The 56583-nt window shown below is 75.1% G+C and carries 52 protein-coding genes and 6 pseudogenes; 25 read left to right on the forward strand and 33 right to left on the reverse strand.

Annotation, left to right across the window (positions count from 1 at the left end; genetic code table 11):
• Window positions 1-855: 855 nt before the first annotated feature.
• Both KPL57_RS71315 and KPL57_RS61070 read left to right on the forward strand, forming a co-directional pair.
• A pseudogene (locus KPL57_RS71315) lies at window positions 856-1002 on the forward strand (acyl-CoA dehydrogenase); the annotation flags it as partial.
• Window positions 1003-1052: 50 nt separating this feature from the next.
• A complete protein-coding gene (locus KPL57_RS61070; RefSeq protein WP_226358974.1) occupies window positions 1053-2090 on the forward strand; it encodes an acyl-CoA dehydrogenase family protein in 1038 nt (345 codons plus the stop codon).
• Between the two features lie 270 nt (window positions 2091-2360).
• Here KPL57_RS61070 and KPL57_RS68755 read toward each other — a convergent pair.
• The 5 genes and pseudogenes from KPL57_RS68755 to KPL57_RS71325 all read right to left on the reverse strand — a co-directional run.
• Window positions 2361-2453 (reverse strand): annotated as a pseudogene (locus tag KPL57_RS68755) (MarR family transcriptional regulator); the annotation flags it as partial.
• Window positions 2453-2587, reverse strand: coding sequence for a hypothetical protein (locus KPL57_RS68760; RefSeq protein ID WP_264199994.1), 135 nt, complete (start codon window positions 2585-2587; stop codon window positions 2453-2455). The gene KPL57_RS68760 and the pseudogene KPL57_RS68755, both read right to left, overlap by 1 nt.
• Window positions 2588-2635: 48 nt before the next feature.
• The gene (locus tag KPL57_RS68765) at window positions 2636-2932 is read right to left on the reverse strand and encodes an enoyl-CoA hydratase-related protein (RefSeq protein ID WP_308253332.1); all 297 of its coding nucleotides are present in this window, start codon (window positions 2930-2932) and stop codon (window positions 2636-2638) included.
• Window positions 2929-3072, reverse strand: a complete 144-nt coding sequence (locus KPL57_RS71320; RefSeq protein ID WP_308253356.1) for a hypothetical protein — start codon at window positions 3070-3072, stop codon at window positions 2929-2931. Before KPL57_RS71320 ends, KPL57_RS68765 begins: the two co-directional genes overlap by 4 nt.
• A gap of 44 nt (window positions 3073-3116) precedes the next feature.
• Window positions 3117-3383 (reverse strand): hypothetical protein, encoded by a 267-nt coding sequence (locus KPL57_RS71325; RefSeq protein WP_226359021.1) that lies wholly within the window; start codon window positions 3381-3383, stop codon window positions 3117-3119.
• 452 nt (window positions 3384-3835) lie between these two features.
• On the opposite strand from KPL57_RS71325, the pseudogene KPL57_RS73485 reads away from it, so the two are divergent.
• The 3 genes and pseudogenes from KPL57_RS73485 to KPL57_RS61095 all read left to right on the forward strand — a co-directional run.
• Window positions 3836-4183, forward strand: a pseudogene (locus KPL57_RS73485) (MBL fold metallo-hydrolase); the annotation flags it as partial.
• Between the two features lie 118 nt (window positions 4184-4301).
• A pseudogene (locus tag KPL57_RS73490) lies at window positions 4302-4355 on the forward strand (hypothetical protein); the annotation flags it as partial.
• Between the two features lie 470 nt (window positions 4356-4825).
• Window positions 4826-5161, forward strand: coding sequence for an Lsr2 family protein (locus KPL57_RS61095; RefSeq protein ID WP_226358975.1), 336 nt, complete (start codon window positions 4826-4828; stop codon window positions 5159-5161).
• Here KPL57_RS61095 and KPL57_RS61100 read toward each other — a convergent pair.
• Window positions 5154-5918: a transposase family protein gene (locus tag KPL57_RS61100; protein ID WP_226350834.1), complete on the reverse strand. Its 765-nt coding sequence runs from the start codon at window positions 5916-5918 to the stop codon at window positions 5154-5156. The genes KPL57_RS61095 and KPL57_RS61100 overlap by 8 nt on opposite strands.
• Window positions 5919-6322: 404 nt before the next feature.
• On the opposite strand from KPL57_RS61100, the pseudogene KPL57_RS61105 reads away from it, so the two are divergent.
• Window positions 6323-6448 (forward strand): annotated as a pseudogene (locus KPL57_RS61105) (hypothetical protein); the annotation flags it as partial.
• Window positions 6449-6641: 193 nt separating this feature from the next.
• A complete protein-coding gene (locus KPL57_RS61110; protein ID WP_226358976.1) occupies window positions 6642-7706 on the forward strand; it encodes an AMP-binding protein in 1065 nt (354 codons plus the stop codon).
• A gap of 37 nt (window positions 7707-7743) precedes the next feature.
• Here the strand turns inward: KPL57_RS61110 and KPL57_RS61115 are convergent, their stop codons facing one another.
• Window positions 7744-8985, reverse strand: coding sequence for an MFS transporter (locus tag KPL57_RS61115; RefSeq protein WP_226358977.1), 1242 nt, complete (start codon window positions 8983-8985; stop codon window positions 7744-7746).
• A 115-nt stretch (window positions 8986-9100) separates the two neighbouring features.
• On the opposite strand from KPL57_RS61115, the gene KPL57_RS61120 reads away from it, so the two are divergent.
• Together KPL57_RS61120 and KPL57_RS61125 are read left to right on the forward strand one after the other, a co-directional pair.
• Window positions 9101-10636: a long-chain-fatty-acid--CoA ligase gene (locus KPL57_RS61120; protein WP_226359015.1), complete on the forward strand. Its 1536-nt coding sequence runs from the start codon at window positions 9101-9103 to the stop codon at window positions 10634-10636.
• A gap of 78 nt (window positions 10637-10714) precedes the next feature.
• Window positions 10715-11353 carry an MOSC domain-containing protein gene (locus KPL57_RS61125; RefSeq protein WP_226358978.1) on the forward strand — a complete coding sequence of 213 codons (639 nt, stop codon included), beginning with the start codon at window positions 10715-10717 and terminating at the stop codon, window positions 11351-11353.
• Here KPL57_RS61125 and trpS read toward each other — a convergent pair.
• On the reverse strand, window positions 11331-12392 hold the full coding sequence (trpS, locus tag KPL57_RS61130) for a tryptophan--tRNA ligase (protein WP_226358979.1): 1062 nt from the start codon (window positions 12390-12392) through the stop codon (window positions 11331-11333). The two genes, KPL57_RS61125 and trpS, sit on opposite strands and share 23 nt — an antisense overlap.
• Window positions 12393-12577: 185 nt before the next feature.
• Between trpS and KPL57_RS61135 the strand changes: the two genes are divergently transcribed.
• The 5 genes from KPL57_RS61135 (at window position 12578) to KPL57_RS71335 (ending at window position 18030) form a co-directional block, all read left to right on the forward strand.
• A complete protein-coding gene (locus KPL57_RS61135) occupies window positions 12578-13726 on the forward strand; it encodes a GTP-binding protein (RefSeq protein WP_226358980.1) in 1149 nt (382 codons plus the stop codon).
• An 11-nt stretch (window positions 13727-13737) separates the two neighbouring features.
• The gene (locus KPL57_RS61140) at window positions 13738-15174 is read left to right on the forward strand and encodes an aspartate aminotransferase family protein (RefSeq protein WP_226358981.1); all 1437 of its coding nucleotides are present in this window, start codon (window positions 13738-13740) and stop codon (window positions 15172-15174) included.
• 105 nt (window positions 15175-15279) lie between these two features.
• A complete protein-coding gene (locus tag KPL57_RS61145) occupies window positions 15280-16266 on the forward strand; it encodes an ABC transporter substrate-binding protein (RefSeq protein ID WP_226358982.1) in 987 nt (328 codons plus the stop codon).
• A gap of 52 nt (window positions 16267-16318) precedes the next feature.
• On the forward strand, window positions 16319-16942 hold the full coding sequence (locus tag KPL57_RS71330; protein ID WP_308253336.1) for a hypothetical protein: 624 nt from the start codon (window positions 16319-16321) through the stop codon (window positions 16940-16942).
• A 14-nt stretch (window positions 16943-16956) separates the two neighbouring features.
• Window positions 16957-18030, forward strand: a complete 1074-nt coding sequence (locus KPL57_RS71335; protein ID WP_308253338.1) for an ABC transporter ATP-binding protein — start codon at window positions 16957-16959, stop codon at window positions 18028-18030.
• On the opposite strand, the gene KPL57_RS71340 is transcribed toward KPL57_RS71335, so the two are convergent.
• Window positions 18006-18224 (reverse strand): hypothetical protein, encoded by a 219-nt coding sequence (locus tag KPL57_RS71340; protein ID WP_308253340.1) that lies wholly within the window; start codon window positions 18222-18224, stop codon window positions 18006-18008. The two genes, KPL57_RS71335 and KPL57_RS71340, sit on opposite strands and share 25 nt — an antisense overlap.
• Before the next feature lie 7 nt (window positions 18225-18231).
• Between KPL57_RS71340 and KPL57_RS61155 the strand changes: the two genes are divergently transcribed.
• A complete protein-coding gene (locus KPL57_RS61155) occupies window positions 18232-19797 on the forward strand; it encodes an ABC transporter ATP-binding protein (protein ID WP_308253342.1) in 1566 nt (521 codons plus the stop codon).
• Between the two features lie 35 nt (window positions 19798-19832).
• Here KPL57_RS61155 and KPL57_RS61160 read toward each other — a convergent pair whose 3' ends face one another.
• Both KPL57_RS61160 and KPL57_RS61165 read right to left on the reverse strand, forming a co-directional pair.
• On the reverse strand, window positions 19833-20045 hold the full coding sequence (locus KPL57_RS61160; protein ID WP_020625570.1) for an MbtH family protein: 213 nt from the start codon (window positions 20043-20045) through the stop codon (window positions 19833-19835).
• Between the two features lie 34 nt (window positions 20046-20079).
• The gene (locus KPL57_RS61165; RefSeq protein WP_226358983.1) at window positions 20080-21474 is read right to left on the reverse strand and encodes a lysine N(6)-hydroxylase/L-ornithine N(5)-oxygenase family protein; all 1395 of its coding nucleotides are present in this window, start codon (window positions 21472-21474) and stop codon (window positions 20080-20082) included.
• Window positions 21475-22133: 659 nt separating this feature from the next.
• Here KPL57_RS61165 and KPL57_RS61170 point away from each other — a divergent pair.
• Complete coding sequence (locus KPL57_RS61170) at window positions 22134-23483, forward strand: GGDEF domain-containing protein (RefSeq protein WP_226358984.1); 1350 nt, start codon at window positions 22134-22136, stop codon at window positions 23481-23483.
• Between the two features lie 40 nt (window positions 23484-23523).
• Here the strand turns inward: KPL57_RS61170 and KPL57_RS61175 are convergent, their stop codons facing one another.
• The 5 genes from KPL57_RS61175 to KPL57_RS61195 all read right to left on the reverse strand — a co-directional run bounded on the left by KPL57_RS61175 (window position 23524) and on the right by KPL57_RS61195 (window position 28099).
• Entirely contained in the window at window positions 23524-24153 is a 630-nt protein-coding gene (locus KPL57_RS61175; RefSeq protein WP_060712091.1) for a TetR/AcrR family transcriptional regulator, read from the reverse strand.
• Between the two features lie 32 nt (window positions 24154-24185).
• On the reverse strand, window positions 24186-25337 hold the full coding sequence (locus tag KPL57_RS61180; protein WP_020625370.1) for an acyl-CoA dehydrogenase family protein: 1152 nt from the start codon (window positions 25335-25337) through the stop codon (window positions 24186-24188).
• A gap of 35 nt (window positions 25338-25372) precedes the next feature.
• Window positions 25373-26134 (reverse strand): 3-hydroxyacyl-CoA dehydrogenase, encoded by a 762-nt coding sequence (locus tag KPL57_RS61185; RefSeq protein WP_226358985.1) that lies wholly within the window; start codon window positions 26132-26134, stop codon window positions 25373-25375.
• Between the two features lie 35 nt (window positions 26135-26169).
• Entirely contained in the window at window positions 26170-27327 is a 1158-nt protein-coding gene (locus KPL57_RS61190) for an acetyl-CoA C-acyltransferase (RefSeq protein ID WP_226358986.1), read from the reverse strand.
• A 112-nt stretch (window positions 27328-27439) separates the two neighbouring features.
• The gene (locus tag KPL57_RS61195; protein ID WP_226358987.1) at window positions 27440-28099 is read right to left on the reverse strand and encodes a Pr6Pr family membrane protein; all 660 of its coding nucleotides are present in this window, start codon (window positions 28097-28099) and stop codon (window positions 27440-27442) included.
• Between the two features lie 132 nt (window positions 28100-28231).
• Here KPL57_RS61195 and KPL57_RS61200 point away from each other — a divergent pair, with 132 nt between their 5' ends.
• Window positions 28232-29134, forward strand: a complete 903-nt coding sequence (locus KPL57_RS61200) for an SAM-dependent methyltransferase (protein WP_226358988.1) — start codon at window positions 28232-28234, stop codon at window positions 29132-29134.
• 76 nt (window positions 29135-29210) lie between these two features.
• Here the strand turns inward: KPL57_RS61200 and KPL57_RS61205 are convergent, their stop codons facing one another.
• Window positions 29211-29942, reverse strand: a complete 732-nt coding sequence (locus tag KPL57_RS61205; RefSeq protein WP_226358989.1) for a hypothetical protein — start codon at window positions 29940-29942, stop codon at window positions 29211-29213.
• A gap of 590 nt (window positions 29943-30532) precedes the next feature.
• On the opposite strand from KPL57_RS61205, the gene KPL57_RS61210 reads away from it, so the two are divergent.
• Window positions 30533-32014, forward strand: a complete 1482-nt coding sequence (locus tag KPL57_RS61210) for an alkaline phosphatase (RefSeq protein WP_374203969.1) — start codon at window positions 30533-30535, stop codon at window positions 32012-32014.
• 14 nt (window positions 32015-32028) lie between these two features.
• Here the strand turns inward: KPL57_RS61210 and KPL57_RS71345 are convergent, their stop codons facing one another.
• The 3 genes from KPL57_RS71345 to KPL57_RS61225 are packed head-to-tail and all read right to left on the reverse strand — an operon-like array spanning window position 32029 to window position 34398.
• The gene (locus tag KPL57_RS71345) at window positions 32029-32694 is read right to left on the reverse strand and encodes an acyl-CoA dehydrogenase family protein (protein WP_308253358.1); all 666 of its coding nucleotides are present in this window, start codon (window positions 32692-32694) and stop codon (window positions 32029-32031) included.
• The gene (locus tag KPL57_RS61220) at window positions 32592-33194 is read right to left on the reverse strand and encodes an acyl-CoA dehydrogenase family protein (RefSeq protein WP_226358991.1); all 603 of its coding nucleotides are present in this window, start codon (window positions 33192-33194) and stop codon (window positions 32592-32594) included. The genes KPL57_RS71345 and KPL57_RS61220 overlap by 103 nt, the downstream gene beginning before the upstream one ends.
• Window positions 33187-34398, reverse strand: a complete 1212-nt coding sequence (locus KPL57_RS61225) for an acyl-CoA dehydrogenase family protein (RefSeq protein WP_226358992.1) — start codon at window positions 34396-34398, stop codon at window positions 33187-33189. Before KPL57_RS61225 ends, KPL57_RS61220 begins: the two co-directional genes overlap by 8 nt.
• 481 nt (window positions 34399-34879) lie before the next feature.
• Here KPL57_RS61225 and KPL57_RS61230 point away from each other — a divergent pair, with 481 nt between their 5' ends.
• Together KPL57_RS61230 and KPL57_RS61235 are read left to right on the forward strand one after the other, a co-directional pair.
• On the forward strand, window positions 34880-35584 hold the full coding sequence (locus KPL57_RS61230) for a hypothetical protein (protein ID WP_226358993.1): 705 nt from the start codon (window positions 34880-34882) through the stop codon (window positions 35582-35584).
• Window positions 35551-37356 carry an ATP-dependent helicase C-terminal domain-containing protein gene (locus KPL57_RS61235; RefSeq protein WP_374203970.1) on the forward strand — a complete coding sequence of 602 codons (1806 nt, stop codon included), beginning with the start codon at window positions 35551-35553 and terminating at the stop codon, window positions 37354-37356. The genes KPL57_RS61230 and KPL57_RS61235 overlap by 34 nt, the downstream gene beginning before the upstream one ends.
• A gap of 236 nt (window positions 37357-37592) precedes the next feature.
• Here the strand turns inward: KPL57_RS61235 and KPL57_RS71350 are convergent, their stop codons facing one another.
• Together KPL57_RS71350 and KPL57_RS61245 are read right to left on the reverse strand one after the other, a co-directional pair.
• Complete coding sequence (locus KPL57_RS71350; protein ID WP_226358994.1) at window positions 37593-38465, reverse strand: class F sortase; 873 nt, start codon at window positions 38463-38465, stop codon at window positions 37593-37595.
• A 9-nt stretch (window positions 38466-38474) separates the two neighbouring features.
• Complete coding sequence (locus KPL57_RS61245) at window positions 38475-38855, reverse strand: excalibur calcium-binding domain-containing protein (RefSeq protein ID WP_226358995.1); 381 nt, start codon at window positions 38853-38855, stop codon at window positions 38475-38477.
• 134 nt (window positions 38856-38989) lie between these two features.
• On the opposite strand from KPL57_RS61245, the gene KPL57_RS61250 reads away from it, so the two are divergent.
• Window positions 38990-39964, forward strand: a complete 975-nt coding sequence (locus KPL57_RS61250; RefSeq protein ID WP_226358996.1) for a threo-3-hydroxy-L-aspartate ammonia-lyase — start codon at window positions 38990-38992, stop codon at window positions 39962-39964.
• On the opposite strand, the gene KPL57_RS61255 is transcribed toward KPL57_RS61250, so the two are convergent.
• Both KPL57_RS61255 and KPL57_RS61260 read right to left on the reverse strand, forming a co-directional pair.
• Complete coding sequence (locus KPL57_RS61255) at window positions 39954-40838, reverse strand: MFS transporter (protein WP_226359018.1); 885 nt, start codon at window positions 40836-40838, stop codon at window positions 39954-39956. The two genes, KPL57_RS61250 and KPL57_RS61255, sit on opposite strands and share 11 nt — an antisense overlap.
• A complete protein-coding gene (locus tag KPL57_RS61260) occupies window positions 40838-41374 on the reverse strand; it encodes an MFS transporter (RefSeq protein ID WP_226358997.1) in 537 nt (178 codons plus the stop codon). The genes KPL57_RS61255 and KPL57_RS61260 overlap by 1 nt, the downstream gene beginning before the upstream one ends.
• Window positions 41375-41530: 156 nt before the next feature.
• Between KPL57_RS61260 and KPL57_RS61265 the strand changes: the two genes are divergently transcribed.
• Window positions 41531-41779: a hypothetical protein gene (locus KPL57_RS61265; protein WP_226358998.1), complete on the forward strand. Its 249-nt coding sequence runs from the start codon at window positions 41531-41533 to the stop codon at window positions 41777-41779.
• Here the strand turns inward: KPL57_RS61265 and KPL57_RS61270 are convergent.
• Window positions 41764-42780, reverse strand: a complete 1017-nt coding sequence (locus KPL57_RS61270; protein ID WP_226358999.1) for an alcohol dehydrogenase catalytic domain-containing protein — start codon at window positions 42778-42780, stop codon at window positions 41764-41766. The two genes, KPL57_RS61265 and KPL57_RS61270, sit on opposite strands and share 16 nt — an antisense overlap.
• A gap of 71 nt (window positions 42781-42851) precedes the next feature.
• Between KPL57_RS61270 and KPL57_RS61275 the strand changes: the two genes are divergently transcribed.
• Window positions 42852-43214 carry a TMEM175 family protein gene (locus KPL57_RS61275; protein ID WP_226359000.1) on the forward strand — a complete coding sequence of 121 codons (363 nt, stop codon included), beginning with the start codon at window positions 42852-42854 and terminating at the stop codon, window positions 43212-43214.
• Window positions 43193-43474, forward strand: coding sequence for a hypothetical protein (locus KPL57_RS61280; RefSeq protein WP_226359001.1), 282 nt, complete (start codon window positions 43193-43195; stop codon window positions 43472-43474). The genes KPL57_RS61275 and KPL57_RS61280 overlap by 22 nt, the downstream gene beginning before the upstream one ends.
• Before the next feature lie 6 nt (window positions 43475-43480).
• Here the strand turns inward: KPL57_RS61280 and KPL57_RS61285 are convergent, their stop codons facing one another.
• Entirely contained in the window at window positions 43481-43861 is a 381-nt protein-coding gene (locus tag KPL57_RS61285) for a VOC family protein (RefSeq protein ID WP_226359002.1), read from the reverse strand.
• A 195-nt stretch (window positions 43862-44056) separates the two neighbouring features.
• Here KPL57_RS61285 and KPL57_RS61290 point away from each other — a divergent pair, with 195 nt between their 5' ends.
• Window positions 44057-44470: a DUF6319 family protein gene (locus tag KPL57_RS61290; RefSeq protein ID WP_226359003.1), complete on the forward strand. Its 414-nt coding sequence runs from the start codon at window positions 44057-44059 to the stop codon at window positions 44468-44470.
• Window positions 44471-44512: 42 nt separating this feature from the next.
• Here the strand turns inward: KPL57_RS61290 and KPL57_RS61295 are convergent, their stop codons facing one another.
• The 7 genes and pseudogenes from KPL57_RS61295 to KPL57_RS73495 all read right to left on the reverse strand — a co-directional run.
• A complete protein-coding gene (locus KPL57_RS61295; RefSeq protein WP_264200000.1) occupies window positions 44513-47185 on the reverse strand; it encodes an AAA family ATPase in 2673 nt (890 codons plus the stop codon).
• The gene (locus KPL57_RS61300) at window positions 47178-49361 is read right to left on the reverse strand and encodes an ATP-binding protein (protein WP_226359005.1); all 2184 of its coding nucleotides are present in this window, start codon (window positions 49359-49361) and stop codon (window positions 47178-47180) included. Before KPL57_RS61300 ends, KPL57_RS61295 begins: the two co-directional genes overlap by 8 nt.
• A gap of 85 nt (window positions 49362-49446) precedes the next feature.
• Complete coding sequence (locus tag KPL57_RS61305) at window positions 49447-52284, reverse strand: AAA family ATPase (RefSeq protein WP_226359006.1); 2838 nt, start codon at window positions 52282-52284, stop codon at window positions 49447-49449.
• Between the two features lie 97 nt (window positions 52285-52381).
• Window positions 52382-53446: a LuxR family transcriptional regulator gene (locus KPL57_RS71355; protein ID WP_226359007.1), complete on the reverse strand. Its 1065-nt coding sequence runs from the start codon at window positions 53444-53446 to the stop codon at window positions 52382-52384.
• Window positions 53389-54426 carry a hypothetical protein gene (locus KPL57_RS61315; protein ID WP_226359008.1) on the reverse strand — a complete coding sequence of 346 codons (1038 nt, stop codon included), beginning with the start codon at window positions 54424-54426 and terminating at the stop codon, window positions 53389-53391. The genes KPL57_RS71355 and KPL57_RS61315 overlap by 58 nt, the downstream gene beginning before the upstream one ends.
• A 654-nt stretch (window positions 54427-55080) precedes the next feature.
• A complete protein-coding gene (locus tag KPL57_RS71360) occupies window positions 55081-55557 on the reverse strand; it encodes a helix-turn-helix transcriptional regulator (RefSeq protein WP_226359009.1) in 477 nt (158 codons plus the stop codon).
• A 111-nt stretch (window positions 55558-55668) separates the two neighbouring features.
• Window positions 55669-56578 (reverse strand): annotated as a pseudogene (locus KPL57_RS73495) (IS5 family transposase); the annotation flags it as partial.
• Window positions 56579-56583 lie beyond the last annotated feature (5 nt).

Here is a 56583-nt window from a genome sequence, read left to right on the forward strand (position 1 = left end):
GTCCGCCAGATCGGCCGGGACACCCGCCCGGGGTGCGTGGGTGACGGGAGCCTCGTCGGTCATCCCCCGAGCCTCCCCGGCGACGCGGACGCGCGCAATGTCGCCGCCCGCGACCCTCCGTCGCGCGAGCCCCCTCCGCCGCCGCGTCGGTGATCGCCCGCCGATCCCCCGCCGCCCGTCAGCCCCACCTGCACGCTCACCGTCCGCCTGGCCCGCCTCCCGCGGTGCCCACCGTGCGCGCTGCTCCACCGACCCCTCGCTGCTCCACCGGGCGCGCGGCCGATCCGTCGGGCGCACTGTGATCCGCTGGCGCACGGTGATTCTCCCAGCCGCACGGTGATCCGCTGGCCGCGCGGTGATCCGTCGTCCGCGCGCGTCCGGACACACGCGCGGAGCGGATCAGCGCGCGAACTGTCGATCACCGACGCGTCACCGAATCTGTGCCTCGGCCCGCCGTGCCGGAGTCGACGCGCCGTGCCCGAGCCCACGCGTCGCTCCACCGGGCACGGCTATCCGCCGTGCGCGTGCTGATCCACCGCCGCGCGGTGGTCCACCGGGCGCGCGGTGATCCGCCGGGCGCGCGGTGATCCGCCGGGCGCGCGGTGATCCGCCGGGCGCGCGGTGATCCGCCGGGCGCGCGGTGATGCGCCGCCCGCGCGCGTCCGAACACACGCGCGGACTGTCGATCACCGGGGTGCCGCCGGGACTCCCCCCCCCCGTCGTCCTGGGTCGCCGGAACACCCCGTCGTCGCGGGCTGTATTACGTTCGCCGTGGAAACGAAGCTCGTCGGGAGGCGGACGCGATGGCGTGGGGACTTCAGTACCGACCCGGAGTTCGAGGAGAAGCTGAAGTGGATGCGCGGCTTCGTCCGCGACGAGATCATCCCGTTGGAGACCCTCGACCTGGACCGGGAGACCTTCGCCCGGATCACCGCGCCGCTCAAGGAGCAGGTCCGCGAGCAGGGTCTGTGGGCGGCGCACCTGCCCCCGGAGCTCGGCGGCGGCGGGTTCGGTCAGGTCTCCCTCGGGCTGATGCACGAGATCCTCGGTCAGTGCCGCTACGCGCCGGGGTGTTCGGCAACCAGGCGCCCGACTCGGGCAACGCCGAGCTGCTCGCGATCGGCGGATCGCCGGAGCAGAAGGAACGCTGGATGCACCCGTTGCTGCGTGGTGAGCTGCGGTCCTGCTTCTCGATGACCGAGCCCGGCGCCGGCGCGGACCCGACGATGCTGTCCACCCGGGCCGTGCGCGACGGCGACGACTACGTCATCAACGGCCACAAGTGGTTCTCCTCGAACGCCACCGGCGCGGACTTCCTGATCGCGATGGTGGTGACCGACCCGGACGCACCGCCGTACCAGCGGGCCTCGATGATCATCGTCCCGACCGACACCCCCGGGCTCGACGTGGCCCGCGACATCCCGGTGATGGACCACCCAGAGGTCGGCGGCGAGATCTACGGCGGCCACGCCGAGGTCTTCTACCGCGACGTCCGGGTGCCGGCGACGAACCTCGTCGGCAACCCCGGCGACGGGTTCAGGCTCGCCCAGCAGCGGCTCGGCCCGGGCCGCATCCACCACGCCATGCGCTGGCTCGGCCAGTCCCGGCGGGCGTTCGACATGATGTGCGAGCGCGCGGTGTCACGGACGGCGAGCGGCACGCGGCTGGCCGACAAGCAGATGGTCCAGGACATGGTCGCGCAGTCGGCGGCGGACATGGCCGCGGCCCGGCTGCTGACCCTGCACGCGGCCTGGACGATGGACCAGGTCGGGGCCTCGAACGCCCGGATCGAGATCGGGATGATCAAGTACTGGGGCGCGAAGGTGCTGCACGACGTGATCGACCGCGCGATCCAGGTGCACGGTTCGCTCGGCTTCTCCGGGGACCTGCCGCTGGAGCAGATGTACCGCGCGGCCCCGCGCCGCCGGATCTACGACGGTCCCGACGAGGTCCACAAGGAGTCCGTCGCGCGGCGCATCCTGCGCGGCTACACCCCGGTCGAGGTCCCCCACCGAGCACGTCCCGACCCGCACCGAGGCCGCGCAACGCAAGTTCGCCAGTACCTGGACACGGCGACGGCGAACGCCTGACCGCGTCAGGCCGGTGCGGACCTCGGCTCCGGCGAGGCTGCGAGGTCGCGCGGTAGTCCGCGACCAGCGCGTTTCATCGCGCTGAGGAAGCGGCCGCCGCGTCGAGCTCGTCGTCGTCGAAGCCGGCGAGCAGGGCGTCCATCCGGGCGCCGAGCGGGCCGAAGAAACCGCCCCGCCGACCTCCGCGGCGTTCTCGGCCTGGCGCAGGGTCACCCGCCGCCGGTCGGCGGACTCGCGGCTGCGGCGCACGTGGCCCGCGCGTTCCAGGCGGTCGACGAGCGCGGTCGTCGCACCGGTGGACAGGCCGAGCCGGGCACCGAGGACACCCGGGGTGAGCGGTTCACCCGCGGAGTCCGCGCGCATCACCGCGAGCAGCGCGTGGAGGTCCGTGGATGCAGCCCGTGCCGCCCGGCGAACTCCTGGCCGAGCAGCTCGGACTCGCCCGCGTAGTCCTGCAGCAGCGCGACCAGGTCCTCGCGTCGCGTCCGGGCAGGCATGCCGACGAGCCTAGTCGCCGTCAGTGGGCCCGTGCCCGGGCGCAGGGGTCAGCGCCCCGTCCACCGCGGCGGGCGCTTCTCCAGGAACGCCGCGATCCCCTCCGTCTTGTCGGCCGAGCGCAGGATCGCCGCGGTGGCGACCTCGGTGGCGCTCCAGCCGCGCTCGTCCGGCTCGGACACCACGCGTTCCAGGGCGCGCAGCGACACCGACACCGCGAGCGGCGAGTTCTCGCAGACCGTCGCGGCGAGCTCCAGCGCCGCGGTCTCGGCCCGCCCCGGCTCGACGAGCTCGTTGACCAGGCCCAGGGTGTACGCACGGTCGGCGTCCAGCGGGCGCCCGGTCACCAGCAGCTGCTTGGCGACGTTGAGCGGCAGCGGCCGCGGCGCGCGGAACAGCGCACCGCAGTTCGCGCCAGGCCGCGGGCAACCTCGGGCAGGCCGAACCGCGCCGTCGTCGACGCGACGACCATGTCGCAGGCCAGCACGATCTCGAACCCGCCGCCGTAGGCGACGCCCTCGACCGCGGCGATCAGGGGGCGCCGCCGGTCCCGCCGGACGACGCCGTAGTTGCCGCCGCGCGGGGTGGGGCCGCCGGCCCCGGCGGCCAGGTCATCGTGCCCGCGCTGAACGCCGTCGGGTCCCCGGCGAGCACGCCGCACCACAGGTCCGGGTCGTCGTCGAGGTGTGTTGAGCGCCTCGTCGAGGCCGGCCGTGTCATCGCCGCGTCGACGGCGTTGCGCTTGTCGGGCCGCGTCATCCGGATCAGGAGCACGTGCCCGTGCCGCTCGGTGCTCACCCCTGGTCCCCGCCATGCCCGTCGGTCACGATCGTGACTGTAGGTGGGAACCGCGCCCGGGGCGTTCGTAGTCTGGTGATCGTGTCCCGCAGCAAGCGCCTCCCCACCGCGGCCGTCCTGTCCGTCCCGCTCGCCCTGACCGGCGCCCTGGCCGCGCTCGGGCTGCACGTGCGCCGGAACATGGGGGCCCGCCCGGGCGAGCTGCGCCGGATCGCCTCCGCCTCCCCGAACGCCGTCGACGGGCTGTTCGCCAACACCGAGCCCGGGCTGCCCCGGGCCAAGGCCTCGGCCCGGATGATCCTGAACATGCTGGTCGGCCGCCGCTCCGCGGGCGGCGCGCCGGCGACGGTGCCGCTCGCGCCGCTGCGGACCCCCGCCGAGCCCGCCGGGCTGGCGGTGACCTGGCTGGCCACGCCGGGGTGCTGCTGGAGATCGACGGCCGGCGGGCGCTGGTGGACCCGGTCTGGTCTGAGTACGCCTCCCCCGTGCCGCGCTTCGGGCCGCGCCGCCTGCACCCGCGCGGTCGCGCCGCTGTCCGAGCTCGGCTCCCCGGACTCGTGGTGCTCAGCCACGACCACTACGACCACCTCGACCGTCCGACGGTCACCGCGCTGGCCCGCGACACCTCCGCGGTGTTCGTCGGGCCGCTCGGGTGGGCGCGCACCTGCGTTCCTGGGGCATCCCCGGGCACCGGGTCGTCGAGCGCGAACTGGGAGGGCGTGGTGACCGTGGCGGGGCTGGAGCTGACCTGCCTGGAGACCAGGCACTTCTCCGGGCGCGGGCTGCGCCGCAACACCACGCTGTGGGCGGCCTGGAAGGTCGCCGGACCGCGGCACACCGCCTACCTGGGCGGGGACACCCGGCGCCACCCGGGCGCACGCGCGCACCGGGGCCGCGCACAGCCCGTTCGACCTGACGGTGCTGCCGATCGGCGCCTACTCCGACCTGTGGCCCGACATCCACGCCGACCCGGAGCAGGCGGTCGCCGCGCACCGCGAGCTCGGCGGCCGGGTCCTGCTGCCGATCCACTGGGCGAACAGACGTTCACGCTCCGCTTCCACCCCTGGACGAGCCCGCCGAGCGGGCCCGCAAGGCCGCCGCCGACCAGGACGTGGTCCTGCCCTGCCGCGCCCGGGCCAGCGCATCGACCTGACCGGCGTCACGACCGTCGACGACGCCGCGCGCCGCGGTTCCCACCGAACCGTGGTGGCCGACCGCACGCTGATTCGCGTCACCGTCACCGCTGACCCTTTCCGCCCATTCCCGTCACCCGGACGCCGTATCCCCTCCCGGAAACGCCGGCACCGGACCATTTCCGGGGAGGGGTTCGACAGGTCGGTTCGGCATCCCTTATCGTTCTGCCCGAAGAATCGGTTCGGCACCGACCGGGGCGATTCCCGTCTCCGGCCGGGTCCGGCGATTCCCGCGGAAGGAATGACGACGTGGCGCAGCAGACGACCATCACCCTGGTCGACGACCTGGACGGCACCGAGGCCGACGAGCAGGTGGAGTTCTCCGTCGACGGCCGCGCCTACGAGATCGACCTGTCCACGAAGAATGCCGAGAAGCTGCGCGAATCGTTGGCGCCCTACGTCGCGGCCGCCCGTCGCGGGTCCGGTCGGCGCAGCACCTCTTCCGGCACCTCGTCGAACGGTTCCAGTGCCTCGGAACGCGCCGCGAACCGCGCGGTGCGGGAATGGGCAACGGCCCAGGGCATGAAGATCTCCGAGCGCGGGCGTATCCCGTCCTCGGAGGCTTATTCAGGCTCCGTCAGGTAAGTGCGTAGAAGATGAGTCCGATGACTGCCGAGATCGTCGTTTTAAATGTGGCGTAGGGTCGGCGGTAGTCTGTGTGGAGAACTTTCCACGACTTGATATGGGCGATGACTCGCTCGATGGTGGCGCGTGTGCGGTTGAGGCTCTTGTTGAATGTTTTCTGCCAGTCGAGAAGTTCCCGGCCGGGTTGTTTTTTGAACGGGGTGAGCATGCCGCGCCCGATGTAGCCTTTATCGCCGATCGGTGGGTATGTGGCGAGGTGGTCGAGGGCGCCGGATTGGTCGAGGCAATGTAGGTCGTGTCGGGAGCCTGGGGTCGGGTCGGAGATCCACGACAGCTGCCCTTCCAGGGTGGCTGCGACCTGGACGACGACGCCGGTGGTGCGATGCTTGCCCGACCACAGACCTGGTACGGCGGTCCATGACCAGCAGGGCAGCAGGGTTCCGTCGATGATGTACTGCCGATCGGCACGAAGCTCCTCCGCAGTCGGAACTACACTCCGCAGCGCCTGCGCCAGCAACGGTGTCACCCCCGCGATCGCTCGACTGACCGTCGACTGCGACACCCCGTAGGTTTCCGCCAACTCCCACTGCACACGATTCCCGCGCAGATACGCCAACGTGATCACCACCGACCAGAACAATCCCAGAATCGGCGGCCAAGGCCGTCGCAGGCCAGTCGCGTTCCGCTGATCCTGCTCATGCACCAGAGCGGCAAGATCCTGAATCTCATCACGCCGAAAGCCAGTGGTATAGTACATACTGCGACAGCCCATTCATCTCGGATTGATTCGACAAACCAATCTTCGCGATGGACGGGCTGTCGCCCAACCCGACACGCCGGGCTAGATCGTTATTTCACGGGCCCTGAATAAGCCTCTCGGTTCTCGAGGCCTATCGGAACGCGCACTCCTGACCGCTGCCGCCGCCGGGGCCGCCCCGGATGGCAGGATCAGGGCCGACGAGAGACGTGCGCCGGGCGATCCGCGGCGCACACCGACGGAGAGGGCCCGATGTACCCAGGCACGCATGCCGCGACGACCCCCGACAAGCCGGCCGTGATCATGGGGGGCTCGGGCGCGAGCCTGTCCTTCCGTGAGCTGGAGAGGGGTCCGCACGGCTCGCGAACCACCTGCGCGCCGCCGGACTCCGGCGGGGCGACGTCGTGGCGCTCGTCGCGGAGAACTGCGCGCGGGTCTACGAGGTCTACTGGGCGGCCCAGCGCTCGGGGCTCTACATCACCGCGGTGAACCACCACCTCTCCGCGCCCGAGGCCGCCTACATCGTCCGCGACTGCGGTGCGAAGGCACTCGTGGTCTCGGCCGGTGTCGCCGGTCTGGCCGCGGCGATCGAGGACCACGTCGACACCCCGGTGCGACTGGCCTTCGGCGGCGAGATCCCCGGCGCGTCCCGCTACGCCGACTACGACAAGACCCTCGCGTCGGTCTCCGCCGAGCCGCCGACCAGACCCCCCGCGGGCGGACATGCTCTACTCCTCGGGCACCACCGGGCGCCCCAAGGGCATCAAGCCGACGCTGCCCGACCGGCAGATCGACGAGCCGGGCGACACCTACCAGGCCCTGTTCGGGCCGATGTACGGCTTCGGCACCGACACCGTCTACCTGAACCCGGCCCCGCTCTACCACGCCGCGCCGCTGCGGTTCACCGCCACCGTGCAGGCGCTCGGCGGCACCGTCGTGGTGATGGAGCGCTTCGACCCGGAGAAGGCGCTGGAGCTCGTCCAGCGGTACTCGGTCACCCACTCGCAGTGGGTGCCGACGATGTTCGTGCGGATGCTCAAGCTCCCCGAGTCCGTCCGCTCCGCCTACGACGTGTCCTCGATGCGGGTCGCGATCCACACGCGGCCGCCCCGTGCCGGTGGACGTCAAGCAGGCCATGATCGACTGGTGGGCCCGATCCTGCACGAGTACTACGCCGCGACCGAGTCCAACGGGGTCACCTTCATCGACTCGGCGCAGTGGAGCGAGCGTCCCGGGTCGGTCGGCCGGGCCGGGCTGGGCACCATCCGGATCGCCGCCGACGACGGCACCGTGCTCGGGCCGGGCGAGATCGGGACCGTCTACTTCGAACGCGACGAGCGCCCGTTCGAGTACCACAACGACCCGGGCAAGACCCTCGCCGCGACCCACCCCGAGCACGAGAACTGGACCACCACCGGGGACCTGGGCTACCTCGACGAGGACGGCTACCTCTTCCTCACCGACCGCAAGGCATTCATGATCATCTCCGGTGGGGTGAACATCTACCCGCAGGAGGTGGAGGACGCCCTCGCGCTGCACCCGAAGGTGCTCGACGTCGCCGTCATCGGGGTGCCCGACGACGAGATGGGCGAGAAGGTCAAGGCCGTCGTCCAGCCCCCGGAGGGCGTCGACGCCGGCCCGGAGCTGGAACGCGAGCTGATCGAGTTCGTGGCGGGAGCGGATCGCGCACTACAAGGCGCCGTCGTCGGTGGACTTCACACGACTTCCTGCCGCCGCACCCCCACGGGCAAGCTGGTCAAGCGGGAGCTGCGCGACCGCTACGTGTGACCTCGCCCGGGCCCGCGGTGTGACCGGCACGGGGGGGTCAGGCGGCGCGGCGGGCGTAGCGGGCACGGGCCAGGGCCGCGACCAGCGCCAGCGGCACCGAGGCGACCAGGGCGGCGGCGAACAGCGGGGCGAAGCGCCCGGCGTCGGCGAACGGGGCGCCGAGCGCGGTCCCGGCCGAGCTGCCCAGGAACAGCAGCGTCGCGAACAGCGCGACGGCGGTCGCGCGCGCCTGCGGGACGACCTCGGTCGCCCAGGTCTGCAGGGTCGAGTGCAGGAACGCCCACGCCCCGCCCAGGCAGAGCCCGGCCGCGGCGACCGTCATCGGGTGCACCGTCACCAGCGGGAAAGTCCAGGCGACCACGAGGAACCCACCGCCGACGCCGGCCAGCGCGGCCGGGCCGAGTCGGCCGACCAGGGGTCGCACGACCCGGGAGAACAGCACCGCACCGACGCCGTAACCGCCGGCGGCGAGCCCGGCCAGCGCGGCGGAGCTGCCCCCGGCCTGCAGCGACGGCGCGAGGTAGGTCAGCACCCCGAGCACGACCGCACCCTCGACGAAGGCGAGCGCCAGCACCAGCCGCGCCCAGCCGTTCCCGGCGACGGCGGCCAGCGGGCGGAGCACCGCGTCGGTGATCCCGCGCGACGGCGTGCGGGCGCCGTCGGGTTCGGGCAGCGCCCGCAGCGCGACGAACAGCACCGCGCAGCCCGCCGCCGTCGCACCGAGGACGACGCGCCACCCGGCCAGGTCGGCGAGCAGCCCCGCCCCGGCCGTGGCGACGGCGGTGCCGAGCGCGGTCGCGGCGAGCAGGTCCGACAGCGGCCGCTGCCGGACCGCGGCGGGCCAGGTGTCGCCGACGTAGACCAGCGCGGCCGGGATCAGTGCCGCCGTGCACGCGCCGGTGAGGACCCGCGCGACGACCAGCACGGCCAGCGTCGGGGCCAGCACCGAGGCTACCCCGCCCAGCACCGCCCCGACCAGGGCCAGGCGCATCACCCGGACCCGGCCGATCCGGTCGGACAGCACGCCCCACACGACCTGCATGAGGCCGTAGGCGAGGAAGTAGCCCCCGGCCGCGCCGGCCGCCGCCGCCAGCGGCGCGTCGAACGAGGCGGCGATCGGCACGAGCAGCGGCGCGATCGCGAACCGGTCGACGGTGCTCGTCAGCGCCGCCAGCTGCAGCAGCCGGAGCCGCCGGGTGCCGTCGGGGACGGCGCCCCCGGAGTCGGGCCCGCCGGGACCGCTGCCGTCGGGACCGCTGCCGTCGGGGGTCGTGCTCACCGGCGTCACCCTGCACGGCGGGCCGAACTGTTGCCCCACCGGGGTGGCCGGGACCACAGTGGCAGGGCAGTCGAGGCTCGGGAGGCCACCGGTGGGCACGATCACGGGACACGGGATGACGGCGGCGGACATCGTCGCGCGGCACGCACGGACCACACCGGACGCTCCGGCGCTGGCCGACCCACGGACGTCGCGGACCTGGGCGCAGCTCGACGACCGGGTGTCCCGGCTGGCGACCGTCCTCGCCGGACGCGGGGTCGACCGCGGGGACCGGGTCGCGGTGCTCGGGCTCAACTCCGTCGAGCTCGTCGAGAGCTACCTGGCGGTGCTGCGGATCGGCGCGATCTGCGTCCCGCTGAACTTCCGGCTGACCGCCGGCGAGATCGCCTTCCAGCTGACCGACTGCGGCCCCACCGCGGTCGTCTGCGACGACCGGTTCGCCGCGACGGTGGAGACCGCCCGGGCCGACGCGCCGTCGGTGCGGACGGTGCTGGGGCTCGGCGAGGGCCTCGACGCGCTGCTCGCCGAGGCCGGGCCCGGGTCCTGGGGCGACGACGTCGCCGACGAGGAGCCCGCCTACATCATGTATACCTCGGGGACGACCGGCCGTCCCAAGGGCGCCGTGCTGACCCACCGCAACCTGCTGCTGCACGCGTTCCTGTCGATCACGCACATGGGCACCGCCGGCGACGACCGGGTCTCGCTGTCCGGGGCGCCGCTGTTTCACATCGCCGGGCTGTCGGGGATGCTGCCCACCCTGATCGCGGGCGGCCGGGTGATCATCCCGCCGTCGGGCGGCTTCGACCCGGTCGCGACGGTCGACACCCTGGAACGGGAGAAGGTGTCGTCGTGCTTCTTCGTCCCGGCGCAGTGGCAGGCGATCTGCGCGGTGCCCGGCCTCGCGGAGCGGGACCTGTCGGCGCTGCGCCGGATCAGCTGGGGCGCGGCACCGGCGTCGACGACGCTGATCCGCACGATGATCGACACGTTCCCGCAGGCCACCGTGGTGACCGCGTTCGGCCAGACCGAGTGCAGCCCGATCACGTGCGTGCTGCGCGGCGAGGACTCGGTCCGCAAGATCGGCTCGGTGGGGACGCCGATGATCGGCGTCGAGGTGCGCGTGGTCGACCCGGAGATGAACGACGTGCCGCGCGGCGAGGTCGGCGAGATCGTCTACCGCGGACCGACGGTGATGCGGGAGTACTGGGGGCGTCCGGACGCGACGGCCGAAGCGTTCCGCGGCGGCTGGTTCCACTCCGGAGACCTGGTCCGCGAGGACCCCGACGGCTACCTCTACGTCGTGGACCGGGCCAAGGACATGATCATCTCGGGTGGTGAGAACGTCTACAGCGCCGAGGTGGAGGACGTGCTGGCGGCGCACCCGGGCATCGCCGACGTCGCGGTCATCGGGGTGCCCGACCCACGCTGGGGCGAGACACCGCTGGCGGTGGTCGTGCCCGCCGACCCCACCGCGCCGCCGGACCTCGACGCCGTCGTCGCGTGGTGCGCCGACCGGCTGGCCCGCTACAAGCGCCCGACACGGATCGCCGTCGTCGACGCGCTGCCGCGCAACCCGACGGGCAAGGTGCTCAAGACCGAACTGCGCCGCGACCACGGCGCGCTGGACTCGGTCTCCGCACCCGCGCAGTAGCCCGGTCGCCAGCCCGATCGCCGACCCGGTCGCCAATCCGGTCGCGACGGCGGCGGGGGCTCGCCTACCGTCGGCACCGTGAGCGTCGTGGAATCGGTGAACACCGGGGTGTCCCGCCCGATCCTCGCGAAGGCGGGGGCCTCGGGGATCGACAAGCGGCCGGTGGCCGGACCGGTCCGGGTGGCCGTCCCGGCGGCTGCGGCGAGCGGGCTGGCCGGCGACACGATCTGCGACGCCGACCACCACGGCGGCCCGGACCAGGCCGTCTACGCCTACGCCCGGGAGGACCTGGAGTTCTTCGCCGCCGAGCTCGGGCCGCTGCGGGCGGGGACGTTCGGGGAGAACCTGACGACCCGCGGGATCGACGTGTCCGGGGCCGAGCTCGGCGAGTGCTGGCGGGTCGGCGGGGTGGTGCTGCAGGTGACCGCGCCCCGCGTCCCGTGCCGGACCTTCGCCGCGCACCTGGAGCGGGCGGGCTGGGTGAAGCGGTTCACCGCGGCCGCCCGCCCCGGCGCCTATCTGCGGGTCCTGTCCCCCGGCGAGATCCGCGCCGGGGACACCGTGACCGTCGAGCACCGGCCAGGGCACGGCGTCACCGTCGCCGACGCCTTCCGGGCGCTGCTCGGCGAGCCCGACCGGCTCCCGGACCTGCTGGCCGCGGGCGAGCACCTGCTGCCGCAGATCCGGGACACCGTCACCCGGCGGACCGCGTCCTGACCCGGTCGTAGCGCATCCCCATCGCCGCACGGACCGCGTCGAGGGTCTCCTCCGTCAGCTCGTTCGCACGCGCGTTGCCGCGGGCCAGCACGTCGTCGACCAGCCCGGGGTCACGCGCCAGCTCGGCGCGCCGCGCGCGGTGCCCGGCGAGATGGTCGTTGACCGCCTCGGTGGTGAGGCGCTTGAGCGCGGCGGCCCCGTCGAGGGTCGCGGCCAGCTCGTGCGGGTCGCGCCCCAGACACAGCGCCGCGGTCGTGAGCAGCCCGTACACCCCGGGCCGCCCCTCGGGGTCGACGGTGATCCGACGCTCGGAATCGGTACGGGCGCGGCGCACGATCGCCGCCGTCTCGTCGGCGGTCGCGCCGAGCGGGACGGCGTTGCCGCGGGACTTCGACATCTTGTGCCCGTCGAGGCCGGGCAGCTCCGGGGTGTCGGTCAGCATCGGCTCGGGCGGGGTGAACACCGGGCCGTAGCGCTCGGCGAAGCGCCGCGCCAGCACCCGGGTCAGCTCGATGTGCGGGAGCTGGTCCTTCCCCACCGGTACGAGGTCGGCACGGCAGGACAGGATGTCCGCGGCCTGGTGCACCGGGTAGGTCAGAAGCAGGCCCGACAACGCGCGCCCGGACGCCGCGTGCTCGGCCTTCACCGTCGGGTTGCGGTGCAGCTCGGCCTCGGTGACCAGCGACAGGAACGGCAGCATCAGCTGGTTCAGCGCAGGCACCGCGGAGTGGGTGAACACCGTGGTGCGGTCCGGGTCGAGCCCGGCGGCGAGCTGGTCGAGCACCGCGCCGCGCACGTGGTCGGCCAGCCGGTCCGCGACGTCGCGGTCGGTGATCACCTGGTAGTCGGCCAGGATCACCAGCACGTCCACACCGGACCGTTGCAGCCGGACCCGTTCGGAGATCGTGCCCACCAGGTGCCCCAGGTGCAGCGGGCCGGTCGGCCGCTCCCCGGTCAGCACCCGGTGCGACGACGGGTCGGCGGCGACGGCGGCACGCAGCGCGGGCATCCGGGCGACGGTGGCAGCGAGGGAATCCATGATCAGCTCCTGGGAACGGGGAGCTGCACGAGACACACCGGGTTCCGCCGGGCTGCTCGGGCAGCCCGGGGTGACGGTGACGTGCGTCTACGCGGCTGCGGGGAGCAGCCGCCACCAGCCGAGACGGGAGGAACGCACGGAGGCAGCCTACACCCGCCTAATCGACTATCGTTATCATCATCGGTATGGCCGACCGTCGCGTTCCCGTCACGATCCTGTCCGGCTTCCTCGGCGCGGGGAAGACGACGCTGCTGGAGCACCTGCTCGCGAACCGGGAGGGCAGGCGGATCGCCGTCGTCGTCAACGACATGAGCGAGGTGAACATCGACGGCGCGCTCGTCGACCTGCACCGCAGCCAGGAGAAGCTGGTCGAGCTCACCAACGGCTGCATCTGCTGCACGCTGCGCGAGGACCTGCTGACCACGGTCGGCGAACTGGCCGCCGAGGGGCGCTACGAGCACGTCGTCGTCGAGTCGACCGGGATCTCCGAGCCGATGCCGGTGGCGGCGACGTTCGAGTGGACCTTCGACGACGGCACCGCGCTCTCCGACGTGGCGCGGCTCGACACCATGGTCACCGTCGTCGACGCCTCCACCTTCGAGCACCTGCTGACCAGCGAGGACTCGCTCGCCGACCGGGAGCTGCAGGCCGCCGAGGGCGACGAGCGGACGCTGTCGGACCTGCTCGCCGACCAGGTCGAGTTCGCCGACCTGCTGGTGCTGAACAAGACCGATCTCGTCGCGCCGCACGCGCTGGGCCGGATCGAGGCACTGCTGTCGCGGATGAACCCGGGCGCCCGCATCGTGCGCGCCGTGCGCGGGGACGTGCCGGTCACCGACCTGCTCGACACCCGTCGCTACGACCCGGCGGCGGCCTCGGCGACACCGGGCTGGGCCCAGGAGCTCAACGGCTCGCACACCCCCGAGACCGAGGAGTACGGGATCGCGAGCGTCACCTGGCGGGCGGCGCGCCCGTTCCACCCGGCACGACTGCTCGACGCGCTCGGCGAGTGGCCCGGCCTGCTGCGCAGCAAGGGCTTCTGCTGGCTGGCCACCCGGCCCGACGTCGCGGGGCTGTGGTCGCAGGCCGGGCCGAACATGGCACTGGACCCGGCCGCGCCGTGGTCGTCGTTCGACGGGCCGCGCGGGCAGGAGATCGTGTTCATCGGGCTCGGCCTGACCCGCGACACCGTCACCGCCCGGCTCGACCCGGCCCTGCTCACCGACGACGAGCTGCTCGCCGGGCCCGACTCCTGGCGCGACCTGGACGACCCGCTGCCCGCCTGGGACCTCGACGACCTGCACGACCACGAGCACGCCTCCGTGGCCGGGTAGCGTCGGACCGCGTGCCCGACCTCACACCGGACGAGTTCCGCGCCCTCGGCCACCTGTTCGTCGACGCCGTCGCCGACGCCCGCGCCGGGATCGAGCGTCACCCGGTCCGCGACGTCGTGGAGCCCGGCACCGTGCGGGGCCGCTTCCCCCGCGAGGCGAACGAGGACCCCGAGCCGCTCGCCGCGTTCCCGTCGCTGGTCGAGGCCGTCACCGGCGACGCCGACACCCGCTGGCAGCACCCCGGCTTCCACGCCTTCTTCCCGGCGAACGCCTCGCTGACCTCGCTGCTCGGCGAGCTGCTCGCCGGCGGCGCCGGGACGCAGGGGATGCTCTGGTCCACCTCGCCCGCCTGCACCGAGGTGGAGCAGGCGGTCACCGACCAGCTGGCCAGGGCACTCGGACTGGACGAGTCGTTCACCCACGACGGCGGCGGGGGCGGCTCGATCCAGGACTCGGCGTCCTCGGCGGCGCTGGTCGCGCTCACCGCCGCGCTGCACCGGGCAGCGCCGGACCCGGACTCCGGCTGGCGGGCGCACGGGGTGACCGGGCGGGAGCGCGTCTACGTCACCGCCGAGACGCACTCGTCGCTGGCCAAGGCGGTGCGGGTGGCCGGACTCGGCTCCGACGGGCTGCGGACGGTCCCGTGCACCCCGGGGACGCGGGCGATGGACCCGGACGCACTGGCCGACACCCTGGCCGCCGACACCGCCGCCGGGCTGGTCCCGGTGCTGGTGTGCGCGACGGTCGGGACGACCTCGACCGGGTCGAGCGACCCGGTCGCGGCCCTGGTCACGGCGGCGCGGCCGCACCGGGCCTGGGTGCACGTCGACGCCGCGTGGGCCGGCGTCGCGGCGCTCTGCCCGGAGCACCGCTGGGTGCTCGACGGCGTGAACCCGGGCCCGGGGCCCGGCGTCGACTCCTTCTGCACCGACGCCCACAAGTGGCTGCTCACCGCGTTCGACGCCTCGCTGCTGTGGGTGCGCGACGCCCGCGCGCTGCCGGCCGCGCTGTCGATCACCCCGGCCTACCTGCGCGACGCGCACTCCGACTCCGGCGCCGTCGTGGACTTCCGGGACTGGCAGGTCCCGCTCGGGCGGCGGTTCCGGGCACTGAAGCTGTGGGCGGTGCTGCACGGGCAGGGCCTGTCCGGGCTGCGGGCGCACCTGCGCGGGCACGTGGACCTCGCCGCCGAGCTGGCCGAGCGGCTCCGCGGGCACGACGACCTGGAGCTGGCGTGTACACCGGTGCTGTCGCTGGTCTGCCTGCGCTCGCGTGCCGGCGACGCGGCGACCACCGCGCTGCTGGAGCGGGCCAACGCCGACGGTCGGGTGCTGCTCACCGGTACCGAGGTCGACGGGCACCCGGTGGTGCGGGTGGCGTTCGGCGGGATCACCACCGGCCGCGCGCACCTCGAGGTCGTCTGGGATGTCCTGTCCGCCCGATCGTGACCGCCATGGGTAAGGTTCGCCTGTCCACCCGGAAGGGTGTACTGACCTGATCTCCCGGCGCCCGGTGCACCCGCCCGCACGGGTCCCGTCGAAAGGACCGCCCCCATGCCCCGATCCCTGCTCCGTGCGCTCGCCGCGTACGTGGTCCTGCTGCTGGCGCTGGCCGGCTGTGCGTCCGGGGGCACCGGCGACACCGCGCAGCCCGCCCCCACCGGCGAGGCCGCCGGAGCCTTCCCGGTCACACTGAAGCACGCCTTCGGCGAGACGACGATCCCGGCCGCACCGCAGCGGGTGGTCACCGTCGGCTTCAACGACGCCGACTTCGCACTGGCCGTGGGGGTGAAGCCGGTCGGGGTCCGCGAGAACATCGGCGACTACGACTACGCACAGCGCCCCTGGGCGCAGGAGGCACTCGGCGGGACCCAGCCGCAGCTGCTGACCGGAGCCGAGATCCCGATCGAGCAGGTCGCCGCACTGAAGCCCGACCTGATCCTCGGCGTCTACTCCTTCATGGACCAGGCGACCTACACCGCGCTGTCGCAGATCGCGCCGACCGTCGCCCAGGGCACCCCCGACGGCACGAACCCCGCAGGCTGGGAGGAGCAGACCCGCATCACCGGGCAGGCCACCGGCCGCACCGAGCAGGCCGAGCAGGTCATCGCCGCGACCCGCGCGAGGTTCGACGAGGCCAAGGCAGCCCACCCCGACTTCGCGGGCAAGAACCTGAAGATGGACTTCTTCATCGAGGGTGTCCCCTACGACATGGGCACCGACGACCTGCGCGCCCAGATCTTCGCCGGCCTCGGTTTCGCCGTCCGGCCGGACTCGCAGACCCTCTCGCTGGAGCGCCAGGGCGACCTCGACAGCGATCTGCTCGTGGTGCTGGGCCGCTCGCGCGCCGAGTCCGAGGCCGACCCGGTGTTCCGGGCGATCCCGGCGGTGCAGCAGGGCCGGGTGGCCTACCTCGGGCCGTTCGAGACCGAGTTCGCCGCCGCACTGGGCTACTCCAGCCCGCTGTCGCTGCCCTACGCACTCGACACCGTGGTGCCGCAGCTCGACGCGGCGCTGAAGGGGCAGGCACCGGGGAACTGAGCCCGCCGCCGACCGCGTCGGGCGTCGATGTTGGCAAGGCTATCCTGACACAATGGACGTTCCCACCCGCCAGGCGGAGTCCGGCCGGTCCGTGTTGCGGGGGTCGCTGGGGGCCTTCCGTGGACGGCTCGCCGCGGCGTCGGCGCTGTTCTGCGGCCACCAGGCGGGTGAGGCACTCGTCCCCGTCCTCGTCGGGGTGGTGATCGACCGCGGGATCGCGGCCGGCGACCCCGTCGCCCTCACCGGCTGGTTGCTGGTCCTCGGACTGGACTTCCTGTTCCTGTCCACCTGCTACCGCTTCGGCGCCCGGCACGCCTGGTCGGCCGACGTACGCGGCGACGCCCGGCTGCGGCTGCAGGTGGCCGGGCGGCTGCTCGACCCCCGCGGCGGCGCCGAGGCCGGACGGCTGCCCGGTGAGCTGGCCTCGATCGCGGTGTCCGACGCGAAACGTGTCGCGGTGGTCAGCTTCATGCTCCCGCTCGGGCTGGCCGCGGTGACCGCGGTCGTCGTCGCGGCGATCGCGCTGCTCACCATCTCGCTGCCGCTGGGGCTGCTCATCCTGCTGGGCTCCCCGCCGCTGCTGTGGGCGATCCAGCGGATCGGCACCCCGCTGGAGCGGCGCAGCCACGCCGAACAGGAGCGGGCGGCCGCGGCCTCCGGGTCGCGGCCGACCTGATCGACGGCGTCCGGGTGCTGAAGGGGCTCGGGGTCGAGCCGGCGGCCCAGCGTCGCTACCGTCGGGTCAGCCGGGAGGCGCTGGGCGCGACCCTGTTCGCCACCCGGGCCGAGGCCGGGTTCCTCGGCTCGGTCCAGCTGGTCAACGGGCTCTTCCTCGCCCTCATCGCGCTGGTCGGCGGGCGACTCGCCGCCGACGGCCAGCTCAGCATCGGCGGGCTCGTCGCCGCCGTCGGCCTCGCCCAGTTCCTGGTGGGCCCGCTCGAGGTGTTCGGCGCGGTGAGCCGCCAGCTCGCCCAGGGCCGCGCGTCCGCCGGCCGGATCGCGACGCTGCTCGGCAGCGAGCACGCCGTCACCGCCCGGCCCGGGTCCGGCTCCGGGAGCGCCGCTGCGGCCGGGGACGGCGGGCTGACCCTGCGCGGGGTCCGCACCGTGGGCCTGTCCGGCGTGGATCTCGACGTCGCACCGGGAACCATGCTGGGTGTGGTCACCGACGACGCGGCGACCGCACTCGGGCTGGTCCGGCTGCTGGGCCGCGAGACCGACCCCGTCGACGGCCGGGTCGAGGTCGGCGGGACCGACCTCACCGCGCTGGAGTGCACCGACGCCCGCGCCGGTGTGCTCGTCGCCGCGCACGACGCGCACCTGTTCGCCGGCACCGTGCGCGACAACGTCCTCGCCGGGTGTGCGCCCGGGACCGACCCGGCCCCGGCGATGGCCGCGGCTCGCGCCGACCAGGCCGCGGAGGTCCTCCCCGACGGGGCGGACACCGCGGTCGCCGCCCGGGGCAGCTCCCTGTCCGGGGGTCAGCGGCAGCGGCTCGCCCTCGCCCGGGCCCTCGCCGCCGACCCCCCGGTGCTCGTGCTGCACGACCCGACCACCGCGGTCGACGCCGTCACCGAGGCCGCGATCGCCGACGGGCTGCGCGCGCTGCGCCGCGGCCGGACCACCGTCGTCGTCACCACCAGCCCGGCGCTGCTGGCCGCCGCCGACCGGACCGTCGTCCTGCGCGGCGGCCGGATCGCCGCGGACGGGACGCACAGCGAGCTCATGGCCGACCCCGACTACCGGAAGCTGGTGACCGGATGACCACCCGCCTGCCCGTCGCCGACGGGGCACGGATGCGGGCCGTCCTCGGCGAGCTGCTGCGGCCCCAGCGCGGCACCGCGCTGCTCGGGCTCGGGACGCTCGTCGGGGCTGCCGCGGTCAGCCTGCTCACCGCACCACTGCTCGGCCGGATCGTCGACCTGGTCGCCGACGGCCGGGGGCGCCGACGCCGTCACCGCACCGGTGCTCGGCCTGGTCGGGGTCGCGGTCGGGCAGGGCGTGCTCGCGATGCTCGGCGTCGCCCTGGTCGCCCGCGCCGGGGAGACGGTGCTGGCCGGGCTGCGCGAACGGTTCGTCGACCGGGCGCTGCACCTGGACCTGGAGCAGCTGGAACGGGCCGGGTCCGGGGACCTGACCTCGCGGGTCACCGACGACGTCAGCGTCGTCGCCGAGGCCGTGCGCGAGGCCCTGCCCGAGTTCGCCCGCTCCGCGCCGCTGATCGGCCTGACCCTCGTCGCGCTGCTCGCGCTGGACTGGCGGCTGCTCCTCGGCGCGCTGCTCGCCGTCCCGATCCAGGCCTGGACCGCGCGCTGGTTCCTCACCCGGTCCGGCCCGATCTACGCGGCGCAGCGGATCGCCTACGGCGACCAGCAGCAGCAGCTGCTCGACACCGCCGCGGGGGTGTCGACCGTGCGGGCGTTCCGCCTGCACGACCAGCACCGGGACCGGGTCGCCGAACGCGCCGACGCCGTCGTCGGGCTCGCGATGCGGGTGATCCGACTGCAGACCCGATTCTTCGGCCGGCTCAACGCGGCGGAGTACCTGGGCGTGACCGGTGTCCTGGTCGCCGGCTTCTGGCTGGTGACCTCCGGTGAGGCCACGATCGGCACGGCCAGCGCGGCGGCGCTCTACTTCATCAACCTGTTCGGCCCGGTCAACGTGGTGCTGTTCCAGCTCGACGTCGCCCAGTCCGCGATCGCCGGGCTGCGCCGGATCGTCGGGGTCGCCGACCTCGCCCCCGAGCCCGATCCCGCCGAGCCCGCCCGGCCGGACGGCTCCCGCGTCCGCGCCCGCGGCCTGACCCACGCCTACGTCGACGGACACCCGTCGCTGCGCGGGGTGGACCTCGACGTCGAGCCGGGCACGCGGGTCGCCCTGGTGGGCGCGAGCGGCGCGGGCAAGTCCACCCTGGCGAAGCTGGTCGTGGGGCTGCACCGGCCGTCGTCCGGCCGGATCGAGATCGGCGGCGCCGGCCTCGACGAGCAGGGCCCGACCGTCCGCCGGGACACCGTCGCGCTGGTCACCCAGGAGGTGCACGTGTTCGCCGGGACGCTGGCCGAGGACCTGCGCCTGGCCGCCCCGGACGCCGACGACGCGCAGCTGCGCGCTGCGCTCGACACCGTCGGGGCGCTGGCCTGGGCCGAGGCGCTGCCCGAGGGCCTGGCGACCCCGGTCGGGAACGGCGCGCACGAGCTGGACGTCGTGCAGTCCCAGCAGCTCGCGCTGGCCCGGCTCGTGCTCGCCGACCGGCCGGTCGTGATCCTGGACGAGGCCACCGCGGAGGCGGGCAGCTCCGGGGCCCGGGCGCTGGAGGACGCGGCGCTCGCCGCGGCTCGCGGGCGGACGACGGTGGTCGTCGCGCACCGCCTGACCCAGGCGGCCACCGCCGACCGGGTCGTCGTCCTCGAGGACGGGCGGGTCATCGAGCAGGGCCGCCACGACGAGCTCGTGGCCGCCGGGGGCACCTACGCCCGACTGTGGGGTGCCTGGTCGGGTCTGCGGCCCGACCAGGCACCCGATCTCGGCTGAGTGGCGCGGCGCCCCGGATCAGGCGGCGCCGCGGATCAGGCGTCGGTGCGTTCGCGCAGGCTGCGCGGTCGCAGATCGGTCCAGTTCCGTTCGACGTAGTCCAGGCACGAGGTCCGGTCGGCCGGCCCGTGGACCGAGGTCCAGCCCGCCGGGACCTCGGCGAAGTCCGGCCACAGCGAGTGCTGACCCTCGTCGTTCACCAGCACCCGGAAGGTGCCGTTCTCGTCGTCGAAGGGGTTGGTGGACATGGTTCTCCTCCGGTGCGGGGACGTGGTGGGGCGCTCAGACGGTGGCGGTGTCGCGTCCGCTCGCCTCCGGGGAGGCGACCGCCGTTCCCCGGACGAGCGAGGCGACGATCTCTCCGGACCGCACGGCGATGTTGGACAGCAGGGTCGAGGTGATGCCGTGCGTGTGCTCGGTCGGACCCTGCAGGTAGACGCCGGCCCGGACCGTTCCGCCGCCGGGGAGCGCACCGGTGCGGACGCGGTAGTCGCGCTGCACGTCGAGCCGGCCCTGTCCGTCGCGCCCGCAGGCCTGCTGCAGGCCGGCGTCGAGCAGCCACAGTGGGTCGGCCGACCGGTACCCGGTCGCGTAGACCACGGCATCGGCGGTGATGACCTCGCGCTCGCCGTCGATGAGCGACTCGATGGCCAGTTCCACCCGGTCCCCGACGTCGACGACGTCGGCCACCCGGGAGACGTTGCGGAAGCGCAGTCGCTCCCGGCCGGCGACCCGCTCGTGGTAGTGCGTGCGGTACAGGCCCTCGATCAGCTCGGGGTCGACCACGGAGTAGTTGGTGTTGGCGTGGTAGCCGAGGATGCGGTCCTTGACCTCGTCCGGGGCGGTGAAGAAGTCGTCGACGGCGGCCGGGTCGAAGATCCGGTTGGCGAAGGACGTGTCGTCGGCGGGGCTGTAGCCGTAGCGGGCGAACACCGCGTGCACCTCGGCGGTCGGGAAGGTGCGGTGCAGGTGCTCCACGGTCTCCGCCGCGCTCTGCCCGGCCCCGACGACGGCGAACCGCGCGGGCGAGGCGCCGGCGAGCTCGCGGGTGTGGAAGAGCAGGTCGCGGCTGTGCCAGATGCGTCCGCCTGCGGTGATCCCGCGCGGGAGGACCGGGGTGAGCCCGCAGGCGAGCACGACGTTGCGGGTCCGCAGCCGCTCCACCCGTTCGCCGGTGCGCACCACGACGTCGAGGAGGTCGACCACCCCGTCGCCGGGCACGGGCTCGATCTCGACGACCTCGCTGCCGTAGTCGACGGTCACCGGGGAGCCCGCGGCGTCGCTGACCTCGCCGACCCGTGCGGCGGCCCACTCCAGGTAGTCGTGGAACTCGCGGCGGGTGGGGAACGACGAGCCGTAGTTGATGAAGTCGGCGAGCCGGTCGCGGTCGTGCAGGTAGGACAGGAAGGAGAAGCCGCTGTTCGGGTTCCGCAACGTCACGAGGTCCTTGAGGTAGGACACCTGCATGGTCGCGTCCTCGAGCAGCATCCCGCGGTGCCAGCCGAACCGCTCCTGGCGCTCGACGAACCGGCCGGTCACCGGCGCGTCGGCCGGGGCCGCCGCGTTGTGCTCCAGCAGGGCGATCGCGATGCCGAGGTTCGACGGCCCGAACCCGACCCCCACTACGTCGAGTACCTCCGGGGCGGAGTGGGGGTTCGCGTTCGCGGGGTTCGCCATCACGGTCCTTTCGTTGCTTCGGCACGCCTCAGATAAGGCGAGGCTAACTGCAACACGAAGGTGGACGTCCCGCCTAGGGGGTGATCGTCGGAACCCGGCCGCAACGGCTCGTCTGCGCTGGTCGGAGCAGCGGAGTGACGAACGTGTCACCCGTTCAGAGTATGGAGCGCCGGCACGCACACACCGCCGGACGAGGGTGTCGCATGCCCCGTCCGTGCGTCACCGGTTCTGGCGACAGGGACACGGGCAGGGACGGGTACGTGCGCGGGACCCGGCCCGACACGGCCGGCGGCCACGAACGGCGGCGCCGCGCGGGACGACCGAGCGTCCCGCGCGGCGCCGATGACGGTTCACCAGTCCCAGTTGCGCACGAGCACTCTCCCCTCGACCGGAGTACTTCTCACCGTCCCGGAACGGACGCCGTTGCGCTCCGCACGTCAGAACGCACGGCACGCTCCACGATCGAGTGATGACAGGTCCAGAGTAAGCGATGGACAACGCTCCGTCACGGTTTAACGCAAGCCTGAGGCGTTCGTCGTCGGTTCCGGGCCGCTCGGCGCGGACTCGGGCCGCTGCGACACGAACGGCAACCGCTTGCCTTACTCCCGCGTAGCCTCGACCCGATACCCCTGAACGCACCCGACGAACAGGCAGGCGACGTGACCTCTGGCCCGGTGGCACCGCGCCCGGCACGGCGTCGCCGTCGTGTGCCGGACGCCCGGTCGCTGCTCGGCCTGCCGGTGCGCCCGCTGCTGCTGGTCCTGGCCGTCGAGTCCGCGGCGGTGGCCGCCGTCGTCGCGGGCGCGCTGACCGGGGCCGCGCCGACGCGGACCGACGCGCTGCTCTGCGGGCTGCTGATGCTGGTGGCCGCGGTGCACACCGAGCTGTCGGTCAACGCCGAACGCCTGCGGCGCCGGATCGCCGAGACCCGCTACATCAACATGACCTCGGTCTGGACCTTCGCGGCGGCGCTGCTGCTGCCGCCGGTGCTCGCGACGGCCGTCGTCGCCGTCATCTACGTCCACCTCTACCTGCGGGTGGTGCGCCCGAGCGGCACGCCGCCGCACCGCCAGGTCTGCAGCGCCGCCACGGTCCTGCTCGCCGTGCACACCGTCGCGGGGCTGCTCGCGCTGGTCGGCGGCTGGGGCGGGGCTCCGGCGACCCCGCAGAACGCGGCGCTGGTGCTGGGCGCGCTGGTCGCCTACACCACGGTGAACACGCTGCTGGTCGTGTCGGTGCTGCGGCTGACCGCACCGGGGTCGCGGTTCCTCGTGATCCTGTGGGGCGGTGACATCGGGCTGGAGCTGGCGACGCTGTCGATCGGCGGGCTGGTCGCCGTCGTGCTCGCCAACACCTCCCCCTGGTTCGCGCTGCTCGCGGTGCTGCCGCTGCTCGTCGTCGAGCAGACGACCCTGGTGCGTCAGCTCGAGGCGCAGGTCGACACCGACGCCAAGACCGGGCTCCTCAACCCGGCGGCGTGGCGCTGGCGCAGCCGCCAGATGCTGGAACGGGACACGCGCACCGACCGCGCCGGCGCGGTGCTGATCCTCGACCTCGACCACTTCAAGGCGGTCAACGACCGGCACGGCCACCTGGCGGGCGACGACGTGCTCCAGGCCGTCGCCGACGTCCTCACCACCGAGGTGCGCGACGAGGACCTGGCCGGCCGGTTCGGCGGCGAGGAGTTCGTGGTCACGCTCGGCGGGATGCGCGCCGACGACACCCTGGACGACCGGGCCCGCGAGGTCGCCGAGCGGATCCGCCGGGGCGTGCGCGCGCTGGAGGTCGACACGGCCACCGCGGGCCGGGTCACCGGGCTGTCGGTGTCGGTCGGCGTCGCGACGACACCGGACCACGGCTCGGACCTCGACGGGCTGCTGGCCGCCGCGGACGCCGCGCTCTACGAGGCCAAGCACGCGGGCCGCGACCGGGTCGCGGTGCGGCCCCCGGCGCCGCCCGTCGTTCCCGAGGGTGCGACGCCGCCGTTCGGGCTGAGCTTCGGCACCTGAGAGCTACCGCACCTGAGGACTCCGACACCCGGGGCGCCGGTCACGGCCCGAGCAGCACCCGGGCCAGGTCCTTCCACTGGGGCAGCATCGGGTCGCTGCCCGGGTCGCGCGGGTCGAAGGTGTAGGTCAGCGAGGTGCCGCGCATCGAGGTGAGCAGCAGGTCGCGCAGCTGCTTGAACCGCGGGCGGCCGGCGAGCTCGTCGCCGAACATGCGGGCCATCGACGCCCGGATCGCCGCGCCGAGGCGCTTCTCCTCGGGTCGCAGCGCCTCGGCGATCTCGGCGTTGGACCGGGCCGCGGTCCAGAGCTCCACCGCCGCCCAGAAGTGGGGCTCGGAGAAGCTCTCCCACAACAGCTCGATGACCCGGTCGGCCCGCTCGAACGAGCCGACCGGGTCGGTCTCGACCACCCGTCGCACGCGTTCCTCGGTGTCGGCGACGCGCTTCACCGCCAGGTGCTGCGCGGCCGCGACCAGCAACCGGTCCCGGCTGGGGAAGTGGTGCAGCAGCCGGCCGCGCGACACGTCGGCGGCCGACTGGATGGTCAGGGTCGTGGAGCCCGAGTAGCCGCCGTCGATGAGGCAGGCCACGGCGGCGTCCAGGATCCGGGCGCGGCTGTCCTCCGACCGCTGCGCCCGGCTCCTGACCGCCGGAGGGTGTTCGGTGTTCATGATGTGCTCATGATCGCCTGTCGGTCATCGGCTCAGAGTCCCAGACCCCGGCCGATCACCTCCTTCATGATCTCGGTGGTGCCGCCGTAGATCCGGGTGATGCGGGCGTCGGCGTAGGCCTTGGAGACCGGGTACTCGCTCATGTAGCCGTAGCCGCCGTGCAGCTGCAGACAGCGGTCGGCGACCCGGCCCTGCAGCTCGGTGCACCAGTACTTCGCCTTCGACGCGTCGACGGCGGTCAGCTCGCCCGCGTTCAGCGCCCGCACGCAGTCGTCGACGTAGTGCTCGGCGAGGTCGATCTCGGTGTCCATCTCGGCCAGCGCGAACTTCGAGTTCTGGAACGAGCCGACCGGGGACCCGAACGCCTTGCGCTCCTTGACGTACTCCAGGGTGTTCGTCAGCACCGTACGGGCCGCGGCCACCCCGGCGACGGCGATCGACAGGCGCTCCTGGGGCAGCTTCTCGACCAGCTGGACGAAGCCCTTGCCCTCCTCGGGCCCGAGCAGGTTCTCCACCGGCACCTTCACGTCGGTGAAGGAGAGCTCGGCGGTGTCCTGGGCGTGCATGCCCAGCTTGTCGAGGTTGCGGCCGCGCTCGAAGCCCTCCATCCCGCGCTCGAGCACCAGCAGGCTCATGCCCTTGTGCTTCTGCGACGGGTCGGTCTTCACCGCGACGACGACGAGGTCGGCGTTGATCCCGTTGGTGATGAAGGTCTTCGCGCCGTTGACGACGTAGTGGTCGCCGTCGCGGATGGCGGTCGTCGACATCGACGCCAGGTCCGAGCCGATGCCCGGCTCGGTCATCGCGATGGCGAGGATCTTCTCCCCCGCCACGACGCCCGGCAGCCACCGCTGCTTCTGCTCGTCGGTGGTGTAAGCGAGCAGGTAGGGCAGCACGATGTCGTTGTGCAGGGTCAGGCCCAGCCCCGAACCGGCCGCACCGACGCGCAGCACCTCCTCGGAGACGATGGCGTTGAACCGGAAGTCCCGCACCCCGCCGCCACCGAACTCCTCGGGCGCGTCCATGCCCAGGAACCCGTTGGCGCCGGCGGTGGTGAACAGCTCCCGGGAGACGACGCCGTCGCGCTCCCACTGCGCCTCGTGCGGGGCGATCTCCTTCTCGACGAAGGCCCGGAAGGCCTCGCGGAAGTCCTCGTGGTCGGACTCGTAGAGCGTGCGCTTCACGGCGCCGCCTCCTCTCTGGGGTACCGGCAGGGGGACTAGCGGGGCTGCATGCGGATCGCGCCGTCGAGACGGATCGTCTCGCCGTTGAGCATCGGGTTCTCCACAATGTGGGCGGCGAGCTTGCCGTACTCCGCGGGCTGCCCCAGCCGCGACGGGTGCGGCACCTGCTTGCCCAGCGAGGTCTTGACGTCCTCGGGCAGGCCGGCGAGCAGCGGCGTCTCGAACAGACCGGGGGCGATGGTGTTGACCCGGATGCCGATGCTCGCCAGGTCACGGGCGATCGGCAGGGTCATGCCGACGACGCCGCCCTTGGACGCCGAGTAGGCGGCCTGGCCGATCTGGCCCTCGAAGGCCGCCACCGAGGCGGTGTTGATGATGACGCCGCGGTCGCCGTCGACGTGGTCGGACTTGGCGATGCGCTCGGCCGCCAGCCGGATCACGTTGAACGTGCCGATCAGGTTGACGTTGATGACCTTGGTGAAGTCGGCCAGCGGGAACGGGCCGGTCTTGCCGAAGGTCTTGATGCCGTTGCCGATGCCGGCGCAGTTGACCGCGACGCGGACGGTGCCGAGCTCCTCGGCGGCGTCGAGGGCGGCCGAGACCTGCTCCTCGTTCGTGACGTCGGCGGCGACGAAGCGGACGCTGTCCCCCAGCTTGTCGGCGACGGCCTCGCCCTGCGACGACGGCAGGTCGATGATCAGGACCTTGGCGCCGAGCTCCACGAACTTCTCCGTGGTGGCCAGGCCCAGGCCGGACGCACCGCCGGTGACGACGGCGACGGAACCGTTGATGTCCATGTTCTGTCTGTTTCCTTCCGGGTGGGGAGCGGGTGTCAGAGGAGTTCGAGGATGGTGGCGTTGGCCTGGCCGCCGCCCTCGCACATGGTCTGCAGGCCGTAGCGGATGCCGTTGTCGCGCATGTGGTGGACCAGGGTGGTCATGATCCGCGCGCCGGAGCCGCCGAGGGGGTGGCCCAGCGCGATGGCGCCGCCGTTGGGGTTGAGCCGCTCGCCGACACCGGACGCGGTGTCGGTGGTGCCCGCGATGTCCGCCAGCCAGGCCAGCGGCACCGGCGCGAACGCCTCGTTGACCTCGAACGCGCCGATCTCGTCCAGCGACAGACCGGAACGCTTCAGCGCCTTCTCCGTCGCGGGGATCGGGGCGGTCAGCATGATGACCGGGTCGGCGACGGCGAGGACCGCGGTGTGCACGCGGGCGATCGGGGTCAGGCCGAGCTCGCGGGCCTTCTCGCTGGTGGTCATCAGCAGCGCGGCGGAGCCGTCGGAGATCTGCGAGGAGTTGCCCGCGTGGATGACGCCGCCCTGGTCGGCGTCCTTGAACACCGTCTTGAGCTGGGCGAGGCCCTCGACGGTCCCGCCGCGGCGGACCCCCTCGTCGGCGGTCACGCCGGCCAGCGGGGAAAGCTGACCGTCGAACCGGCCGTCGTCCTGCGCGGCGGCGGCGCGCTCGTGCGACAGCAGCGCGAACTCGTCGAGCTGGGTGCGGGAGAAGCCCCACTTCTCGGCGATCATCTCCGCGCCGACGCCCTGGTTCGGGGCGACCCCGTAGCGGGCGGCGAAGTCGGCGCCGAACGGGTCCTGGCCCTGCAGGGAGGAGCCCATCGGCACCCGCGTCATGGACTCGACACCGCCGGCGACGGCCACGTCGTACTGCCCGGCGATCAGGCCCGCGGCCGCGAAGTGCACCGACTGCTGGCTGGACCCGCACTGGCGGTCGACGGTCACACCGGTGACGGTCTCGGGGAACCCGGCGGCCAGCGCGGCGTTGCGGGCGATGTCGAAGGTCTGCTCCCCGGTCTGGGACACGCAGCCCCACAGGACGTCGTCGATCTGCGCCGGGTCCACGCCCGAGCGCTCGACCAGGCTGCGCAGGACGTGCGCGGACAGGTCCGTGGGGTGGACGTCCGCCAGGCCGCCCTTTCGCTTGCCGACCGGGCTGCGTACGGCCTCGACGATGACTGCGTCTCGCACGGTGTTCGCTCCTTCGCGACGGTGGACGGCGCCCGGGTCGGGGCCGTCGACTCGCCTGCGACGGTAGCAGGAAACAGTCAGAGTTGACTGTCACGAATCCGTGCGACGCCGCTCACGCCCGCCCGGGGACGACCTCGCCCACGGCCCGCCCGGGGACGCGGGCCCCGGTCCGCCCGGCCAGCAGGACCAGGTAGCCCAGGACCAGGAATCCGGCCGCCAGCCGGAGGACGTTCCAGGCCAGCCCGCCGGCGCCGACGGCGTCCGGATCCAGGAAGTAGTACGGCGCGCGCCGGCCGGCGCCGTTGAGCACGGCCAGCGCCAGCCCGAGGTACGCGGCCGGGAACAGCAGCCACACCGGCGGGTGCCACCAGCGCAGCCCGCCGCGGGCGGGCCGGACGAGGACCCAGTCGGCCAGCGCCAACACCGGCACGACGATGTGTAGCAGCACGTTGGCCGGGGTGAAGCCCGTCGAGCGCCCGGACAGGAACAGCACCCAGACCAGGCCGGCGACCAGCAGGTAGACCACGACCGCACCACGGACCGCGGGCCGCGCGTCGTACCGGCGACCCAGCAGGGTCCAGAGGTAGAAGGCCGCGGCGAGCAGGTTGACCTGGTAGGTGAAGGTGGTCAGACGCCAGGCCACGCCGCTGCGCGAGGTCAGTTCGACCACGACCAGCGCCGCCAGCACGCAGGCGACGACCGCCCCGCGCAGGACGACGGCGACGACGGCGACGACGGCGACAGGGACCTTGCGGGGCGCCGGGAGATGCACGGGGGATCAACGCCGGGTGCCACCCACCGGGTTCCCGTGATCCGGACGGGTGATCCCGGTCATGCCGCGGTGCGCCGTCGCACGGCATGCCGCATCATGATCGTGAGCATTGCTCACCTCCTGGGAGGACCGATGTCCGGAGTACCGCACGGCAACGTCCCGGCCGGTGGCAACAGTGTCCCCGGCGGGTGGGACGTCACCCGCAGCGTCGGCGCGACCGCACTGGCCGTCGCTGCGGCCCGCGCCGCCGAGGCCGAGCGCCCTGACCCGCTGGTGGTCGACCCGTACGCGCGCGCACTCGTCGACGCCGCCGCGCCGGGGCTCCCGCTCGCCCGCGGTGCCGACGACGACGGCGGCGTCGGCTGGCGGGCGCTGGTCGACATGATGGCGATCCGCACCCGGGTGCTCGACGACGCGCTGCTGGCGGCGGCTGCGGACGGGGTGCGGCAGGTCGTCGTCCCCGCGGCCGGGCTCGACGCGCGCCCCTACCGGCTGGCCTGGCCGGACGGCACGTCGGTGTACGAGATCGACCAGCCCGAGGTGCTGGCCCACAAGCAGCGGGTCCTCGGCGCCACCGCGCCCCGGGCACGGCTGGTCGCCGTGCCCTGCGACCTGCGCGCCGACGGGCCGGGCGCACTGCGCGGGTCCGGATTCGACCCCGGCCAGCCCACCGCGTGGCTGGTGGAGGGCCTGCTGGCCTACCTGCCGCCGGAGGCGGAGGCAGACCTGCTCGCCCGGGTCGACGAGCTGTCCGCGCCGGGCAGCCGGGTCGCGCTGGAGGCGGTGGACCTGGCGGTCGCCGACGAGTACCTGCACACCGACGAGGTCCGGGCGATGGCCCCGGCGATGGGCAGCGACCTCGCGCAGCTGTGGGACACCCGGCGCCGCCCCGCACCGGCGTCGGTGCTGCGCGCGGCGGGGTGGGACGTGCGGGAGCGGACCCTCGGCGAGCTGGGCGCGGATCTCGGCCGGCAGCTCACGGGCCCGGTCGGCACGCTGGTCGCGCACGTCCTCGTCGTCGAAGCGGCCCGCTGACCCGGGTCACCTCCACGCCGGGCACCGGGCTCGACCGTCGGGCAGGTCACGGGGCCGGCCGGCGAGGTCGCCGAGGTCAGGCCTCGCGTCCGGCCGGCTCGACCAGCGCCGACGGGCGAACCGGCGCGCCGGGGTCGGCGGCGGCGAGCGCCACGGCCGTGGCGTGGTAGCCGGCGATCCGGGCGGCCGCACCCTCGTCGAGCAGGTCGAGACGGTAGGTCAGGCGCAGCGTCGACCCGGACAGCGAGACGTGCAGCCCGGCGGCCCGGCCGTCGCCGATGGTGGTGCCCGTGTCGGGACCGCGGTCGCCGGTGCGGCCGAGCGCACCGGGGGCGATCTCGGTACCGCGCAGGTCCGTGCCGGGATCGAGCACGGTGCCGAACGAGGGAATCGCCGTCCCGAACTCGGCGGCGAGGCGTCCCAGGTCCGAGTCGGAGTGGGCGCGCAGCCCGGCCAGTGCCTCGGCGGCCGCGAGGACGAGAGCGGACCAGCTGCAGGCCCTGTCCAGGCACACCGGCAGCGGCGTCGTACCGGGACGGGCCGGGATCCCGGCGACCACCTCGGCGTCGCCGGACAGGGCCGCGAGGACGGCGGCGTGCGCAGCGAGCAGCACAGCGCCGGGCTCGACGCCGGACCCCGCGGCGACGGCGGCGACCGCGTCCCGCGGGACCGGCTCGGTGTGCACGGCGGTCCCGGGCCGGGGTGTCGCCGTCCGGGCCGGGGCCGGGGTGGCACCGCCGGTCAGCAGCACCCGGCTCCAGTGCTCACGAGTGGCCGAGGTGGTGGGGTCGAAGAGAGTGCCGGTCATCGTGCGAGCTCTCCGTTCGACAGAGGGCGCGGGGCGGGATCCTCTCGCCCAGGAACGCGTTCGACCCGATCCGGGTCCGGTTCACGACGAATGCGGTGTCGCACTCGTCGGCGGTGACGATGGACATGACGATGGACATGACGCTGGACGTTCCGTCGGCGACCGTCGTCCCGGTTCCGTTCGAGCCTGCATGCGACGTCTCCCGTCTCACCGCCGTACCGAAGAGTCGCTGACCGACTCCGACGCGTACATCGTCACTTCTCATGATCGTGCGAACCCGCGGTCGTCACTGCTCCCTGGAACCGCGGCACGACTCCGACCGCGACGTCGACGGCGCCGCGGGCGCGAGCCTCGATACCGCGCGATCCCGATGACCTGTCTTCGTGACTCGCCGGGCGGAGGTTCGACGTGAGACCGGATGTGATCCAGCGCACCAGGACTCGGTCGTCGGTGCGCGCGTGCCGTGGGGCGGGGGCACACCCGGCCGGTTCCGGCCGAACGCCCGCGCCCGGGCGCGGGCAGTGATTCACTCGTCCGGTGAGACCGACCCTGGCGCGTGCACACCGTCGTCGGGGTCACCGGGGTGGAGCATGGACGGTTCTTCCCGACCACCACGCACAGGAGGACGTGTGACCGCACTGCCACGCCGCAGCGTGCTGCTCGGCACCCTCGGGGCCGCGGCCACCGGTCTGGTGCCGGCCACACCCGGTGGTGAGCCCGCCGCCGTGCCCCGCTGGTTCGCCGGCGCGCTGCGACAGGCGACGACGCCGGACCCGTTCACCCTCGGCGTCGCCTCGGGCGACCCGTCGCCCGACGGCATGGTGCTGTGGACCCGCCTGGCCCCCGAGCCCGACGCCGAGGACGGCCGCGGCGGCATGCCCGACCGGGCGGTCGAGGTCGAGTGGGAGGTCGCCGAGGACGAGCGCTTCGCCCGGGTCGTGGCGCGCGGCACCGAGACCGCCACCTCCGAGCTCGCGCACAGCGTGCACGCCGAGCCCGCGGGGCTCGCCCCGGGACGCGAGTACTTCTACCGGTTCCGCACCGGCGGACACCTCTCCCCCGCCGCGCGCACCCGGACCGCGCCCGCCGCAGGTGCCGCGGCGGCGTCGCTGACGATCGCGACGGCGTCGTGCGCGAAGTTCGGGGCGGGCCACTTCACCGCCTACCGCGGGCTGGCCGCCGATGCGCCCGACCTCGTCCTGCACCTGGGTGACTACTTCTACGAGACCGACCGGGGCGAGGTCCGCGACCCGGGACCGCCGGAGCCGACGACCCTCGCCGGGTACCGCCGTACCCACGCCCACCAGCGCTCCGACGAGGACCTGCGCGCCGCGCACGCCGTCGCCCCGTGGGTGGTCGTGTGGGACGACCACGAGGTCGTCAACGACTGGGAGGGCGCGACGACCGACCGGCGTCGGGCCGCGGCCCAGGCCTACTACGAGCACATGCCGCTGCGCCGGGCCTCGGTGCCCGACGGCCCGGACATCCAGCTCTACCGGCGGCTGTCCTGGGGTTCGCTCGCCACCTTCCACGTCCTGGACACCCGCCAGTACCGGATGCGCGGCTCGATGCTCGGCGCCGATCAGGAACGCTGGCTGCTGCGCGGCCTGCGGGACTCCGCGGCCGGCTGGGACGTGCTGGCCCAGCAGGTGTTCTTCGCCCCGCGCCGGGGCGGCAAGTCCGGCACCTGGGGGGAGTTCACCGGCTCCCGGGAACGGGTGGTCCGCGGCTGGACCGAGGCGGGCGTGCGCAACGCCGTCGTCCTCACCGGGGACGAGCACGTGCACCACGCCAACGAGATCCCCGGCGACGACGACAGGGTCGCCGGCACCGAGCTGGTCACCACCTCGGTGACCTCCGGCGGCGACGGCGACGGCGACGCGAAGTCCGGTGGCAGCGGCAGCTCGGTGTGGTCGCTCGACCGGCGCGGCTACGTGCTGGCGACCTTCACCCCCGCGCAGATGCGCGCGGACTTCCGCACCGTGTCCCGGGTCAGCGAGCCCACCGCCACGGTGCGCACCGCGGCGTCGTTCGTGGTGCCGGACCGGGAGCCGGGTCTGAACAAGGTCTGACCCGGTCCCGGCGCTCAGCCGGTCGCCACCCGGGGCTCGCGGACGTCGTCGCCGAGGGTGTCGAGCACCAGCGCGGCGATGCGCTCGCGGTGGGCCTCGGCGGACCCGAGCAGGGCCGCGGCGGCGACGGCGCGCTTGTAGTACAGGTGCGCGACGTGCTCCCAGGTGAACCCGATCCCGCCGTGCAGCTGCACCGCGTCCGCGGCCACCCGGTAGGTCGTCTCCGAACAGGTGGCCTGCGCGATCGACACCGCGAGGTCGGCGTCGTCGATGCGCGGGTCGTCAACCGCCCAGGCCGCGTGCAGCGCCGCGGTCCGGGCCTGCTCGACGGCGACGAGCATGTCCGCGCACCGGTGCTTGACCGCCTGGAACGACCCGATGGGCCTGCCGAACTGCAGCCGTTCCTTCGCGTAGGCGACGGTCAGGTCGAGCAGCCGGCGGGCGATGCCCGCCTGTTCGGCGGCGAGCAGCGCCCCCGCGGTGCGGAAGGCGTGGCGCAGGGCGCCGTCGGCGTCCGTACCGGTGGCGAGCACGGTGCCGGTCGCGCCGTCGAGGACGACCCCGGCGACCGGGCGGGTCACGTCGAACGAGCCGCGCCGCTCCACCCGCACCCCGTCGGCGCCCGCGTCGACGACGGCCAGTACCGGGCCGTCGACCCCCGCTGCCGCGACGACCAGCACGTCTGCGGCGCCCGCGTCCGGGACGTGGGAGACCGTGCCGGTGAGCCGGTCGCCGTCGGCGGTGACGCCGGCCGCGGACGCGCCGTCGTAGGGTGCGGTGAGCACGGCGACCAGGGCCGCGGTGCGTGAGCCGTCGGCCAGTGCTGCGAGCAGCGCGTCGCGCTCGGCGCCGCCGGGGCCGCGACCAGCGCCGGGATCGCGAGCGCGACGGTGCCGAGCAGCGGTCCGGTCACCAGGGCCGCACCGAGCTCCTCGGCTGCGACGGCCTGGTCCACACAGGTCCCGCCGGCGCCGCCGAGGTCCTCGGGGACGGCCAGCGACAGCGCGCCGAGCTCGGTGCCCAGGCGGCTCCAGAGTGCCCGGTCGAACCCGTCGGCGGTGTCGACGAGCCGGCGCAGGGTGGCCTCGTCGTGCTGGCGCTCGGCGAAGCGGTGCAGCGACGCGCGCAGCTCGCGCTGCTCGTCGGTGACGTCGAACTCCCGGAGTTCCTGCTCAGCCACGGGGGACCTCCTTCCAGGGGCGGTCGGAGTCCGACCGGGGCTCGCCGGGCAGGCCGAGGACGCGTTCGCCGAGGATGTTGCGCATGACCTCCGAGGTGCCGCCCTCGATGGTGTTCGCGCGCGAGCGCAGGAAGCGCTGCTGCACCGTGGAGTTCGGGTCGGTGTGCACCCGGCTGCGGTCCATCGACCAGTCGTCGTAGAGCAGCGCGTCCGGACCGAGCAGGTCCATGCAGAACTCGTAGACGTCCTGGTTCAGCTCGGCGCCGACCAGCTTGGACACCGAGCCCTCCGGGCCGGGCTGCCCGCCGCTCGCGGTGCGCCGCGCGCGGGCGAGGGTGAGGCGGTGGGTCTCGGCGCGGGTCCACAGGGCCGCGAGCCGGTCGCGCAGCACCGGGGTGTGCCGGTCGGGGTGGGCCCGCCACAGGCCGAGCGCCTCGCCGATGACGCCGCTGCCACGCCGCCCGGTGACCCCGCCGATGGCGGTGCGCTCGTTCATCAGGGTGGTGATCGCGACCTTCCAGCCGGCGCCGACCTCCCCGAGCCGGTGCGCGTCGAGGACCCGCGCGTCGGACAGGTGGACCTCGTTGAACTCGGCCTGCCCGGTCATCTGGCGCAGCGGGCGCACGTCGACCCCCGGCTGGGCCATGTCGATCACGAAGTAGGTCAGTCCGCGGTGCTTGGGCTGCTCGGGATCGGTCCGGGCGACGAGCATCCCCCACCGCGCGACGTGGGCCAGGGTCGTCCAGACCTTCTGCCCGTTGACGACCCACTCGTCGCCGTCGCGGACCGCGGAGGTGGCCAGACCCGCGACGTCGGAGCCGGCGCCGGGCTCGCTGAACAGCTGGCACCAGATCTCCTCGCCGGTGGCCATCGGCCGGAGCCAGGCCGCGACCTGCTCGCGGTCCGCTCCGTACTCGACGACGGTCGGCGCACCCATGCCGTAGCCGATCGGGTTGACCGCGAACATCCGCTCGCCGCCGGCGTCGGTGACGATCTGGTCGACCACCGGCTGCAGCCCGCGGGACAGACCGAGCCCGCCGAGCCCCTCGGGGTGGTGCACCCAGGCGAGGCCGGCGTCGTAGAGGGCGCCGAACAGCTCCTCGCGTGGCACCGACCGCGGGTCGTGGGCCTCGACCACCTCCCGGGCGGCCTGTGCCACGCGGGCCGCGTCGGATGCCGGTCGGGTCGTGGTGGGCGAGCTCATCGCACCTCCGGGAGCTGGGCCTGACATCGTCGTCGATGTCGCTCCCGACGGTAGCCGTCATCAGTTTCGGGGACCACGGTTAACGATTCCTGGTCCGGGTGCGACATCAGGTTCGTCCGTATGACGCAGCCCGAGCCCCAGGAGCACCGATGCCCGCCACCGCCGCCACCCACCGTCCCGCGGCCCGGTGCTCGACCGGACCGTGCTGCCGGGCTGGGCGCTGCTGCTGATCACCACCGGGCTCGCCGCCGCGGTCGTCGTGATCATGGTGCTGTCCTACAGCGGGCTGGCCTGACCCATACTCGGGGGTGATGTCCCCACTCCCCGACCTGCCGGTCCGCGCCGTCCTCGACGACCTGCGCGCGGCGCTGGACGACCGCGGCGGCGCCGTGCTCGTCGCCCCGCCCGGCACCGGCAAGACCACCCTCGTGCCGCTCGCGCTGGCCGGGCTCGACGGGTTCGCCCCGGGGCCGAGGGCACGGTGCTGGTGGCCGAGCCGCGCCGGGTCGCCGCCCGCGCCGCCGCGGCCCGGATGTCGTCGCTGCTGGGGACCGAGGTCGGCGGGCCGGTCGGCTACCGCGTCCGCGGCGACGCCCGCACCGGGCCGGCACCCGGGGCGAGGTCGTCACCTCCGGGCTGCTGCTGCGCCGCCTCGCCGGGGACCCGGAGCTGGCCGGGGTGTCCACCGTCGTCCTCGACGAGGTGCACGAACGCCACCTCGACGCGGACCTGCTGTCTCACCCTGCTGCTCGACGCCCGCGACGGGCTCCGTCCCGATCTGCGGCTGCTGGCCACCTCCGCGACCCTCGACGCGGCCCGCCCGGCCGTACTGCTGGGCGACGACGACCGGCCCGCGCCGGTGCTGGAGGTCGCCGCTCGCAGCCACGACGTCGCGGTCACCCACGTCCCGCCCGCCCGGGCCGGCCGCGGCGGGACCGAGCGGATCGAGAACACCGTGGCCCGGCCGACGTGTGTACGGGCACTCGAGCACGCAGCGTGCTGGCGTTCCTGCCGGGCGTCGCGGAGATCGGGCGGACCGCGTCGGCGCTGCGCCGAGCTCGGACCCGACGCCGACGTCCTCGCGCTGCACGGCAGGCTGCCCGCCGCCGAGCAGGACGCGGCGCTGCGCGACGGGCCACGGCGGCGGGGATCGTGCTCGCCACCGCCGTCGCCGAGTCCAGCCTGACCGTGCCCGGGGTGCGGGCCGTCGTCGACTCCGGGCTGGTCCGGGTCCCGCACACCGACCACCGGCGCGGGTTGTCCGGCCTCGTGACCCGCCGGGTCTCGCGCGCGGTCGCGACCCAGCGCGCGGGCCGCGCCGGGCGGGAGGCACCCGGCTTCGCCTACCGCTGCTGGCCCGGGGGCGAAGTGCTCGCCGACGCCCCGGACCCCGAGATCCGCACCGCCGACCTCACCGCGCTCGCGCTGGACCTCGCCGTCTGGGGCACCCCCGACGGCAGCGGTCTGCGCTGGTGGGACGCCCCGCCGCCCGGTCCGCTGGCCGCCGGACGCGGGGTGCTGACCGCGCTCGGCGCGATCGGCCCCGACGGCGCGGTCACCGACCGGGGACGGCGGATCTCCGCACTGGGCCTGCACCCGCGCCTCGCCAGGGCGCTGCTCGACGGCGTCGCCGCCGGAGGGGACCCGCGGGAGGTCGCCGGGATCGTCGCGGTCCTCGACGACGACACCCTCGCCGGCCCCGCCGACGACCTGACCGCCGCGCTGGCCCGGCTGCGCTCCGGCGACGCCCCCGGCGCCGGGCGGTGGCGCGGGGACCGGGACCGCCTGACCGGCGCGCTGCGCCGCGCCCGCGCTGCTACACCCGCGGCCACCTCGTCCCCCGCGGCCGCCGCCCCGCCGGGCACCGGGTCGCCGGGCACCGGGTCGCCGAGTACCGGGGCCCGCTCCGGCGCTGCCGCCGGGACACCGGCGCGGGCCCGGGGACGGACCGATCGCGCCGAGGGGGCTGCGGGCGCCGAGCTCGTCGCGTTGGTCACCGGGCTCGCCCACCCGGAACGGCTCGCCCGGCGCCGCGACACCGCGGCCGGGGTGTTCCTGATGGCCGGCGGCACCGCCGTCGAGGTCCCACCCGGTCCCCTGCGCGACGCCGAGTGGCTCGCCGTCGCCGTCGCCGACCGGCGCCCCGGGCAGACCCACGGCCGGGTACGCCTCGCCGCGGCGACCGATGCCGCGACCGCGCTGCGGGCCGCCGCGCCGCTGCGGGTCACCGGCTCGGAGGTCGTCTGGAGCGACGGCGACGTCCGTGCCCGCACCGTCGACCGGCTCGGCGCGATCGTGCTGTCGGAGAAGCCCGACCGCTCCCCCGACCCGGGTGCCGTCCGCGACGCGCTCGTCGCCGGGCTGCGCGCCGAGGGCACCGGGCTGCTGCGCTGGACGGCGGGCGCGGTGTCGCTGCGCGAGCGGCTGGGCTTCCTGCACCGGGTGCTGGGCGCACCGTGGCCGGACGTGTCCGAGGAGGCGCTCCTCGACTCCGCCGCCGATCCCGCCGGGTGGCTGGCGGGTCCGCTCGCCACCGCCCGGCGACGCTCGGACCTGGCACGGGTCGACGCCGGGCCCGCGCTGCGCCGGTACGTCGCCGCGGCCGTGGGCGGGCTCGCCGGGCGGATCGACGAGCTGGCCCCGGAGCGGCTCACCGTCCCCACCGGGTCCCGGATCGCGCTGGACTACTCCGGGGCGGCCCCTGCGCTGCCGGTGAAGGTGCAGGAGGTGTTCGGGTGGACCGGCTCCCCCGCCGTCGCCGACGGGCGGGTGCCGGTGGTGCTGCATTTGCTCTCCCCCGCCGGGCGCCCGACCGCGGTCACCGCGGACCTGGACTCGTTCTGGGACAACGCCTACCCGCAGGTCCGGGCCGAGCTCCGCGGGCGCTACCCGAAGCACGCCTGGCCGGAGGACCCGCGCACCGCGACACCGGGACGGGGCACCGGACGCCGCAGGTGAGCGCGGCGCCCGGTCCCGGCCGTCCCTGCCCCGGGCGGCCCTGCCCCGGGCGGCCCTGCCCCGGGCGGCCCTGCCGTCGAGATGCAGCTCAGCGGGAGTTGTCGATCTCCGCAGCCCGCTGAGCTGCATCTCGACGAGCGCGGGGCGACGGACCGCGACGGCGCGGCGGGTCCGGACCGCACTCGGCGGGGCGCGGAGCGCGGACGGGGGGCGCGGAGCGCGGACGGCCGGGCCGATCAGCGGACCTGGTCGGCGAACACCACGACGTTGTCGAGGTAGCTGCGGGCCGACCGGTCGAACACCCCGCCGCAGGTGATCAGCCGCAGGCCCGCGTGGTCCAGGTCGCCGTAGACCTCGGCGGTCGGGAACTCCGCCTTGGGGAAGCGCCCGACCCGGCGCACCGCGAACACCACCGACGTCCCGTCGGCGCGGTCGACGCGGATCTCGTCGCCGGGCTCCAGGGTGTCCAGGTCGGCGAAGGCTCCGGGGAGCCCCTTCCAGTCGACGTGCGCGGTGAGCACGGCGGGCCCGACCTCACCGGGGGTCGGCGCGCCGGTGTACCAGCCGACGGTGCCCGCGTCCGCGGGGACCTCCATCGACCGGTCCGCGGTCAGCCCCATCGGCCGGGGCTCGGTGTCGAGCCCGAGCCGGTCGACCCGGAGCCGGACCGGCTCCGAGCGCACCAGCGGCGCGGGCCCCGGCGGCAGCAACGCGCCCGGTGCTGACCCCGGAGCGGTCACCGGGACCGACGCGACGGCCGTCGCCCCGGGCTCGGGTGCGCCCGCGGGGTCGGCGAGCAGCAGCGTGGCGGCGAGGACACCGAGCGGCGCCAGCACCCGTGTCACGCGGCGCAGCGCACCGGCCCGGCGCCGCCGGTCCGGGCTCCCGCGCCGCGCCGTCCCGGCCCGGTCACCGGCCACCGGCCCATGTCCAGACCAGTCCGCGGCCGCCGGCCCATGTCCGGACCGGTCCGCGGCCGCCGGCCCACGTCCGGGCCGGTCCCCGGCCGCCGATCCGCGTCCGGACCGGTCCCCGGCCACGGCGCCGTGCCCGGCCCGCGCACCGGACGGTGCGGCGGGGCCGGGCACCGGGAGGGCGGGGCCGGGCACGTGCCGGGATCAGCCGCGGCGACCGACGGCGACGCGGCGCACCGCGACCGCGCCGATACCACCGGCGGCGACGGCACCGAGCGCCAGCGGCAGCACGTCGGCCGGGCCGCCACCGGCCTCGACGCCACCGACCGGCGTCGCGGCGACCTGGGTGGAGTCGTCGGACGCGGCCGTGGCGGTGGACGCGACGCCGTAGTCGTAGTCCTCGCAGGCCACGCCGTTGTCGTTCGCGTCGAGGTTCTCGGGGTCGCCCGGGGTCAGGGCCGCCTGGGCGTCGGCCTGGCTCGCGAAGTCCTTGCAGTTTCGGTCCTGGGCGAAGGCCGTGCCGGCGAGCGGGAGGGCGGCCACGGTCGCGAGGAGCGCGGCGGCGGACAGGGAACGGAGGCGCATCGGGGGTGTCCTTCCGGGGACGTGGGGGGAGCCACGCAGGTAGCAGCGATCCGGACGTGTCGGTCGTTACACCCGAACGGGAATGAACCCGAACGGGCTTGAACCTGCTCCGCCGGGCGGCGGAAGGTGGTCCGGTGATTGCTCTCCCCACCCCCGACGACGTCGGTGCCGCCGCGGCGATCCTGCGCGGGCACGCCCACCACACCCCCGTCCTGACCTCCCGGCTCACCGACGCCGAGCTCGGCGCGCAGCTGTTCGTGAAGGCGGAGAACCTGCAGCGCACCGGGAGCTTCAAGTTCCGCGGGGCGTTCCACACGCTGTCCCGGCTGACGGCGGCCGAGCGGCGAGCCGGGGTGGTCGCGTTCTCCTCGGGCAACCACGCCCAGGCCGTCGCGCTGGCCGCGCAGCTGCTGGAGGTGCCCGCGACCATCGTGATGCCGCACGACGCCCCCGCCACGAAGCTCGCCGCCACCCGCGGCTACGGCGCCGAGGTGATCGGCTACGACCGCTGGACCGAGGACCGCGACGCCATCGCGACCGCGCTGTCCGAGGAGCGCGGACTCACCCTCGTCCCGCCCTACGACCACCCGCACGTCATCGCCGGCCAGGGAACCGCGGCGCTCGAGCTGCTGACCGACCACGGTCCGCTCGACGCGCTGTTCGTCTGCCTCGGCGGGGGCGGGCTGCTGTCCGGGTCGCTGCTCGCGGCCCAGGCGCTGTCCCCCGACGCCCGGGTGTACGGCGTCGAGCCCGAGGCCGGCGACGACGGCCTGCAGTCCCTGCGCGCCGGGCACGTCGTGCGCATCCCGCAGCCCCGCACCCTCGCCGACGGCGCCGCCACCACCCACCTCGGCGACCACACGTTCCCGGTGATCTCGCGGCTCGTCACCGACATCGTGACGGTGCCCGACGCCGCACTGGTCGAGTCGATGGCGCTGTTCGCGTCGCGCTACAAGGTACTCGTCGAGCCGACCGGGGCTCTGGCCTTCGCGGGGGTCCGGGCCGCCGTCGCCGCGGACCCGCAGCGGTGGGCGGGGGCGCGGATCGGCGTCACGATCTCCGGCGGCAACGTCGACCTGGACCGCTTCGCCGCCCTCGTCACCGGCTGAGCCACCGGCCGGGCGCACCCACCGCGGCGCACCCACCGGGGCGCACTGACCGAGGCGACCCCCGTCCGGACGGTCCGGGCGGGGGCCGCTCGGGCGGAGCCCGCTCAGCGCCGTCGTGCTGCAGCGCGTCCTCGGCGATCACGGCCTCGGTCGGCAGCCCGGGCACCTCCCGGACCGCGGCCTCGGCGTCGGCCCGCTCGTGCGACGGGCCGGGCTGCTCGGCCTCGGCGTCGGCGGCGTCGAGATCACGGCGGATCGTCGCCAGCAGAACCACGCCCACCAGCACGACGACCGCGGCGATCAGGAACGGCACCGAGGCACCGACGGCCGCGGCCATCAGACCCGCGGCGAACGGGGCGAGGCCGCCACCGATGAACCGGACGAACCCGTAGGTGGCCGACGCGGTCGGGCGGGGCACCGGGGAGATCGACATGACCGCCGTCGTGACCAGGGTGTTGTTGACACCGACCACGATGCCGGACAGGACCACCGCGACGATCACCACGGCGGGCACGGTGTCGAACAGCCCGATCGCCGCGAGCAGGACCGCGATGCCGACGAGCGCGCCGTAGAGGGTGCGCGCTGTGCCGAAGCGGTCCTTCAGCCAGGGCGCACCGAAGACCGCGAAGACCGCGACGAGCAGGCCCCAGCCGAAGAACACCGCGCCGAGCGAGATCGGGTCGAGCCCGCCCATCAGGAACGGTGCGTAGCCGAGCAGGGTGAAGAAGCCCCAGTTGTAGAGCAGCCCGACCCCGCTGGTCGTGGCGAGCGCGCGGTGGCGCAGCGCGGTCAGCGGCTCGGAGAACGTCGCCTTGCGGGTCGGGACCGGCGTCGGCTCCAGCAGCACGACGGTCGCGACGAGCGCGATCAGCATCAGCACCGAGACACCGAAGAACGGCCCCGCCAGGACACGGTGCCGAGCAGCCCGCCGAGCAACGGACCCGTGGCGATGCCGACGCCGAGCGCGGTCTCGTAGAGCACGATCGCGCCGGCGAATCCGCCCGAGGCCGAGCCGACGATCACCGCGAGCGAGGTCGCGATGAACAGCGCGTTGCCCAGGCCCCAGCCGGCGCGGAAGCCGACGATGCCCCCGATCCCCGACGACGCCCCGGCCAGCGCGGCGAACACCACGATCAGCGCCAGGCCGGTGATCAGGGTCTTCTTCGCACCGATCCGGGACGACACCCAGCCGGTCACCAGCATCGCGATCGCCGTGACGACGAGGTAGCTGGTGAACAGCAGCTCGACCTCGGCGTGCGAGGCGTTCAGCTGCCCGGACAGCGACGGCAGGATCGGGTCGACCAGCCCGATCCCCATGAACGAGATGACACAGGCGAAGGCCACCGCCCAGACGGCCTTGGGCTGACGGAACGGGCTGGGGGCGTGCTCCGCACCGGATGTTCGGGACATGTCATCGCCTTTCCCCGGGAACGGACCCCGGAGAGATCATGGACGTTTCGGACCTGTTGAACATTGCATCACGCAACCCATCTCATGAGCAATGCAAACGACCGTGACCGTGCCCATGTCCCGCTACGGTCGGGGTCCCGACGTCGAGGAGGCCCCGTGCCGCACATCGCCGCCGAGGCCGACCGCCTCGCCCGGCAGGCCGCATTCCTGGGCGCGCTCGCCGCGATCGGCGCCCTGCTGCTGGCCGTGCTCGGCTGGGCCGGTGGGGCGGTCGCGATGTGGATGGCCGTCGCGGCCCGCCGGCGCGGGGCAGGGCGCACCGCCGTCGTCGCGATCACCCTCGGCGCGCTCGGCCTGGTCGCCGGCCTCGGGAACGCCCTGCTGGGCGCCTACCTGTTCCGCTGACCGGTCCGCAGGACCGGCTTGCCGGGGGCACGGTCCGGTGACTCCAGGTGCTCGTGCGCGGCGGCGACGGCCGCGACGCCGTCGTCGAGGTCGAAGACCCGCTCGACCAGCGGGACGAGCGTGCCCGCGGCCAGCCCGGCGCGGGCGAACGCCTCGGCGCGGGCCAGCGTCGCCGCGACACCGGTGACCTCGCGGACGTGGAAGCGGCGCAGCCAGACCGGCGCGTACCCGGCCGCGGGCAGCGGTGTCGGCTCCCCGGACAGCCCGCCGTGCACGATCACCGCACCGCCCGGCACGCAGGCCCGCACCAGCCGCGCGACGCCGGGGCCGCCCTCGGCGTCGAGGACCAGGGCGGCGCCTCCGCCCAGCGCCGCCCGCAGGTCGTCGGGGCCGGGCGTGCCGGTCAGCACCTCCGCGGCACCGGCGGCGCGCAGGACGTCGGCGTGCCGGTCGTCGGCCACGACGGCGACGGCGTGCACCCCGAGGTGCCGCGCGACCTGCAGCGCCGCGGCCCCGACGCTGTTCGCCGCGGCCGTGACGACGAGCCGGTCGCCCTCCCGCAGCCGGGTGGCGTGGCGGGTCATGCCCCACACGGTCAGCAGCGGCATCCACAGGGCGGCGGCGCCGTCGTCGTCGAGACCGGGTGGGCGGGCCAGCAGCGACCGGACCGGCACGACGGCCTCGTCGGCGTAGACCGGGTGCTCGTTCTGCGACGACGCCGGGATCACGCAGACCTCGTCGCCGGGGGCCCAGCCGGTCACCCCCGGGCCGGTGTCGAGCACGGTGCCCGAGCACTCGCTCCCCAGTCCCGCGGGGAGCACCGGGACGTCGAGGTAGGTGCCGCGGCGGAAGTTCACCTCGGAGCGGTTGAGCCCGACCACGTGCACCCGGATCCGCACCTCCCCCGGGCCCGGGTCGCGCAGCGGCAGGTGCTCGATCCGCAGCACCTCCGGGCCGCCCGTGGCGTGGAAGCGGACGGTGCGCACGAGCCGGGACGTCACAGCGGTCCAGGTTAGGGCCGGGCGGAGGCGTGCGGCACGATGACGACCGTTGCGCGGGGGAAGGGACGGCGATGCGACGAGGCGCCGAGGTCGGGCTGGAACGGCTGACCTTTTTCAGCGACGGGGTGTTCGCCATCGCGATCACGCTGCTGGTGCTGCCGCTGACCGATGCGGAGATCGAACCGGGACCGGTCGGGCCGCAGCTGCTGGAACTGCTCCCGCGAATGCTGACGTTCCTGCTGAGCTTCGCGGTGATCGGGCGCTACTGGACGATCCACCACCGGCTCTTCGCCCGGTTCGACCGCGCCGACGCCCGGCTGATGACGCTCAACCTCGGCTACCTGTTCGGCATCGCGTTCCTGCCGTTCCCGACGTCGCTGCTCGGCGGCACAGCGCCAGCACCGCGGCCGTCATGCTCTACGCCGCGAACCTGATCCTCATCGGCGCGTTCTCCACCGCGATGTGGGCCTACGGCTACTACCGCGGGCGGCTGACCTCCCCGGACGTGACCCCGCAGGAGGCCCGCAGCACGCTGCTCAACGGGCTGGCGCCGGTGGTGTCGTTCCTGCCGTCGCTGCTGATCGCCCCGTTCGACCCGGGCACGGCGATGCTGTCCTGGCTGCTGACCATCCCGATCTCGGCCGGCGCCGAACGGCTCGGACGACAGGGAACCGGGACCCCGCAGGAGGCGTGAGGCCGCTCAGAGCTCGTTGCTGATCTCGACCAGGTTCCCGTCGGGGTCCCGCAGGTAGACGCTGAGCAGCGGGCCCCGTGCCCCGGTCCGCTCGACCGGTCCCTCCTCGACGGCGACGCCGGCCTCGGCCAGCTCACACCGGACCTGCTCGATCGGGTCGAGGGTGATCAGGCACAGGTCGGCGCTGCCCGGGGTGGGCCGGTCGGCCTTCGGCTCGAACTCGTGCCCCGCCCGGTGCAGGTTGATCTTGCTGGGGCCGAAGGCGAGTGCGCGGCGCCCACCGCCGAACTCGACGGCCTCCATGCCGAGCACGCGGGTGTAGAAGGCGACGGTGGCGTCGACGTCGGCGACGGTCAGCACGAGGTGGTCGAGGTGGTCGATGCGCATGCTCACGATGTTGGCAGCCGGGCCGCACGCACGCGGGACCTCCTGTGGGTGACCTCCGCCGCACCGGACCGTCACCGAAGGCCGGACGTCGACACCCACACGGACCAATCCGGCGGGTCGCTACCGGCGAACGGGCGTTCGTGAATCACCCTTGTAGCTGGCCGTGCAGCCGAGTGGAGAGGGACGAGGACGCACGTGGACGACGAGCTGACGACCGGCGGGGAGACCCCGTCCGCGGGCACCGCAGACACCGCGGACCCCACGGGGGCCGCGGGGGCCGCGACGCCCGAGCCGCCGAAGCGGAGGCGGGGGCGGCCACCGGGCTCGACGGCCCGCACCACCCGGGTCGTGACCATGACCCTGACCGTCAGCGGTTCCGCCGACGGCGACTGGCAGGCGGAGCTGAAGCAGGGCAGCACCTGGGTGGCGCGGGGGCTGCCGGTGACCGCGTCGGCGGTGTCCGCGGCCGCCGCGGCGCTGCACGCCGACCTGTCCGGTCCGGTCGACGAGCTCATCGAGGGGGCCCGGTCGGCGAAGGCCGCGCGGGTCGCGGAGCTGGAGGCGGAGCTGGAGCGGGCCCGCAAGGACCTGGCCGCGCTGGAGCAGTGACCGCGACGGGGTGAGGGCGGCCGGGGTAGGCAGCCGCCGGGTTCACCCGCGGGGCCGCAGCTCCGCCCGGCCGCTGATGCCCAGCCGGCGGTAGGCGCTGGTCAGCCGCTTCTCCACGGCGCGGCGGCTGAGGCCGAGGCGCGCGGCGATCTGCTGGTTCCCGTCGCCTGCCGCGGCGAGCTCGACGACGCGCAGCTCGGCGGCGGTGAGCCGGTCAGCCCCTGCGACGCCGGACCCGGCCGTGCCCGCCGGATCCGCGGTCCGTGCGCGGGTGGACGCGGCCGGATCCGGGCGGGTCTGCTCGGCGGGGAGCACCGGCGGGGGCGGCACCGGAGCGACGGGCGAGAGCCCCGTACCCGGTCGGTCGTGCCCGGCGGAATCGTCGGTGCCGGTCCCGAGGACCCGGTCGCGGAGCCGTCGTGCCCGCTGCACGGGCCCGGGAGCGCCCCAGGCCAGCGCCCGGTCCAGCTCCTCGTCCAGCAGGCGGAGAGCCGCGGCCCGGTCGCCGCGACCGGCGAGCAGCTCCGCGGCCCAGCCGCGCCACGGGAACAGAGCGGGGTTGCACCATCCGAGATGGTCCAGGTGCCGTCCGGCGTCCCACACGCATTCCAGGGCGAGCGCGGGGGTGTCCTCGGCGAGCGCGGCCGTGGCCCGGACGAGTCGGCGCCGGATGTGGGCGGCGAGTCCGGCCCGGTCCGGGTCCCGGTCGTCGAGCCGGGCCCCGGCGGACGCGGCGGTGCAGGCCAGGGCGATGGTGAACGCGACCGGCCGGCCGTCCGGGTACGGACGTGCGGCGGCCGGCTGCTCGGACGGCACACCGCAGGCGAGTCGTACCAGCTCGGCCTCGGCCCGGTCGCGGGGATCGGCACCGGGGCGCTCGGCGAGCCAGACGGTCAGTGCTGCTGCCCGACCGGCCGCGACCAGTGCGGTGATCAGCAGCCCGCGGTGTCCGTCCCCCGCGGCCACTCCGGCCGGGGACCGCAGCTCCTGTGGTGAGGCGACCTTCAGGACCCGGGAGGCGACGTGGGCGACCGCCGCGGCGGACCCGGTACCGGCCACCGCCGCACCGTGCAGCACCACCGCGAGCAGCTCCCGGCCGGCGGCGGTGCTCAGGAGCGGATCGGCGGAGGCGAGAGCCTCGTCCAGCATGCCCGCGACGGCGTCGGTCCCACCGGGTTCGTCCTCGTCGAGGCGCAGCGAGCGGGTCAGGATGCGCAGCCGCAGCTCGCGGGCGTCGTCGTCGTCGAGTGCCTGCGCGTCGTGCGCCGCGGGCAACCCGGGCGGGGACGCGGCAGCGAGGTCCCGCACGGCGGCACGCAGCGGCTCGGGGGCGTCACGCAGCAGCGCCGGGTCGAGCACGGCGAGGGCGCGTGCCCGGTCGCGCGGGGAGTCGAGCAACCGTACCGCCTGGCCCACGTGACGGACCGCGGTCGACGACTCCTCGGTGTACTCGGCGGCGGCGAGCTCGACGAGCAGCGCACCCCGGTCCCGGCCGGTCGAGTCGTCGTCGAGCAGGGCACGGCGGAGGTAGCGGACCGCGCGCGACGAGCCCGGGTCGAGGGTGGCCGCCCTGCGGGCGGCGGCCCGCAGGATCTCGATCCCCCACCGCTGCAGGGGCGCGGCGACGGCGAGCAGGTGGGCGGCGATCTCCTCCGAGCCGTGGCCCAGCTCCAGACGGAGCCGGGCGGCGCGCAGGTGCAGGTCCTCCCACCCGTCCGGGTCGGCGGCGACCTCCCCGAGCAGCGGGTGCAGGACCCGCGGCGGATCCCCCACCAGCAGCCCGTCCCCCACGAGCCGGGCGACGGCGGCAGCCCGGTCCACCGGGTCGAGCCCGGACAGCCGGTCGGCCGGCGAGCCCGGTCCGGCACCGTCGAGGACCGCGACGGTCTGCAGGTACGTCCGGGCCGGGTCGGGGAGCAGACGAGCCGCCCGACGCAGCCGCTCGCGCAGTGCGGAGGGCCGGGCGGCACGGACCGCCACGACGGCGTCGTCGTCCGGGCGGAGGCCCCGGACCTCGTCGAGCACGGCGTGCAGGACAGACGGGACCCCGTGGCAGACGTCGCCGACCGCGTCGAGGAAGGCCGAGGTGGCGCCGGGGCCACACCGCTCGCGCACCAGGGCGGTCGTCGCCGGCACGTCCAGCGGGTGCAGGTGGACCGATCCGCAGACGGCGAGGAGAGCACGCAGCAGGGCCCCGTCGTCAGCAGGACCACCGGTCGTGGCCTGCCCGGCCAGTACCGTCCCGACGAGGGCGATCGGCTGCCCGGCGGACCGGTCCGCGAGCCGGGTCAACCAGCGCAGCGACGCCGGATCCGACCACTGCAGGTCGTCGACCAGCACGGCCAGCGGCACCCGGCCGGCCAGCGCCTCGACGAACCGCCACAGCGTCCGGTCGCGGGCCCCGGCTCCGTACTCCACGGCCGGGTCGCGGCCCGGGAGCAGCCCGGTCGGTGGCGCGGCGAGGTGCCAGCCCCGGGCGCCGAGCAACAGCGGGTCGACGAGCTGGTGGGTCACCCCGTGGTCGAAACCGGTCTCGGCCGGTGCCGCCGTGGCACGCAGCACCTGCATCCACCGGGCGGCCGCCGCTGCGGCGGCGTCGTCGAGCACGGTGGTGCGGCCGGAGCCGACACCGCCCCGGACCACGACGGCGCCGCCTCGGCCCTGCACCGCGCCGGCCAGGAGTCGCTCGACCGCGGCGTCCACGGCGTCACGCATCGGAACGGGGAGTGCCGGCGGGGTGGGGCACGGGAGCTCGGTCGGTGTGTCGGCAGGCGGCGGCGACCGGGGCGGGCGTCCCCCAGCGGCGTGCCAGCCGCAGCTCATCGGCCAGGAGCCGGTCGGCGCCGTCGTGGTCGCCGCGCGCCGCCAGGACCCGGGCCGCGCCGGAGCGCCACGGTGCCAGGACCGGATTGACCCGGCCCCGGTCGAGCAGCAGCCGGCCACAGGCGAGGTACTCGGCCAGTGCACCGGGCGGGTCACCGCAGCGGTGCCGGGCGAGCCCGGCGGCGTACCGCAGCAACGCGGACCCGGGCCGGTCGATGTCGGGCTCGGCCGGTCGGGCCAGCACGGCCAGGGCGGTGTCCGGGCTGTCGTCGGCGAGGTTCAGCAGGACGGCGGCCGCCGCGACGAGGGGGGCCCCGTCCGCTTCGGGTGACGACCAGGCGCTGTCGAGGTCGCGCCGAGCGGCGTCGCGCCGGCCCGCGGACAGCTGCATCAGGCTCGACACGGCCCAGACCGCGGCGGGGACCCGGCCGCGGCGGGTCAGGCCGAGCAGCAGGTGCCCGGTCGCGTCGAGGGCCTCCGACCGGTGCCCGGCCGCGGCGAGGGTGGCCGCCGCCAGGACACGCGGGGTCACCGCGACGGCGTCCCCGCCGGTCGCGGCGAGCGCCGCACGGGCGAGCGCGACGGCACGGTCCCGCGCCTGGGCGCGCAGCGTGAGGCTCCACGCGGCCACCCCGTCCGGGACCGCCGTCGCCCCGGACGCCGGGGCCTCCTCGCCGAGCGCGGGCGTGAGGTCGTAGCCGAGCTCGTCGGCCATCCGGGCCGGCACGAGGACGGCGGGCCGGTTGCCCCCGGGGGCCGCCGACCGGCGGACGGCGGCGACCACGTTGCGCACCGCCCGCACCTCACCGCGGCACAGCAGCGTGTCGACCACGACCGGGTCGAGGTCCACGGGCCCACCGGGAAGGACCGGCACGACCGCGCAACGGGCCAGCAGCCGCGCGGCCGTCGCGGGATCGGTGCGCTCGCGGGCGCGGACGAGCTCCTGGAGCAAGTCCGCGCGGGTCCGGGGTGGGACCGGTTCGCCCAGGGCTCGTTCGACGAGCCCGGCCGCCTCCGCCGCACGCCCGGCGGCCCGCCGCCGCCGCGCGACCGCCAGCAGCAGCTCGCCCAGCGGGGGGTGCTGCAGTGTCGGCGCGGAGCGGGCGATGCGGGCGACGGCGTCGTCGGGCAGGCCGCAGCGTATGGCGAGCTCGATCGCCTCGAGGAACAGCGCGCGCCGCTCCGGTGCGCCGATCCGTGCGAGGACCTCCTCGACGACGACCCGGCCGTCCGGCACCAGCCGGGCACCGGTGACCAGGCCGGTGGCGCGCAGCCGGTCCCGGACCCGGCCGGCGGTGCCCGGTCCCGGCCCGCCGAGGCGGGCCGAGACCGGTTCGAGCTCACCCCCGCAGACGGCGAGCGCCAGCAGCGGGGCCGACAGGTCGGCGGGTAGCCTGTCGAGCACCGAGCCGACCTGCTCCCGGCGGGCATCGACGGCCGCGCGGCACAGCGCCTCGGCGGTCGCGGCTCCGCTGCCGAGCCTGGCCAGCGCGGCGTCCAGCACCGCGGGGTTGCCGCCGGTGGCGCGCCGGGCCAGCACGGTGGTGCGCCGGTCGGGGGCGACGCCGGCCGCGACCAGGACCGCGCGGACGCCGCCCAGGGTGAGCGGCGCGGTGCGCACCAGCAGGTCGCCGGGGCCGGCGGGAGGCACGTCCCATCCGGACGGGTCCTGTGCCCCGTCGAGCACGACGAGTCCGGCGATCGGGGCGGAGTGCCTGCGCCGCAGCAGCATCTGCAGCCACACCCGGCTCCGGGGGTCCGCCCGCAGGAGGTCGTCCACCACGACGAGCACCGGGCGCGACGCCGCGGCGGCGAGCACGACCCGGCACCGGTCGTGCAGGACCGCGTCGCTCGGGTGGGCAGCTGCGGACCCGGCCGGCCCGGCGCCCGGCAGGTCGTCGACGAGGTCGGCCACGAGATCGGCGACGAGGTCGGCCGCAGCCCCCGGCTCCCGGCCCGCCGCGGGCGGCAGCGCACGGGCGCGCAGCACCCGCACCCCGCGGTCCACGGCCCGTTCTGCGGTGCGCCGCGCCAGCAGCGAACGGCCGGTGCCGGGGAGGCCGGTCACGACGCAGAGGGGAGCCTCGCCCCGGCGGCACGTTCGACGAAGCCGTCCAGCGCGGCCAGCGCCGCGGAGCGCTCGACCGGTTCCGTCATCCGGTGGCGCTTCCCGACACCGGTGCGATGCCCTCGCCCGCGGTGGCCGCACAGACCAGGGCGGTGAGCGCGGAGCGGTCCGCGACGCCGAGCTTGCGGTAGGCGCCCGTGAGGTGCACCTCGACCGTGCGCAGGGTCACGAACAGGGCCTCGGCGATCTCCCGGTTGCGCAGGCCCTGGGCGGCGAGGCGGACCACACGGTGCTCGGCGGCCGTCAGCGAGTCGAGCGGGGATCCGCGGGGGCGGCGCATCCGCCCACCGGCGGCGACGAGCAGGTCGCGGGCGGTCCCGGCCTCGTGGACCGCGCCGCAGCGCGCAGCGAGCTGGGCGGCGGTGCGCAGCTGGCTCCGGGCGGCCCGTACCCGGCCCTGGCGCAGCAGCTCCGTCCCGAGGCGGCGACGGGCACGAGCCTGATCGAGCCGGGCGGGGCTGCGTTCCAGGGCGTCCACGGCCTCGGCCAGCAGCGGGTGGGCGCGAGCAGGGTCCGCCGCGGCGGCCGCGAGCAGGGCGAGGCCCGCCCCACGCGGGGTGCCCCAGCGGTCCGCGAGCTCCGCGCCGTGCTCGGCGGCAGCGGCGGCCTCCCGATGCCGGCCCAGGTCACCCAGCAGCATCGCGGCCTCCGCCCACCACGGCGCGAACACCGGGTTGGCGATGCCCGCCTCGGCCAGGCTGCGGCCGCAGCGCTCGTAGGTCCGCAGCGCCCCCTCGGTGTCGCCGGCGACGGCGCGCGCCCCGGCCCGGACCATCAGCAGGTCGTGGTACTCCCACGCGAAGTCCTCGGTGCGCGGGCGGGAGATGCCGTCGAGCAGCTCCTCCGCACCGGCCGGGTCGCCCCGGTGGACCCGGACGCTCGCCAGCGCGATCGTGGGGACGACGGCGTTGTCCGACCAGGTCTCCCGGCTGGTGATCTCCAGTGCGGCCAGCGCGTCGAGCTCGGCCTCCAGCAGGTCGCCGGTCGCGAGCCGGTTCGTCGACCGGGTCCCGGTCACCAGGGCGTAGGTCCACGCCGACGCGCGGTCGCGGGCAGCCACCACGAGCCGGTCGAGCACGGCGTCGGACTCCGCCGTCTCGTCGCCGAGGCGCAGGACCAGCGACGACGCCAGCGCCGCCCAGCCACCCAGCCCGCCGTCGTCGCCGAGCAGGACCCGGCGGGCCCCGTCGACGGCGGCGACGGCCGGACCGCCCTGCATCGCCGTGGCGACGGTCATCATGGCCAGCTTCTGGCGTTCGGCAGGCGTGCGGCCCTCCGGGACCGACATGGCGCGCATCCGCGCCATGGTCGGGGCGACCGTCCGCTTCTCGTCGAGCCCCACCACGAGCAGCGCGGCCTCGAGGTGCGTGCGGAGCTCGGCCGCGGCCGGCGTGGTGTCACCGTCGAGCTCGGTGAGGACCCGTTCCAGGAGCTCCACGCCCTCGGGGGCACGCTGAACGGCCAGGGCGGTCATCGCGAAGGCGGCCGCCGCCCGTGCCCGTCCGGCCATGTCGTGCGCGACGTCCAGTGCGTGCTGCAGGTGGTCCAGCGCGCGGTCCGGGTCGCGCTGGCCGATCGTGGCGGCCAGCCGCAGCCGGACCTCGACGTCGTCGGGCCGGGCCCGGACCACCAGGTCGAGGAGGCGGGCCTCGGTGCCGGGTGCGCCGCGCCGGGCGGCGGAGTCGGCGGCCTCGGCGAACACGTCGACCATCCACGGCTCGGGCGGCGCCGGGAGCGGTTCGAGGATGCCGGCGACGAGCTCGGCGGGGCTCCCGGCGTCCGAGAGCACCCGTCCGGCGCGCCGACGCAGCGTGTCGAGCTCCCCCGGGCCCGCGCAGCGACGCAGGACCGCGCCCCGGAGCCGGTCGTGCCGGAACGCCGCCCGCCCCGGCAGGGTCAGCCCGCACGCGGCCAGCGCCGCGAGCGACTCCCGGACCGTGGCGGTCGGGACCCGGGCGACGGCGGCGAGGAGATCCTCCCCGGCCTCGCCGACGACGGCGAGCGCGACCGCCGTGGGCGCCGCGCCACCGAGCCGGACCTGGTGCTCCACCAGGTCGTCCACGACCTCCTCGGAGGCCTCGGTGGGGAGCACGATCTCGCCGCCGCCGTCCGGGACGAGCTGCTCGACGAGCAGCGGGTTGCCGCCGGAGACCCGGACCAGGGTGTCCAGGCGGGACTCCTCGGGCGGCGCACCGGCGCGCAGGGCGGCCAGCCGTCGGACGTCGTCGCGGTCCAGCGGGGCCAGCGTGCGCACCGCGTCGCCGGCCGCCGCGGCGATCCCGGCCAGCCGCTCGCCCGGACCACCGCCGGGGCCGGGCCGCGCGGCCAGGACCACTCCCAGCGGCAGCCCGGACAGACGCCGGAGCAGGAAGCCCAGGAACGCGAGCGACTCGTCGTCGGACCACTGCAGGTCGTCGACGACCAGGAGCAGCGGACCGTCGCCGGTCAGGTCGACGGTCAGCCAGTACAGGGCGTGCAGGGCCCCGTGCAGCTCGGGAACCGCCCCGACCGCACTGCCGCCGTCCGTGCGGTCGGTCCCGGGGTCGGCGAGAGCGGCCCGCGCCCAACGTGCCCCGCCGGGAAGGGTGGCCGCCCTGGCGGCGGCGTCGGGGCCGAGCAGTTCCCGGACCAGGCCGAACCCGGACTCGGCGCGGCCACGCGTCGCCGCGGCGCACAGTACCCGCACCGGGCCGGAGGTCGCCTCGCACAGCTCGGTGAGCAGTGCGGTCTTGCCCAGACCCGGGGCGCCGAGCAGCAGCCGGGCCGCCCCGGAACCGTCGGCCGCGGCGGCGGAGGCGCCGCGGAGCCAGGACGCCTCACGGTCACGGCCGACCAGCGGCGTGGGACCGGGGCGTTCCCTCATCCAGGTGCTCCTGTCTCGCTCAGCGTGACCTCGGGAATGGTAATCGATCTCCGTCACGGCGGCCGTCGAGCGCGGTCGTCGGCTGCGGGGTCGGCCGTCACGGTGCCCGGGGCGGGCGCGCGGGGGTCACCGCACCGCCGAGGGCCTCCCCCAGCTCGTGCCGCCCGCAGATGCCGAGCTTGCGGTAGGCCCGGGTGAGGTGGAGCTCCACGGTCCGTCGGGTCAGGTGCAGCGCGCCCGCGATCTCGGGGTTCGTCATCCCCGAGGCGGCCAGCCGGGCGATCTCGCGCTCGGCGGCGGTGAGACCTCCGTTCCGGCGACCCGTGCCCACGCGATGCTCCTCGCCGGCCGGGAGCAGCGCGTGGGCACGGTCGGCCTGCAGCCGGGCGCCACGTGCCTCGGCGAGCGCCAGTGCCTCGGTGGCGAGACGGGTCGCGTCGGGGTCGCCCGCCCCGAGGCGCTCGGCGAGATCGAGACCGCACCGGATCCACTCCAGGGTTCGTGGCGAGCCGGCCAGCTCGTCGTGGGCCCGCCGGAGCAGTGTCGTGCCGGCCCGGCCGGGGGTCACCAGTCCGGACGTACGCAGTGCGGACCCCAGCGCACCGGAGGCCCGCCAGCGGCGGGCCAGACCCAGCTGCTCGCGGGCCAGCTCGGCGGCGCGCGTGGTGTCGCCCGCGCCGAGGGCGAGCAGCGACAGCCGCTCCCGCCAGTCCAGCGGTGCCGGGTTGAGCGCCCCGGCCGCACGCATCCGCCGCTCGACGTCGTCGAGAAGCCGCAGCGCCTCCTCCGGCCGGCCCGACGCCTCGGCCGCCGCGGCCCGCGCGGTGAGGACCCAGCTGTGCCGCCACGACCAGCGGTCCGGCTCGTCGGGGCCGGGACGCAGCCGTCGGACGGCCTCCTGCGGGCGGCCGGCCTCGATCAGCGCGATGCCCACGACGTACCGGACGGGGCCGACGACGTGGTCCATGTCGTCACCGCGGTCCTCCAGCGCCTGCAACCCGTCGGCCAGGGCGTCGAGCACGTGGCCGGAGCGCAGGCGTTCCAGAGCACGCTCCGCGCGGAGCAGCGCCCGCACGACGGCCCGGTCCCGGCGCCGGGTGCTCCTCAGGACGCGCTCGTCCTCGGCGTGCCGGGACGCATCGCCACCGGTCCGCTCCACCACGCCCAGCGCGGCGACCCGCAGGGGACGCAGGAAGGACTCGTCGGTCTCGCCGAGCGCGGCGGCGAGCCGCCGCTCCGTGGTGGCGGCGGTCGCGCGCAGAGCCCACGCGGAGCAGAGCGCGTGGGCTCCCCGGACCGCCGGGCGCCCGGGCCGGATGCGGTGCGGGCGCGCTCCGTGCCCGCCGACCAGGAGTGGATGCGGCCGATGTTGCGCAGGTCCCCCGCCGCGACGTGCGCTTCCAGGGCCGCCAGCCGCATCCGCAGGTCGGACGGTGGGTCGGCGGCGGGCAACCCGTCCCGGGCCGCGTCGATCCGGCGGAGCAGGGCACCGGTGCCGGCGCCGGCCAGCAGGGGGACGAGACGCAGCGTGGTCCGTGCTCGCTCGACCGGGTCCGCCAGCACCGCCAGCGCGGCGTCCAGGTGGGACAGCGCACGGCGGGGGTCGGCGCTGCGCTCGGCGACGGCGAGGTCGGTGAGCAGGGCGGCGCGGTCGCTCACGGGGACCGGCCCGGCCAGCGCGTGCCCGAGATGCAGCGCCGCCCGGCCCGGCTGTCCGCCGGCGAGCAGCGCCGTCCCGGACGTCCGGAGGACCGCGACCGCCGCGGCGTCGGACGGCGGTCCCGCACCGAGCAGCTGGTCGGCGACGGTCTCCGGGGCGGCACCGCCGGCGTCGAGGATCCGCGCGGCCCGCGCGCGGGTGGACCGCAGGGTCGCGGGGTCGGTGGTAGCGAGGACGACGGCGGCGGCCTGCGGGAGCAGGAACCGGACGCCGTCGGCCTCCAGGACCCCGAACGCGGCCGACCGGGCCGATGCCGCCTCCCGGGCGATGTCGTCCAGCTCGGCCAGCGCCGCGACGGTGTCCCGGCCGGCCCCGGTCCCGAGCACGGCGACGGCGCGCACCAGCGCGGTCGCCTCGGGGCCGAGGCGCCGCAGCACGGCAGGCAGCCGGGCGGCGGTGACCCGCTCGGCCGCCGCGCGCACGAGAGCGGGCTGCGCGGCGCTGCCGGTCCGGTCCGCGCCGTCGGCGGCGAGCTCGGCGCCCAGCGCGGCCAGCCATCCGGGCAGTCCCGCGGTCGCCGCGCGTGCGGCCTCGACCGCGTCGACCGGCCAGTCCGCGGCCAGTCCAGCACCGTCCGCGTCGACGCCGACCGCAGTGGCAGCAGCGGCAGCAACCGGGCACCGGCAGCGGTCAGGAGCGCGTCGATCGCCGGCCGCGCCGCCGGGGGCGCCGGGCCGAGGCAGGCCGCCACGTCGTCGGCGGTCACCGCCCCGGGCGTGCTGCGGCCCGAGCCCGTGCCGCGCAGCGCGGCGACGATCAGGACCGGCGCCGGGCCCGCCGACCCCCGTGCCAGTCCGGCCGCACGCAGGCCGACCTCCGCAGCGGCGTCGTCGAGGTCGTCGACGAGGACGACGAGCGGTCCGCCGGGGAGGGGGCCGGGCCCGCCGAGACGCCGTACGGGCAGCCCGCGGGCCGCCGCGAGCCCGGCGGTCACCTCGAGCAGCGTCGTGCGCCCGGACCCGGCCGGCCCGGCGACGACCACCGTCCGTGGATGCCCGGCGGCGACGGCGTCGACCGCGGTCCGGACCGCGGTGAGCTCGGCGTCACGATCCAGCAGTCGTCCGGGGTCCGGACCGTCAGCGGTGGAGATCGGACCCCTCCTCCCACATCCGGCCCAGTGCCGGCCGACCGGCCACACCGAGCTTGCGGTAGATCCGCGTGAGGTGCTTCTCGACGCCCCGGACGCTGGTCCCGAGCGCCGTGGCGATCTCGGGATTCGTACGCCCGCCCGCGGCCAGCTCCGCCGTCCGGTACTCCCTCGGGGTGAGACCGTGCCGGCGGTCCGCCGGTCGTCCGGCCAGCCGTGACGGACCACAGGCGTCCTCGGGGGGCACCGGCACCGGCCCGGCCGTCCGGCGGCGCAACGCCAGGGCGGCCCGTCGGCCCTCCGCGCGGTCCGAGCTCTGCCGAAGCACCTCGACGGCCTCCCGCAGCAACGCGACGGCGGCGGTGCCGGACTCCAGCTCCCCGGCCGTCCTCAGGGCACGGCCCAGCCGGGCAGGTGCCCCCCACGCCCTGGCGAGCGCGAGCTCACGTGCGCTGAGCTCACGCACGCCCCCGACGTCACCGACCCTGCGCCGGAGCTCGATCGCCCAGCTCCGCCACGGCTGGGGCGCGTCGACCCAGCCGATCCGGTCGAACTCGCGTCCGGCCTCCAGACTCAGAGCGTGTTTGGAAATTCTAGTGGGTTGAGGGTGTCGTGTGTTTCTGCTGGCGGGTGGCGGGGTATCCACGGGCGATGCGGCGGGTGATGGTGTTGATCGCGGCCCAGCGGATCATGGCTTCGGATGTGGTGGGGTGGCGTTCGTAGTCTCGGGCCAGGCGTCGGTGTGCGGTGAGCCAGGCCAGGGTCCGTTCGACCACCCACCTTCGTGGGAGGACGGTGAATCCGCGCTGCTCGGGTGGCTTGCGGATGATCTCGATCGTTGTCTGCAGGATCGTGGCGGCCCAGTCGAGCAGTCGCCCGGCGAAGCCGGCGTCGGCGTAGACGAACCGCACCCTGGTGCGCAGGTAGAGGTTGAGCAGGATCGGCTTGGCGCCGTCGCGGTCCTGTACCGAGGCCGAGCACACCATCGTGGTCAGCAGCAGACCGAGGGTGTCGGTCACGATGAACCGTTTCCGTCCGCCTGTCTTCTTCCCGGCGTCGTAGCCGCGGGAGTCCTGGCCGACGGTGTCGGCGCCCTTGACCGACTGGGAATCGATGATCCCCGCACTCGGCTCCGGATCACGGCCCTCGGCGATACGTAACTGCCCCCGCACGACCGGGAGGATCTTCTCGGTGACCTTCTGCTGTTCCCACTGGTTGAAGTACCAGTAGACGGTCTGCCAGGGCGGGAAGTCCACCGGCAACGCCCGCCAGGCACACCCGGTCCGCACGACATACAAGATCGCGTCCAGCACGTCCCGACGAGCATGAGCAACAGGCCGCCCCCGCCGCGCGAGCGGCGGTAACAACGGCTCGATCACCACCCACTGGGCATCACTGGTGTCCGAGGGGTACCGGCGCGGTCGTTCCTGCATGCCGACCACGATGGAGCACCCCAGCCGTGTCGACCATCCCGACACACCCACCATTTCCA

It is taken from the genome of Pseudonocardia sp. ICBG601 (assembly GCF_020496245.1).

What these genes read in the sequence shown, in the direction of transcription:
- trpS (WP_226358979.1), bottom strand. Translation starts at nt 12,392, where the DNA reads ATGGATTCCCTCGCTGCCACCGTCGCCCGGATGCCCGCGCTGCGTGCC.
- KPL57_RS61280 (WP_226359001.1), top strand. Translation starts at nt 43,193, where the DNA reads ATGCTCTACGCCGCGAACCTGATCCTCATCGGCGCGTTCTCCACCGCG.
- KPL57_RS61175 (WP_060712091.1), bottom strand. Translation starts at nt 24,153, where the DNA reads ATGAACACCGAACACCCTCCGGCGGTCAGGAGCCGGGCGCAGCGGTCG.
- KPL57_RS61210 (WP_374203969.1), top strand. Translation starts at nt 30,533, where the DNA reads ATGGACGGTTCTTCCCGACCACCACGCACAGGAGGACGTGTGACCGCA.
- KPL57_RS61285 (WP_226359002.1), bottom strand. Translation starts at nt 43,861, where the DNA reads ATGCGCATCGACCACCTCGACCACCTCGTGCTGACCGTCGCCGACGTC.
- KPL57_RS61135 (WP_226358980.1), top strand. Translation starts at nt 12,578, where the DNA reads ATGGCCGACCGTCGCGTTCCCGTCACGATCCTGTCCGGCTTCCTCGGC.
- KPL57_RS61160 (WP_020625570.1), bottom strand. Translation starts at nt 20,045, where the DNA reads ATGTCCACCAACCCCTTCGACGACGAGAACGGCACCTTCCGGGTGCTG.
- KPL57_RS68760 (WP_264199994.1), bottom strand. Translation starts at nt 2,587, where the DNA reads ATGCCTGCCCGGACGCGACGCGAGGACCTGGTCGCGCTGCTGCAGGAC.
- KPL57_RS61260 (WP_226358997.1), bottom strand. Translation starts at nt 41,374, where the DNA reads ATGTCCCGAACATCCGGTGCGGAGCACGCCCCCAGCCCGTTCCGTCAG.
- KPL57_RS61120 (WP_226359015.1), top strand. Translation starts at nt 9,101, where the DNA reads ATGACGGCGGCGGACATCGTCGCGCGGCACGCACGGACCACACCGGAC.
- KPL57_RS61205 (WP_226358989.1), bottom strand. Translation starts at nt 29,942, where the DNA reads ATGACCGGCACTCTCTTCGACCCCACCACCTCGGCCACTCGTGAGCAC.
- KPL57_RS61255 (WP_226359018.1), bottom strand. Translation starts at nt 40,838, where the DNA reads ATGCTGATCGCGCTCGTCGCGACCGTCGTGCTGCTGGAGCCGACGCCG.
- KPL57_RS71330 (WP_308253336.1), top strand. Translation starts at nt 16,319, where the DNA reads ATGGACGTTCCCACCCGCCAGGCGGAGTCCGGCCGGTCCGTGTTGCGG.
- KPL57_RS61245 (WP_226358995.1), bottom strand. Translation starts at nt 38,855, where the DNA reads ATGCGCCTCCGTTCCCTGTCCGCCGCCGCGCTCCTCGCGACCGTGGCC.
- KPL57_RS61185 (WP_226358985.1), bottom strand. Translation starts at nt 26,134, where the DNA reads ATGGACATCAACGGTTCCGTCGCCGTCGTCACCGGCGGTGCGTCCGGC.
- KPL57_RS61200 (WP_226358988.1), top strand. Translation starts at nt 28,232, where the DNA reads ATGTCCGGAGTACCGCACGGCAACGTCCCGGCCGGTGGCAACAGTGTC.
- KPL57_RS61275 (WP_226359000.1), top strand. Translation starts at nt 42,852, where the DNA reads ATGCGACGAGGCGCCGAGGTCGGGCTGGAACGGCTGACCTTTTTCAGC.
- KPL57_RS61295 (WP_264200000.1), bottom strand. Translation starts at nt 47,185, where the DNA reads ATGCGTGACGCCGTGGACGCCGCGGTCGAGCGACTCCTGGCCGGCGCG.
- KPL57_RS61305 (WP_226359006.1), bottom strand. Translation starts at nt 52,284, where the DNA reads ATGAGGGAACGCCCCGGTCCCACGCCGCTGGTCGGCCGTGACCGTGAG.
- KPL57_RS61225 (WP_226358992.1), bottom strand. Translation starts at nt 34,398, where the DNA reads ATGAGCTCGCCCACCACGACCCGACCGGCATCCGACGCGGCCCGCGTG.
- KPL57_RS61145 (WP_226358982.1), top strand. Translation starts at nt 15,280, where the DNA reads ATGCCCCGATCCCTGCTCCGTGCGCTCGCCGCGTACGTGGTCCTGCTG.
- KPL57_RS61110 (WP_226358976.1), top strand. Translation starts at nt 6,642, where the DNA reads ATGCTCTACTCCTCGGGCACCACCGGGCGCCCCAAGGGCATCAAGCCG.
- KPL57_RS61165 (WP_226358983.1), bottom strand. Translation starts at nt 21,474, where the DNA reads ATGGCGAACCCCGCGAACGCGAACCCCCACTCCGCCCCGGAGGTACTC.
- KPL57_RS61100 (WP_226350834.1), bottom strand. Translation starts at nt 5,918, where the DNA reads ATGTACTATACCACTGGCTTTCGGCGTGATGAGATTCAGGATCTTGCC.